This window comes from Alicyclobacillus sp. CIJ1, assembly GCF_057538885.1.
Map to the genome: position 1 here is coordinate 1 of NZ_BAAJPH010000122.1, position 52,783 is coordinate 52,783.

Here is a 52,783-nt window from a genome sequence, read left to right on the forward strand (position 1 = left end):
CGAGGTCTCCCACCGCCTGCCGGATGGTATGCCGGCTGACGCGGAACATCTTGATGAGTTCATTTTCCGAGTAGATCTTCTGCCCGGGTTTCACCTTCCCCGTGCGGATCCACTCCCGGATTTGCTCTTTGACCATGACGTATTTGGCGGGAGAAGCCATGCCCACATCACCATTTCCCATTCTATGGATTGGTCATTCGCGTTCGCTTTCGATAGATTTGTTCGTGATGTTTTGACAGCGAAACCGTATTCGTTCCTTCACACTCCCAGATACCACTCGATACAGTAGCATACTGCCATGAGGGTGACGACGTTGAAGGCTGCTATGCCACAAAATCCTCGAATCTGCGTCATCGCTGAGCCACTTTTCGTGATCCCCTACAACATGTATACCACATACGCGTCCGTCTACATGTTGCAGGCGGGGTTGACAAGTGTGGACCTCGGGTGGCTCACTACGATGAACCTCGTCGTACAAATGCTCTCGGCGCTGGTGAGCGGATACGCGACGGATCGCATGGGGCGCAAAAAGGCGCTTTGGGTGACCGATGTCGTCAGCTGGTCCTGCGCCACACTCCTCTGGGCCGTATCGCACAGCTGGTGGAGCTTCGCGCTCGCGTTCTTCCTCAACGGCTTTCAGCGGATCTCAACCACGGCGTGGTATTGCCTGTTGACGGAGGACACCCCCGCCGATATGCGCTCGCGCGTCTTCACCGCACTTCAGGTGGTCGCGACTATCGCTGGCTTCTTCTCCCCCATCGCGGGGTGGCTCGTCCATCGCACAGGCGTGGTCCTTGGCACGCGTTTGCTTTACCTCTACGCCTTCGCCAGCATGACCACGATGATCGCCATTCGCCATCGGGGACTTCGCGAGACGAGCATCGGTCTTACCCGAATGGCCGAGACGAGGCGGTTCCATCTTCGACACGAGTTGCGCCGAATTCGTACGGCTGTCAAGTCCCTGTCGCGCAACCGTACGCTGATGTGGCTGTTTGGCGTATACGTCATGTGGAACGTGCAGATCTCCGTCCGAACCACCTTCGTCACGGCGTACCAAATGGACGCTCTCCACATCCCGCCGTCCTTCATGGGCCTGCTCCCAGCCCTCTCTTCGCTCGTCATGGCCGTCTGCCTCGCGACGTTCGCGCGGCGTTTTCACGACGATCACGGCTATCACTGGATGCAGGCCGGGCTAGGACTCTTGTCCGCGGCCATGATTCTCCTGGCGTTCTCGGCACCGAGGTCCGTTGCGCCGACGATCATCGCAACAGCCCTCACCGCCGCAGGCACAGTATTCGCCAACCCCTTCGTGGAGTCCCTCGTGGCCAACGCCATGGACGACGCCGAACGTTCGACCATGCTTGCGGTTCTCAACGTGTTGATTTTGCTCTCCAGTTCGCCGTCCGGGGCCATCGCAGGCTACCTGTACGCATGGAATCCGCGCACGGCGCCTGTCGTCGCGGCGCTGGCGCTCGTCGCGAGCCTTGTGTGCGCCGAGGCCGCCCGTCGCGCTCGTCGCCGCCTGCCGACCGGGTGATGGTCACAGAACTTTGCGCCGTGATCGCGTCATCTTGGCGCATCTCTACCCAGCCATTCACCCGCATGATATCATCAACTTGTTCGTATAACATTTCTATCTTTCCTCAAAGAAAACGCATACATCTCTGCAGAAAGGGTGTTTCTCGTTGCCGCCAGAAACGTGGAACCCACGCCCCCACTTATCCGTACAACTCCACGATCCCTTCTGGTCTCGCTACCAACAACTCGTGCGCGAGACGGTGCTCCCGTACCAGTATGAGATCCTGAACGATCGCGTCCCTGGCGTGGAGCCGAGCGGGGCCATTCGCAACTTCCGCATCGCCGCAGGCCTTGAGACCGGTGAGTTCACGGGCATGGTGTTTCAGGACAGCGATGTGGCGAAGTGGCTGGAGGCCGTCGGCTACGCGCTCAAGACGAAGCGCGATCCGGAACTTGAGCGCATGGCGGACGACGTGATCGACTTGGTGGTGGCGGCGCAACAGCCGGACGGGTATCTCAACACGTACTTCACCATCAAGGAGCCGGGCAAGCGCTTCACGAATCTCATGGACTGTCACGAGCTCTACTGCGCGGGGCACATGATGGAGGCAGCCGTCAGCTACTACGAGGCGACGGGCAAGCGCAAGCTGCTTGACGCCATGTGCCGGTTCGCGGACCTCATCGCTGACACATTCGGACCCGGTGAAGGCCAGATTCACGGCTACGACGGGCACCAGGAAATCGAGCTGGCGCTCGTGAAGCTCTACGGCGTGACCGGAGAGCGGCGCTATCTCGATCTCGCCCGCTACTTCCTCGACGCCCGCGGCACGGAGCCGAATTTCTTCCTCGAAGAATGGGAGCGGAGAGGGAGAAAGTCGTTCTGGTGGCCGTGGATGAAGGAGCCGGACCTCGCCTACCATCAAGCGCACAAGCCGGTGCGCGAGCAGGATGTGGCGGTGGGCCACGCGGTTCGCGCGATGTACATGTACACGGCGATGGCGGACATCGCGCGGCTCACGGGCGACGAGACGCTGGCCAAGGCGTGCGAGCGGCTATGGGAAGATGTCACGCGGCGCCAGATGTACGTCATCGGAGCGGTGGGATCGACCCATCAGGGCGAGGCCTTCACGTTTGACTACGATCTCCCGAACGAGACGGCGTATGCGGAGACGTGCGCCTCGGTGGGCCTCATCTTCTTCGCCAAGCGCATGCTGGAACTCGCTCCCCGGTCCGAGTACGCCGATGTCATGGAGCGCGCCCTGTACAACACGGTCATTGGCAGCATGGCGCAGGACGGCAAGCACTACTGCTATGTGAATCCGCTCGAGGTATGGCCGCGCGCGAACGAGGAGAATCCGGACCGCCGACATGTCCGCCCAACGCGCCAGGCCTGGTTTGGCTGCGCGTGCTGCCCGCCCAATGTGGCGCGCCTTCTGATGAGCCTCGGGGACTACGTGTATTCGTGGCACGAAGCGGATCGAACCCTGTACGTCCACCTTCACATCGGCAGTTCCGTCGAGTGGGATCTGGATGGTTCGCGCGTGCAGGTGGCGCTCGTGTCCGGCCTGCCTTGGCGAGGCGAGACGTCTCTTCGCGTGTCCATGAGCGACGGGCCCCGCCGCTTCGCCGTCGCCGTCCGCATCCCAGGTTGGTGCGCGGGAGAGCCGAGCCTTCGCGTGAATGGCAAACCCATCGCAGAAAGCGAGGTGTGCTTGAAGAATGGCTACGCCGTGATCGAGCGCGCATTCACAGACGGCGACGAGGTGGCGCTCGAATTCCCCATGGAGGCGCGATGGGTCGTCGGCCATCCGGAACTGCGCGCCGTAAGCGGCATGGCGGCCATCGAACGCGGTCCGCTTGTGTACTGCGTGGAGGAGGCGGAGAACGGCCCCAACCTCGCCGCGCTGTCGGTCGATCTCGGCGCACCCCTCGCGGAGGTGCCATGCCGAATTGCAGGCGTGGAGGCCGTGGCGCTGGAATGCGACGGATATCGGCGCGACGGCGCCGCCTTTCAGGACGGCGCCCTGTACCGACCGGTGACGGAGGAGTCCCGCCGGGAGCACAAGGTGAAGCTTCGCGCCATCCCGTATTTTCTCTGGGGAAACCGGGGACAGGGCGAAATGCGCGTCTGGCTCCGATGGCGCTGAAACGAAAGGCCCCCGCAAGCACTGAGGCCTGCGGGGGCGATGCCTCACTTGAAGACCTTGAACCGCTCCTCCACCGGCTGCACCTGCTTGTCGCGCGGCGCATTCTCCGGCGATCCGAACGGCATCTGCGCCACGAGCCGCCACGTCTCAGGCAGCTTCCACTCCGCCTTCACGCGATCTTCGACGACGTTGTAGTGCTGCAGGCTTGCGCCGTAGCCGTACGCCTCAAGCACCACCCAGACCGCGTATTGGTGCATGGCGTTGGTATGCTCGGCCCATACCGGGAACTTGTCCTGGTTGGCCGGGAACTTTTGCTGGAACGACTCGATCACGGCTTGATCTTCGAAGAAGAGTACTGTGCCGTAACCGCCCCGAAACCCCGCGAGCCTTGCCGAGACCGCCTCCCACTGATCCGGAGCTACGACGGCGCGCATCACGTCTTGGACGATGTCCCAGAACTTCTCGTGCGCCGCGCCCAGCAAAAGCACGAGCCGCGTCGACTGCGAATTGTACGCGGACGGCATATGTTTCACAATGTCCGCGAGGATTTGCTCCAGTTCCTGATCGGCGAGCGGCGACTTCTTTCCAACCGTGTGAATCGACCGGCGATCCCGAATGGCCGCAAGGAGTCCCTTCTCCGTCGTGACAGGCATGTGCATTCCCTCCACTCATCTCTCTTTGCTTTTGTAAGCAGGATACCACTCGTAAGCATATCCATTGTACCCCAGGCGCGCGTGAAAATCACCCGCGCGACGTCCCAGCGATGGCGCCGGGATGTTCATGGTATTCCCCGAACTGCGCGCTCGATGTGGCGTCATCAAAGCAAGAGCCACAAGAGCGTTTGCCCCTGTGGCTCAATGTGTCCCTTGTGACTCCGAATCTCACTTCACGGGCTGCGGCTCGTCCTCGGTGTCTGTCGGCGAGTCCGTGTCGGATTCCTCGTCGCCTGGCGACTCGGATGCCTCCGCGTCATCCTGCTGCGCAGACGCCTCGGGCTCCGCATCCACCACTTCCTCGGCTTCTGCCACGCTGTCCGCAATCTGGATGTCGTGTTCCAGGGCCTGCTCCACCGGACCCTCCGCCTGCGGTGCTCCGGTCAGCGCAGCGGGCTGAGACGCGGTCGATGCCGCTTCGGCCTGCGCGCGCCCCATGGTGACGGCGCCAGCCCCAGCCGCGGCCGCCTGCGCAAGCTTCGGCCGGCGGATGAAGAACGCCAGGACAAACGCGATGAAGCTTCCCCACGTCGCCCACCAGAACGCATCGTTGATGCCCATGATGGTGCTCTGCTGCTCAGCGAGGCCGTAGAGCACGTAGCGGGCCAGTTCCTCCGCCGCCTGCAGCGAGTTGTGCAGGTGGATCATGAAGTACTCGACGATGGTCTGATACGTCGTGTAGATGTAGTGGTTATTGACGGTCACCGTGTTTTGGAAGTTCGCATAATGCACCTTCGAGCGATCCGTCATAATGGTCACGAGCACCGCGGTGCCGACCGACGAGGCCACCGTGCGCGCCGTGTTGGCGGCCGACGTGCCGTGCCGGTACAAATGCCGCGGCAACTGGTTCAGGCCAGCCGTCTGCACCGTCATCGCGAGCAGCGACATGCCGAACATCCGCAGCGTGTAAAGCAGCATGATGTGGCCGTAGCCCGTCTGCGCATTCAGTTTTGTGAACTCCCACGTCGTCACGGTCGTGATGGCGAGCCCCACCACCGCGAGAGGACGGGCGCCGACGCGATCGAAGATTGCACCCGAGACGGGCGACATGATGCCCATCAGGATGGCCCCAGGCAGCATCATCAGGCCGGACTGCAGGGCCGTGTAGCCGCGGATGTCCTGGAGATAGATGGGCATGAGAATCATCGCGCCGAACATCGCCATGTTCACGATGCAACCCACAATGGTGGTCATGGTGAACACGTCGTACTTGAACACGCGCAGATCCAGCATCGGCTCCTTCGCCGTCAGCTCGCGCAGGATGAAGAACACGAGGAACACGCCGCCCACAATGAGCGAGACCTCGACGATGGTGTTCCCCCACCCCTTGCTCCCGGCTTCACTCAGGCCGTAGAGCAGGCTGACAAACCCGATGATGGAGAGCACGAAGCCCGGAACGTCGAGCTTCGGGCGCACCGGCTTCGCGACGTTGCGCAGCACGGCCACCGCCATGATGATGTCGATGAACGCGAGCGGAATGATGATCCAGAACAGCCAGCGCCACGACCAGTTGGTCACAATCCAGCCCGAGAGCGTCGGGCCCACGGCCGGCGCGAAGAACATCGCGATGGCCATCGTGCCCATGGCGCGCCCGCGCTGCTGCGGCGGGAACAGCTCGAGAATCACCGTCATGAGCAGCGGCATCATCACCGCGGAGCCGGAAGCCTGCACGATGCGCCCAAACACCATCACACCAAAGCTCGGCGCGATGGCACAGAGGAACGAACCGGCGAGAAAGAGCGACATGGCCGAAATGAACAACTGCCGCGTGGTGAAGGTCCCCATCAGGAAGGCCGTGATGGGGATGAGCACGCCGTTCGTCAGCATGTACGCGGTCGAAAGCCACTGCACCGTGTTGGCGTCCACGTTGAACGCCGACATCAGGTGCGGCAAGGCCACATTGAGCAGCGTCTGGTTCAGGATTGCGACGAACGCCCCAAAGATCATGACAATCATGATAGGCGTTCGATGCGGGTGTCCGTGCGCCGCCTCACCGCTTGGCGCGTGACTCGGCGCATTGGGCGAGGCCGGCACGACCGCCTGGGATGCGGTCGGTTGCAGCGAATCGTTCGACATACGCCTCACCTCTTACTTGTGGATGCGAACCGTCGCGCTCATGCCAGGAACCAAGCCACTGCCCGCCGTTGTGCCAATCGAAATCTCCACCGGAACGACTTGCGTGACCGGCGTGTAGTCCGCCGTGGTGCTCTGATTCGGAAGCAGCGAGAACGTGCTCGCCGTGGCGTCGCCAATCTGCGTCACCGTGCCGCTGATGGAGCCCGCCTTGCCGGCGACCCAGACGTCCACCTGGTCACCCACCTTGACGTTTTGCAGCTGGGTCTCCTTGATGTTCGCCACGATGTACAGGTGGTTCAAGTCATACGCGTACGCGAGCGGCGTGCCAGCGGCCACGAATTCGTTGTTCATGACCTCGTTCTGCGCAATCGTGCCGTTGGCCGGCATGTCAATCGGCACGTCCACCGTCTTGTTGCCAACTTGCGTCTGAATCTCGCCAATCTCGTCGCCCGCGCTAAACGTCGATCCGTTGGTGCCCTGCCAGTTGATGAGCTTGCCGCTCGCCGGTGCGGACACGACAATCTGGTTGCCCGCGACCTGCGCGTCATCCGTCTTGAGATACAACGTCGACTGGTTGTAGAAGTAATAGCCCGTGATCGCCGCAGCGATCAGCACGATGAGGATGATCAGGTTCACGAGGATCATCCTGCGGAACGTGGTGCCGGAATTGTTCGGCGTGGGGTTCGCGTTTGCGCTCATGCTGTACATCTCCTCCTCTTCTCTCTTCTCGATCTCGGCGCCGTCTCCGTGCACCGCGATCATTTTAGAGATTAGACCTTTTAACCACTATGTATATTTAACCTATTTAGGTGTATGAGTCAAGCGCCTAGAGTGGAAATTGTTTCAGTTCTGTGTACGAAGCGTGGTACAATGGGCGTAGAATGCCATTCTTCTGGCGAAAGGCGTGGCTCCGCGTGAGCGAATGGATCGTCATGAAGCAATGCGCGTCCTGCCGGGCGGTCAACCGCATTCGACTGGATCACGGCTTTTTCTGCCGCTGCGGCAAGTGCAAAGCCCCGTTAGCCCTCACGCATTACGAGATCCTCGGCGTGCCGAGAAACGCGACGTTGCCTCAGATCAAGGCCGCCTACCGGCGAGCTGCGAAAAAGTGGCATCCGGACGTCCACGAAGGCCGGGATCGCGCCACCGCCGAGCGGCACTTCCGGCGCATCCAGGACGCGTATCGCACGCTGTCCGAGCCGGAAGCGCGCCAGCGCTACGATCTCCTCCTTCACTTCGAAGGAGCTTATGAAGAGACAGCCACCACGCAGACCGAAGAAGCGCCGCATGCGTCGGAACGCCCGAGCGGGGCCTCCAAGGCTCAAGACCGTTCTCTCCTGCGCACGTCCTGGAGGGCCGGGAGCTTCCAGTGGCCGTCCGCAGGCGCGCAGCGGGATCGGCCGGTGACGCTGTACACCGTGCTTGGAGTGGGCCTCTTCACCATCTGCACGATGGGCGGCGCCATTCTGACGGGTCTTTTCGGCTCTAAGCTCGCGCTCATGATCCTGTTGGGTCTGGGTATGATCGGAGGCATGCAGCTTTTGTATCTGCTGACCAAGTTGACCCTCGACGCGGAATCTTGACGCGGCATGAAACCTCGTTGGGAGTGAACGCACGTGGAATGGAACGGAAACACAATCCTGGTGACTGGCGGATCGAACGGGATTGGCCTCGCGCTCGCCGCCCGCTTTCTCGCGCGCGGCAACCGGGTGGTGATCTGCGGGCGCCGGCAGGAGAAGCTCGACGAAGCGAAGGCCGTTTACCCGGATCTCATCACGGTGCGCTGCGACGTCATGCGGCCGGAAGAGCGATTGCGCCTTGTGGCGTACATGAACGAGACGTATCCTGACTGGAACGTGCTCGTCAATAACGCGGGCATTCAGCAACACGTCAATGTGCGGCGCGCGTCGGAGCCTTGGGAGCATTATGAGCGCGAGATCGCCATCAACTTCGATGCGCCCGTCCACCTGACCTTGGCCGCGTTGCCGCACTTGCTCGAGCGTCCGCGCGCAGCTGTTGTCAACGTGACATCAGGCCTTGCGTTAGCACCTGCGGCGTGGGCGCCGGTGTACAGCGCCACGAAAGCAGCTCTGCGCTCGTTTACCCAGTCGCTTCGCCTGCAACTTCAGGGCACGCCGGTGGAGGTGGTCGAAATTGTCCCGCCGGCTGTGAATACCGATCTCGGCGGACCGGGCCTTCACACCTTCGGCGTGCCGGTGGACGAGTTCGCAGACGGCGTGTTCGAGAAACTAGAGGCAGGCGCCGAGGAGATTGGCTACGGAGACGCGGAGCGCAGGCTCTCCCTCGTGCCTCAGGAACTGCGAAACGCAGCGGAGCAGATGTGGGCCGGCTTTCGGTCCAGAAATCCGAACTTCTGAAGCGCATCCCCTGAGGCGCGCTCAGACGGTATCGCCTTCCTCAGCGGTGACGTTCCTGCTCCAATCGGCGAGATCCTCGGCGGACGCTGGGCGCGCCTTCCAAAACCCCTGCATCTCATCGCATCCGGTGCGCGCGAGCAACATCTCCTGCTCCCGCCGCTCCACCCCTTCCGCGATGGCGCGCATGCCGAGATCGTGCGCGAGGCGGACGACCCCGGCCATCAGGCGTTCCTGGCGCTCGCCCTCGGGCGCCATGGACAAAAGCGACGGATGCAGTTTGATGGCGTCGTACGATCCGGCCGACAGCGCCGCGAGCACCGCTTCACCGTGCCCAAAATCGTCGATAGCGACGGAGACGCCCATCCGGTCGAGGTCGTGGGCGAGATCGCCGATGAGGTCCGCGTATTGCGCCAACAGACTCGCGTGCACCTCGAGCTGCAGGTGATCCGGAGGCAACTGAGCGCGCCGAAGGGCATCCGCCACGCCATCCAAAAACCGCGGATCGGCCATCTGAGACAGCGATACATTCACCGACACGCGCAGGCGAAGGTTGTGCTTCTGCCAACGAGCGGCGGTCTCACAGGCCGTCTCGAGCACCCAAGCGCCAATTTGCTGCATCATGCCCCACTGTTCAGCGAACGGGACAAATACCGCCGGCGGAACAAACCCCAACTCCGGAGAGTTCCAGCGCAGGAGCGCCTCGGCGCCCACCCACACGCCACGTCGAACGTCGAAGATGGGCTGATAGTCGAGCGAAAACTCGCCGCGATCGAACGCCTTGGCGAGCGCGTTGTGCAGGAGGAGCCGGTTGTGGATGGCGCTGTCTCCGCTCTCGCTGTAGAGGCACAGCCGATGCCCGCCCTGCTCCTTGGCGGCGTACATCGAGATATCCGCATACCGGAGCAGCGTATCGACGTCGCGGCTGTGGTCCGGGTAGATAGCCGCCCCGATGCTGATGCCCATGGGGACGCATTCGCCCATGACCTGGAGCGGTTCGCGAAACGCGTCCAGACAGCGCGCTGCGGTTTCCCGCACATCCTCCTCGCCCGCGATCCCGGCCTGAATCACCGTGAATTCATCCCCGCCCATGCGATACACCTTCGCCCGGCCGCGAAGGGTCTGTTGCAGGCGCTCGGCGATGGCTTTGAGCGTCGCGTCGCCGAACTGATGGCCGAAGGTGTCGTTCACGTATTTGAAGCCGTCGAAGTCGAGGAGAAAGACGGCGAGTTTTTCGTTCCGCCGCTCGGCCTGTTCCACCGCCGCGCGCAGATCGTGCTCGAACTGCTGGCGGTTCGGCAGACGAGTCAGGGCGTCGGTGAAAGCGAGGCGCTGTAGTTCTACCTGATGGACCTTGCGGTCCGTGATGTCCATCGCGAGCCCCTCGAGGTAGGTGACGCGGCCGTCGGGGCCAAAGCGCGGATACAAGTGGACCGCCACCCACCGCTCGGTGCCGTTCCGGTGGCGGATGCGGTATTCGCTCCGTGCGCCGGATCCCGTGCGAACGGGCTCCGTGGCGAGGGCGAGATCGTCCGGGTGGACCAGGGAGAGCCACAGGTGCGGGTTCTTCACAAGTTCGTCGCTCGAATAACCGCACATCGCCTCGCACGCGTTGGAAGCGTAAATCAGCCGATTCGAGGCGACGTCGTAGGCAAAGAGGCAAATGTCCGCCGCGTCCGCGATGCGCTCGATGAAGTTTCTGGACTGCGCCACTTCGGCGTACATCTCCGTATCCCGGACGTGATCCGTCACCACGAAGATCATCTCGCCTGAGCTCGAGCACCACGCCCACGTCTCCGACTCCAAGGCGGTTCCTGCTTTCGTCCGCCACTTCACCAGGCGGCCGTTCACGCGGCCGCGTTGCTCGATCTCGCCCAGATAGCGTTCAAAATCGCCATCCGCCCACCAGAACGGAGCATGTGCGCCTAAAATCTCCTCCGGTTCCCACCCCAGCATGCGCGCGGCCGGGCTGGACCAGAGCATCACGCGATTTTCCCGATCCACGCCGAATACTGCGAGAGGCGCTTCTTGGACGAGCCAATCGTCGAGCCGACGCGTTTGCAGACCGTTTTCGTCACCGGATTGCGGAGAACGTGAATGCACCAGGACTCCCCATCCCATTCGGAAACATAAAAAGTCCCCACCGGACCATCTCATCGGGCCTTTCGGGGCGGACGCGCAGGTAAACACGCAAAATCCCGCCGATCCGGCGGCACGCGGCGTGCCGTCGGTCAACGCGGATTCCTAAGAGTTCTCTAACGATTATACTGCTTATCCTACCAGCTTGACTAGTGTCTGTTGGATCCGGAAGAGGTGCCGAGAAGGCAAGCCTGTGCGCTGTCACACGCGGCGCGCCTTGAGTTCGTGACGATGGGCGTGATCCTGCCTCCACTGAATCAGGTGCCCCGCGACTACGCCGTGAACCGTGCGCACGATGACGATGACGAAACACAGCCACAAAATCCCGAGCTGCACCAGGCCAGCCACGGCGAAGAACGGATGACCGAGCAGGCGATGCAGCGCATAGGTACCGTTGGTGAAGCTGCCAATGGGGAAGACGTAGCTCCACCAGCCGAGGTGAAACGGCAGCCCGTCGCCCTTCGGCGTCAGGTGCAAGAATGTGTAGAGCGCCGAGAGGAGGATCCACCAGACGCCCACGCCCCACATCGCGATGGCGAAGACAGCGCCGAGATCGCGCAGACCGCCTGTATAAGGGCCAAAGACGTGCGGCGCATTCAGCGGGATGCCGCAGAAGGTGCCCATGGCCATCCCAATGGGGCCAATCTCAATCCACAAGGTCGGCGCCTCCTGGCCGCTCAGCCGCCTGTGAAAGACGAGGCGCGAGTAGACCAACGCGCTCGTCATGATGAACAGGAAGAACGTCATGCCGAACAGGGCGAGGATTCCCGCAGCCATGGAGAACTGCGCGCCAGGTCCCCCCGCGTACGGAATGAGGTTGGTGCCGGTGGCCGCCGCCACGATGGGCGGAACGAGCGGAATCAGCCAGGACGCCACGGTTTCGTCTCGCTCCACCTTGTGCTCGGTGAAGAGCAGATACGGCACGACGATGACGGAGAACACGGATGCGGCGACCCCGGCGAGCCAAACGGCGAAGCTGATGACAATCGCCGTGTGCTTCGGCATCATGTGCGTGCCGATGAGAAAGTAATCGTTGCCGACGACGTTGATGCCCATCGCGAACGCGCCGTAAAACAGCGCCCGTCCCGGATGCCGGAAATCGTCGATGGCGGCGTCGGGCGTGAGCAGCCAGCGCAGCATCCACATCACAAAGGCGAAGACGAAGACCACATTGACGCAGATGAACAAGATCTCCCCCACCGCGTGCTGGAACGGCAGGTGGATGGGCGACGTGTACGTGAGCGCCGCGACAATGCCGATGCCCATGACGGTCGTGAACCAGTTGACGCCGAACTGTCGGATGATGTGCATTCCGTCACCTCCCACTCATGTCAACTTCCATGGTATGAGGTGACTTGCATTAGGGGAAATACATCTTTTTGATATAGACTATAAGCAGAACTTATCTTCATGGGGTGTGAAGCGCGTGGATCTGCAGTTGCGAGTGTTTGTCACGGTCGTGGAGGAGAACAGCTTCACTCGAGCGGCCGAGAAGTTGCACATCAGTCAGCCAGCCATCAGTCAGCACGTCCAGACGCTCGAACAGCGCCTCGGCGTGCGCCTGATCGATCGCGGCCGCAGGCGGCTGCAGGTGAATCCCGCCGGCCGAATCGTGTACGAGCACGCCAAGGAAATTCTCGCGTTGTACCGCCGCATGGAGCGGCTCATCGCAGACATGCAGGAGATGCCGGCCGGGCCCGTGCACGTGGGGGCCAGCCTGACCTACGGGGAATACGTGCTGCCGCACGTCATCGCCAGATTCCGACAGGCATACCCCGCCGTTCAGCCGTCCGTGTCCATTGCCAACACGCAGACCATTGCCCACGCCGTGGCCGTACGCCAGCTCGACATCGGCATCGTCGAAGGCCGGGACGTAGTGGAGGACGAAGTCGTGCTTACGCCATTCGCGGAGGACGAGATGCTGGTGGTGGCAAGCCCCACATCGCCCTGGTACGCCGAAAGGCCGGATCGATCTCTGTTGGAGCGCGCCACCTGGTTCATTCGCGAGCCCGGATCCGGCACGCGGGAGATGACGGATCGCCTGTTTGCCCAGTTGGGCATTCAGCCGCGCGATCTCGTCGAATACACGAGCAGTCAGGTCATCAAGGAGTCGGTGGCTGCGGGGCTTGGCCTCGCGTGCCTCTCCCGCTGGGTGGTGGCGCGGGAACTCACCTGGGGAATGCTGCGCGCGCTTCTCATCCCGTGCGCGCCCGTGAAGCGGACATTTTCCATCGTCACGCCGAAATCGGCGTTCGAGACGAAGGCGTCGAAGCTGCTCTACCACTTTCTCCTGGAGCACGGATCGCCGGAGAACCCGAGCCTCGCTGGACGGTGAAGAGGCTCTGGTGCGTCTTGGCGCGGCGACCCGCGCGGACGCGAAGCCGGTTCTTGGGTTCGCGCACGCCTCGGGGTCTTCCCCTCATTTGTGATAGGGCTCGCCGCGCAGGATCCGAATGCCGCGATACAGTTGCTCCAGGAGAACCACACGCGCCAGCGCGTGCGGCAGGGTGATGGGACCAAAACTCCAGCGCAACGCCGCGCGCCGCTTGATCCTCGGGTGCAAGCCGCGCGATCCGCCTACGACGAACACCAGCCGCCCGTAACCGGCGGCGCACAGCCTGTCGTACCGCTCGCTCCAAGCCTCCGAGGACAGCACCTCGCCGTCGATGTCGAGCGCGATGACGCCGTCTCTTGGGCGGAGCCATCGCTCGATGCGATCCGCCTCGCGCGACAGGAGCGCCTCCACCTCTCCGGGCGACATCTCGTCGCGATCCGGCTCATCGGGCACTTCCATCATCTCCAGATCCACGTACGCCGAAAGGCGCTTCTCGTATTCGCGAAGCGCCTCCAACCAGAACTTTTCTCGAATTTTGCCCACCGCTACGACAGCCACGCGCAAATCCATCCCCTCCTTGCGGAGACGCGAAGCCGTCCGCCGGTGCCCACCATCCCTCACCGGACGAAGTCGAGGGCCGGTGCGGTGGTAAGCTTCGTCCCCATCTGGCCAATTCTCACGTTGAGCGCGAGCAACTTGTCGCCTCGATATACGCGCACCGCCGCCACGTCGCCTGGGCGCGTCTGAAACAACGCTGTCCTGAGTTCCGCCATCGTGCGGACCGTCTGCCCGTTGAACGAGACTATGACGTCCCCCGGCCTAAGCCCAGCCGCGCGCGCCTCCGGCGAGGACACGCGCTTCACCCACACCCCATAGTCCACCGGCACGTCGGGCCACATCTGCTGAGGGAGCGATGCGAGCGAGTAGCCTTCCACGCCGAGCGCCGGATGCACAGCGTGCCCCTTCTCCATCAACTGCTTCGCGACGACCTTCACCTCGTTCGACGGGATGGCGAATCCCATGCCCTCGAAATTCTGCGCCACAATTTTGCAGCTGTTGATACCGATGACCTCGCCTCGGATGTTGAGCAACGGACCCCCGCTGTTGCCCGGGTTGATGGCCGCGTCCGTTTGAATCACCGTCTGATAATCGAGCGTCTGTCCTGTGGCCTCATCCTGGACAGGCATCAGGCGGGACTTCGCGCTCACAATCCCGCTCGTGACCGTGTCGGCGAAGTCCAGGCCGAGCGGCGTGCCGATGGCGATGGCCGGTTCTCCCGCTTCAATACGGCTCGAATCCGCAAAGGTGACGGGTTCAACGCCGCGAAACACCGACGCCGGCACGCGGAGCACAGCCAGATCCGTGTACGGATCCGTCCCCACCACGTCTGCATCGTGGTGTTTGCCCGGATCCACCACGATATCCACCTTCGCGGCGCCTTCGACCACATGGTTGTTCGTCACGACGTACGCATACCGATGATCCTTGTAGAACATCACACCTGTGCCGATACCCGTGGCCTGCAACTTCGAAGTCTGAGAGAAGAAGTTCGAAACCAGTTGATAGTTCTCCACGCCGACGACGTCGGGCTCGACCCGTTTGACCGCCTGCGTAACGCCGGTGGATAGGTGGACGACGCCCCCCGGATCCGCCGCCAAGTCCGACGCCCGCACCGCATGCGGCCAAGGCAGCGGTGCCGAGACGGCCGCCGGCTCGAGCCGCGATGCCGCCAGCCCTGCGGTCACTCCCAAGCCGCTCGACGCAATCGCCACGGCCGCCATGAACCACGCGCGCTTCCGACGATATTCGCGCATTCCCCTCACACCTCATCCCCCTCGCGCGTACGAATCGACGCGATGTGCTGAGGGTAGTGTGAGCGGGACAGTTTGGCATCATACGGTTGCCCGGGAAATTTTCATCGCTGCACAAGGTGCCTGGCGGCTCGTGCGGTGAAGATGAAGTCGATCTGCCAGCTCGGGCCTCGCGTCGAGTACAATCTGTTCGACCGTCAATTCCGCGAGTTCCGGCAGATTGTTCTCCCCACTCAGGTGCGCGAGATACACATGTGCCGGTTCGTCGCTCAGAATGTCGATCAGCGCATACGCCGCGTCGACATTCGACAGATGCCCCTTGTCGCCGAGAATGCGCCGCTTGAGGTGCCACGGATAGGGGCCCGCGCGGAGCATCTCTGTATCGTGATTCGTCTCGAATACGTACACGTCGCAGCCCCGGAGCAGCTCTCGCTGTCGATCGCTGACGTACCCGAGGTCCGTGACCACGGCGAGGCTGCCTTCCGCCGTGTCGAAGCGAAACGCCACCGGCTCCTCTGCGTCGTGCGACACTGCAAACGGCGTGATACGCACCTCGCCCACCTGAAACGCTTCTCCCGCGCGAATATGTATGACGCGATCCGGCTCGTCCAGCCGAGCCTTGGCCGGCAGGCCGGCGTATGTACCCTCGGTCATGTACAGCGGAGCTTGGCATTTTTTCGCGAGTTGTACCAGGCCCTTGACGTGATCGTCGTGCTCGTGCGTAACGAGGACCGCCGTGAGGTCGCTCAACGCTCGCTCGCACTGGGCGCGCAGGCGCGTCTCGAGTTGCCTGCCGCTGAGCCCAGCGTCGAGCAGGATGCGCGTATCTCCCGACTCCAAATACAGGCTGTTTCCGTTGCTGCCGCTCGCCAGGACGCAGAAGTACACGCGCCCACCTCCTCTTGCCCACGCCCCGCCGGCGCGCCGCCGTGCGGACTCAGTATGCGTTCTGCATCTCCACCTCGCCCGTGAACGCGTTGACGAAATAGACGCCTGCCGTCGTCACAATTCGCCAGACCGGGAACCAGTAACTGTGCAGGATGGCCTGGCTGCCCGAAGCGACTTGAATTTTGCGGGCGTAGCCGAGATCGACTTTCACCACGCTGTTGACTTGGCCGGTTCCGGTCTTGTCCACGGCCTCGGCGAAGCTGTCCAAGGCGTCCAGCGCGCTGATCACCGGCTTGGGAGAGCTATTCGGCTGAACGTGGTCGATATACGTCTGAGTATAGCCGATCAACTGGCCTTTTTCCTGCACGGTGATCACGTCCGCATCAAACACGGGATACCCGTTCACGACCTCGAAGTACACGCCGTGGACCGGATCCGATGTGACGGGATCCGGCGCGTAATCCGCACCTCGGAACACGTAGGCCAGGGCCCCGCGGTTCGGCGACAACTGCTGCGGGGGTTGGTACTGGACCGCCCAGGTGCCCTGGCCGGTGACGGTGATCTGGCCTTCGCTTGTCGTGAGTGTTCCTCCTGCGATTTGAGCCTTGCCCTTTGCGCCGGGAAACGCCGCCTGCTCCAGCGACGACCAGCGCGGGTTGGCGAAATCCGCCTGGAAGGTGACAAGGCTTGGTTGCCCGGACGGGACGGACGTGGCCAGGCTGAATCCCTGGTTGGCTAAAAGTGTCTTTGTGTTCGCCAGGGCATCAGCGGGCGACTCGGCGTAGCCGCTCGCCAATTGGCGAGACTCGTACAACAGCCATCCCAGGATGACGTCGAGCAGCGCAAACAGCGCGATGAGCCACGATTTTGCGACTTCCCAGTTCACGACATTCCCCCCGCAATCAGTTGGCCCGTCGCCGCGTTCACGACCCAAACGCCGCCGCTCGCGTTCGTCACGTAGTCGACCGGCAGCAGACGGATCTGTCCGGGCTTCGTCCCTTCCATGGACGGCCAGTAGCCGGGTTCCACGTGAAACGTCGAGAGCGAGACGGTCTTTGCGCCTGTCACCTTGGCCAACGCCTTGGCTAAGGCGTCCTCGCCTAGGACGGACACCGAAGTGGCTTGCACCGGTTTCGTCAACTCCCAGAGCGGGCGATCGAACTCCATGACATGTCCGCTATCCATTTGGAAGTTGTAGTCTGCGGCATTCGAGAGAAGGGGGTATCCGTCGACATACTGCGCAAACGAGAAACTCGGACCGTTCAGGTTGACCGTCAACATCCCGACGAGGTCGAAGCCGATGAGATCCATCGGCCCTCCGCCGTGCGCATGCAGGAAGTCGATGGCGGCGATGTAGTCGTCGGTATGAGCGGGCGCGGTGCTCGCGTTCGGGTCTTCGTATTGTAGCGAGAGCGCGGCGCGATCGACCTGAACAGCGCGACTTCCGTCCGTCCAGATGGTGACGGCCTTGCTCTCCTGAATCCGGGTAAGAGCCTGCGGATTGACGAAGAACGACTGCACGAGCGGCATGATAGAGGGTTCCGTGAACGCGTACACGTAGCTCGTCATGCGCCCGTGGATGGGCACAAAGCTCTCGCCTTCAAAATCGCTCCACGCAGCATACGGCGCGGCGGCAACATCCTGCTGCGCCTGGCGCATCAAGGCGGATGCAGGAAGCAAAGCCGTCGCCTCGATGAACTCCGGCTTGCCGGCTGCATTCATCCCCTCGTACACCACTGTGCACGTCGATCCGGGCCCGGCATTCAGCGCAATGGCGCGGCAGTTGATGCCGCCGACGGACGTGGCGAGATCGCCGAGCCAACTCCTTCCGACGGCCGGATCGAGCGGAATGCCGAATTGAAAGACCACGCTTACCTGAGCTCCCGCTGGCATGGCGGCGATGGGCTGTGGGCGCTCGGCCTTGAGCCCCATCAGGAGACCGGTCCACGCTTTGTACGCGGCGCTCCCGGGCCGGGCGACGGTGTATTCCTCTCCCGCGCGCACGTCGATTTCGTAGGGCTGCACGGTGGAGGCGAGTGAGGGCGAGGTGGAATACGGGATGGTCTGGGTCTGCGTCAGCCCAATTTCGGCGCCGCCCTGGAGATTGCCCGACCAGAGCGCGTAACTCAGCACGACGCTGCCCGCGACGAGCAGCGCGAGGATCACCGTCTTCGCCGTGCGCCACCAGGCCCTCATGCGGCATCCTCCTCCGCGCGGCGCAGCGTCACGTACACGGTCGTGCCACGCTGCGGTTCGCTCTCCATTCGGATGTCGCCGCCCATGCGCTCCACCATCTCGCGCGCCAGGGCCAGTCCGAGCCCCGTGCCGCCGCCGCGGCGGCTTCGCCCCTTTTCGACCCGGTAGAACCGCTCAAACACGTGCGGTAGGTCTTCGGGCGGAATGCCAATGCCCGTGTCGGCAATGATGAAGGTCACGTGTTCCGCGGCCACATCCGCGCGCACGTCGATCCGCCCGCCCGGCGGCGTGTATTTGAGCGCGTTCGACAGGACGTTGTCGAGCACGCGGTTGACCATGTCTTCATCTCCATACACGCACACGCCGCGGCGCTGCGGCAGGTGGACGCGCAGAGACAGCTCCTGCTTCGCCGCCTGGAGCTGAAACCGCTCCACCACGCCCTCGAGCAGGCCGTGCACCGGAATGGCCCTCATCTCCACGCTCCGCGGGCCGCCCCGGTCCAGCCCCGACAACAGAAGCAGGTCCCGCGTCAGCCGCACCATCCGATCCGTCTCGCGCGCGATCACCTCGAGGAACTCGCGCTTCGTCTCTGCCTCGTCGTCGCCGAGATCGCGCATCACCTCGAGGTACGACTTCACTGTGGTGAGCGGCGTGCGCAGCTCGTGCGACACATTGCTGACGAAGTCCCGCCGCGCCTGATCCAGCTTCTCCTGCTCCGTAACATCCCGGACGACCGCGACGTAGCCATCCACTTGTCCTCGCCGCTGCACGCTCGTCAGGATGACGTGAAAGATGGTGTTGCCAATCACGCGCACCTCGCGCACCCCCGTGGCCACGTCCCCCTGCATCAACCGGTCCAATTCGAGCTGACGGATGGCCTCCTCTTCGCCGCCCGCGGCCTGGCTTAACATCTGCCTCGCCGCGCGGTTCATCATGAGCACCTGCCCGGACGAATCGAGCACGATCACGCCCTCGCCCATCGAGGTGATGACGGCGCGCAGCCGCTCCTGCTCCAACCGGTTGGCCGCGATGGCCTCCTCGAGTTCGTCCGCGAGATGGTTGATGGACGCGACGAGATCGCCAATTTCGTCGTTGCTCATGGCCTCGAGGCGCTGCGAGAAGTCTCCCCGCGCCATCACTTCCGCCTGGCGCGTCACTTCCATCACGGGGCGCGTCAGGGCGCGCGCGACGATGGCGCCGAGGATCATGACGATGGCCAGGACGGCGATGGAACCGGTGTAGAAGATGGTCGTGGCTTGGTGGATGGTCTCGTAGGTGGACTGGATAGACAGGACGTATTCGAGCACGCCGAGATACGTCCCGTGCAGCGTCACGGGGACGGCCACGGCGAGCAGGTGGCTCTTCGAGAGGGGATCGTAGCGAACGGACTGCGCAAACGTGTGGTGAAGCAGCGCCTGCGTCGCGACAGAGTCAATCCGCTTCTGCCCCACGAGCGCCCCGCCGGCGGTGGTGTACATCACGTAGCCGCTTTGGTTGAGCACGTACACGGTGCCATTCAGGAACTGGGGCACTGACTGCAACACATTCGACACGGCACTGTTCGACACGCGCGCGCCAGGCGCGAGCTCCGGCGCGATGAGCGTGGCCATCAGCTGGGCCTGCGTGCGCGCGGTCTGCGCCTGATTGCGCACGAGCGAGGACGTCAGCGCCTGGACGAAGTACGCGCCGATGAGCTCCACCGCGAACAGGATGAGCAGGGTGTAGACCATGACAAGCTTCACGCGCAGGCTTCGGAACCGCATCATTCATTCCTCACATAGTACCCGACGCCTCGGCGCGTCAGCACGTAACGCGGCTGGCTCGGATCGGGTTCCAGCTTTTCCCTCAACCGGCGGATGGTCACGTCCACCGCGCGGGTGTCGCCCACGTAATCGGTGCCCCAGACCTGGTCCACCAACTGATCGCGCGTGAAGACGCGGCCCGGATGCGCGGCGAGCACAGCGAGCACCTGAAACTCTCGGTGCGTGAGCGGAATCGGCTGTCCCGCCTTGGTGACGGTGTATTCGGCGAGATCAATCACCAGATCCTGCACCACGTACCGCTCGTTCTCCCTGTGTTCCCGCAGGACGTCCGAGGCACGCCGCAGGTTCGCCTTCACGCGCGCCACAAGCTCGCGCGTGCTGAACGGCTTCGTGACGTAGTCGTCCGCCCCAAGTTCAAGCCCGAGCACTTTGTCCACCTCGTCGTCTTTCGCCGTCAGGATGATCACAGGGACGCCCGAGGCCTGACGGATCGCCCGCAGCACATCGAAGCCATCCACCTCCGGCAACATCACGTCGAGCAGGATCAGGTCCGGCTGGAGGGCGCGCCAGCGCTCTAGGGCCTCCGCCCCGTCGTACGCGCAGGAGACGCGATATCCCTCTCGCTCCAGCGCAAAGCGGAGGATGTTTGCGATGGGCTCCTCGTCTTCGACCACCAGGATGTGCGCAGGCATGCGATTCCCTCCTTTCAGGACGATCTCGCCCAGACGATGCGCGGGTGGGAGAGGACCGTCGCGTAGAATCCCATGTTCTGCAGGAGAACGTCGTACGGATTCGACACGGTGAGAGAGTCGAGATCCGGCTCATAGGCGCCCACATCAATCACAGGCGGGCCAAACCACCAGCTCTTCACGGTGATGTACGCCGTCACGCGCGGCGGGAGGTACGCGGCCGCATAATCCGGGATGTCGTACACATAGGCGAATCGCGCCCAGAACACCAACATCAGCGCGACGGCCAATGCGGCGAGCGCCCGCGCCCAAAACCGCAGGCTGCGGATGGCCCGCCATGCCCGCACGCGCCGCATCCGCCGTCTTCGCCGCCGCTTCCGGCGCTTGCGCGCCTTTTCCATCAGAATTCGCCGTTCCCGGCGCGTCAGGCGGCGCTCACCTGTCGCCGGGTCCGTCGCCCAGTGCTGGAGATCCGTCCGCTCTTCGTTCATGGCTCCGCGTGTACACGTTCGAGATTCACGAACTTGTTGAAGTTCTTCAGGAACACGAGCTCGATTTTTCCCGTCGGCCCGTTGCGCTGCTTGGCGATGATGACCTCGACGACGTTCGGATTCTCCGTGTCAGGGTTGTAGTAGTCATCGCGGTACAGAAAGGCCACCACGTCCGCGTCCTGCTCGATGGATCCCGATTCGCGGATGTCCGACAGCATCGGGCGCTTGTCCTGGCGCTGCTCCACAGATCGGCTGAGCTGGGCCAGGGCAAGAATCGGCACCTCGAGCTCGCGCGCCAACTGCTTGAGCGAACGCGAGATGTCGGAGATCTCCTGCTGGCGGTTCTCTCCGGCCATCCGCCGCCCGTGGATGAGCTGCAGGTAGTCGATCACGACAAACCCGAGCCCATGCTCCAGCTTAAGGCGCCTGAGCTTGCTTCGCATCTCGGGCACGGTGATGCCCGGCGTATCGTCGATGTAGATGGGCGAATTGCTGAGCGTGGTCACGCCCATGGACAGCTTCGGCCAATCTTCGTCGTCGAGGGTGCCATTGCGCAGCTTGTGGCCATCGATGAACGCCTCCGCACAGAGCATGCGCTGCACAAGCTGATCCTTCGACATCTCGAGCGAGAAGATGGCGACCGGCAGTCCAGCCCGGACGGCGACGTTTTGCGCGATGTTGAGGGCAAACGCCGTCTTCCCCACCGAAGGGCGCGCCGCAACGATGATGAGATCCGACTTCTGAAAGCCGCTCGTCATCCGGTCGAGATCGCTGTAGCCGGTGGGCACGCCGGTGATGTTGCCGTCGCTCTCGTACAGCTGCTCGATCCGCTCGAACGTCGTCTGCAGCACGTCGGAGATGTGGGTGAAGTCCCGCGTCCGCTGGTGCTGGCTGAGCTCGAGCACCAGCCGCTCCGCATCCGCCAGCACCTCCATCGCAGACGCGTCCGGCTCGTACGCTGCCTCCGCGATGCGCGTGCCCGCGGCGATGATGCGCCTGAGCAACGCCTTCTCGCGCACGATCTCGGCGTAGTGCACGACGTGAAGCGCAGTGGGCATCATCGCGGCGAGATCGGCCAGGTACTCGGGCCCGCCGACCGAGTCGAGCACGTCGCCGTACGTGCGCAGGCGCGACGCGACAGTGATAATGTCGACCGGATCTCCCGCCTCGTACACCTCGCGGATCGCGCGGTAGATGGCCTGGTGGGCAGATCGATAGAAGTCGTCCGCCTCGAGAATCTCCAGCGCCTCGACGACCGCATCAGGCGAAATGAGCATGGCGCCGAGCACGGCCTGCTCCGCCTCGAGGTTGTGGGGCGGCATGCGAAGGGCTGCCTCGGCCTCCCTGTCGCGCCACAGCGTCTCCTCTGCCGCCATGGCGTCGATCACTCCGCTTCCACGTAGACCAGGATCTGCACGTGCACCTCGGGGTGGAGCTTGATGGTCACTTTGTGCCCCCCGAGCGACTTGATGGGATCCGGAAGCGCGATTTTCCGCTTGTCGACCTCAAACCCTTGCTCCTTGAGGGCATCGGCGATGTGTTTCGTCGTGATGGCGCCAAATAGGCGGCCGTCCTTTCCCACCTGCGAGCGAATGGTAACCTTCAGATTGTCGAGGCGCTCCGCGAGCGCCTTGGCGTCCGCCAGTTCCTGCGCCTTCAACCGCTCTTCCTTACGCCGCTTTTCTTCTAGGGCCTTCAGCGCCTGCGGCGTGGCCTCCTCGGCCAGCTTGCGAGGAAACAAGAAGTTTCTCGCGTATCCTTCGCTCACTTCCTTGATTTCGCCCTGTTTGCCCTGTCCTTTCACGTCTTGAAGCAGGATGACCTTCACATCGGCCACCTCCCTGTATCCTAGATCCTAACGGCTCCCCAAGTCGCGCGCAAAGCCATCCCCTGCGCGCCGATGCGCGCGAAGCGGCGCCCCTACCACCGAGCCTTCAGATACTGGACAACGTCCTGCGCAGCCTGGTGGCGATGGCTCTCCGGATCGAACGGCATCCCCTCGAGCGCGACAACGACCTCCCGATCGAGCCGATCGGGCGGAATGCCAAGCTCCTGGGCCATCACATAGGCGGTCCCGACGACCTGCGCCAGGGATTCGACGAACATCGCGTGATTTCCCGTATGGGCGTGGCGCATCACGTCCACGACCTGTTGCAGAAGATCGATCTGTTCGTGCTCGACGGCGCGAAGGCGCTTCATCAGCACGTCTTCGATGCTCTCAGCCACGGCGATTCCCCCAGACGCCCGCGATTCGGCTTCATTCCACTTCCACAGGTCAGACAGGAAGTCCTGCATGAAGAAGCTTCATGGGTTTCAGGCGCCTCCCTCCGGCAGACGGAAGGCGATGGGCGTGCGCAAAACGACAAAGGGCCGCTCGCCGGCGGCCTATGCCACCCCGAACGGCCCTTGGCGCATCTTCACTCCGTGGTGTACGGCAGGAGCGCAACCTGACGCGCCCGTTTGATGGCAACCGTCACCTGGCGCTGATGGCGCGCGCAGTTGCCCGTGATACGGCGTGGCAAGATTTTGCCCCGCTCTGTAAGAAACTTGCTGAGGCGGGCCACGTCCTTGTAGTCCGCGTAATCGATCTTGTCAACGCAGTACTGGCACACCTTACGGCGCTTGCCGCCGCGTCCCTTGCGTGGCATCGTGTTCCCTCCTTCGCGCGCTGTCGCCGCCGGCCATCTACTTCGCGTGCAGATCCAGCGCGATGGTCAAAACGGAAGATCGTCTTCAGAGATATCGATCAACTGACTGTCATCCGCGAACGGATCGTCTTCAAACGGAGGCGCCGACGAAGGCGTCGGCCGTTGCTGCCGAGTTTGTGCGCCGGCCGCACTGTAACCCGATCCCTGAGCCTGATCCGGACCCCGGTCCAGAAACCTTACCGTTTCGGCAACCACTTCGGCTACGCGGACGCGCTGCCCGTCGCGATTATCGTAGCTCCGGATCTGCAGCCTGCCGTCGACCGCCGCGAGTCTCCCCTTCTGGAGATATTGCGCCACGATCTCGGCCTGCTTCTGCCACACCACGACGTTGATGAAATCGGTCTGGCGCTCACCGTTCGGGCCGGAGCGCATGCGGTCCACGGCAAGCGTGAACGACGCGACGGCCGTCCCGTTGTTGGTGTATCGTAACTCCGGATCCGCCGTCAGGCGGCCGATCAGAATGACTCGGTTCAGCATGCTCGTCCCCTCCGCGTTCACTCACCGACGCGGACCGTCAAATAACGAATCACGTTGTCGTCGATGCGCATGAGGCGCTCGAGCTCTTTCGGCGTTTCCGTGTCGCACGTGAACTTCATGAGCACATAGTAGCCCTCACGGTGGCCGTCGATCTCGTACGCCAAACGGCGCTTCCCAATCTCCTGAAGTTCGTCGATTTGACCGCCCTTGTCAGTGACAATGGACTGGTATCGCTGAATCACCTCTGCGGTCTGCTCAGCTTCCAGCGAGGGATTCACGATGTACATCGTCTCGTACTGGCGCATCCCGTGACACCTCCTTCTGGTCTAATGGCCCCCAGTGGGAGCAAGGATGGCGCGCCACATAAAACGTGTGCACCGTCGATCCATGCTAGCACGATCCGCCCGCTCACACAAGATCCAGATCTGTGGGTCGCGCAGCGGTGGACGTTGCGACTCAGACATTGAACCGGAAGTAGCACACGTCGCCGTCTTGAACGACGTAATCCTTCCCTTCCAACCGGATTTTCCCTTGTTCTCGGGCTGCTTGAAAGCTTCCGGCCGCAACGAGATCGTCATAGGCGACCACTTCGGCCCGGATGAAGCCGCGCTCGAAATCGGAGTGAATGACGCCGGCGGCTTGCGGAGCTTTCGTTCCTTGGCGTATGGTCCAGGCCCGGACCTCAGGTTCACCTGCCGTGAAGAACGTGATGAGCCCGAGGAGTTGGTACGCCTTGCGAATCAAACGATGAAGCCCTGGTTCTTCGAGGCCGAGATCGCGCAGGAAGGCGTCGCGGTCCTCCCCCTCGAGCTCCGCAACCTCTGACTCGAGCTGTGCGCACACCACGACCACTTCCGATCCCTCGGACTTGGCCCTCTCCTCGACCTGATGAACGTAGGGATTCGCAGACGGATCCAGGAGGTCATCTTCCCCAACGTTCGCGACGTACAGCACCGGCTTTGCAGTCAACAGGTGAAGGTCTCGCAGGATGATTGCCTCTTCCTCGTTCAACTCGACGGATCTCGCCGGCCGCTCCGATTCGAGCGCAGCTTGAATCCGCTCAAGCGCCTCCACCTCGACTTTGAAGCGCTTCTCGCCGCTTTTCATGTTCTTCCGAGCGCGGTCCAGTCGCTTCGCCACCGTCTCCAAGTCCGCCAGGATCAGTTCCACGTTGATGATGTCGATGTCTCGAAGCGGATCCACCGTGCCGGCGACGTGCGTGATATCGCTGTTTTCAAAGCATCGCACGACGTGCACGATGGCGTCTACCTCGCGGATGTGCGCGAGAAATCGATTGCCCAGACCCTCGCCCTGACTTGCGCCCTTCACGAGTCCCGCGATATCGACGAACTCAAAGGCCGTCGGAACAATCCGTTTTGGATGGACGATGTCTGCGAGCACCTGGAGCCGAGGATCTGGCACCTCGACCACGCCCACATTGGGGTCAATCGTGCAAAAGGGATAATTCGCCGCCTCCGCACCCGCCTTCGTGATGGCGTTGAAGAGTGTTGACTTGCCGACGTTCGGGAGGCCGACGATCCCAGCCTGAAGTGACATGTTGACACCTCGCCGCCTTGTTTGCAGGATTAAGTATAGAGATTCAGCCGAAGCTCGACAAAGCTGTCGGGGAGAATTCTTGTCCATGTTGTACGCATGGGCGCATAGAATGTAGATGCAGAACGTTCCGGGACATCTGTCCGGATAAACTTTCTCCCCGTTGGAATACTCATCATCAGAGGAGGTGATAGCGATGCTGCGTCGGCTCTTGCGCCGCCTTCGCGTTCGCAAATTGTCGCCCAAGGCGCTGGCCTGCGAGCCAAAGCGCGCCTCCATCCCGACTGCCCGCGCGTATCCCATGGCTTCATGATCGGGCGTGCCATGTGCCTCGTCATCCGAAACCATGACACACCCGCGCATTCATATCAGACCTGATGTGCGAGAGCTTCCTTCCCGGACGCTCTCGCGTTTTCATCGGGAGCGAAAGCGACCTTCTCCACGTCGCACAGGCAGTCATACAATGCCGCTTGAATGCCGAAGTCGGCCAAGCCATCCGACGTGAAGTCGTTCAAGGTCACGCCCTGGCCGTGCCAGCCAATCTCCATCCGCACCACGCGCGGGTGACCCTCGGTCTGAACGCGGGCTCGCGCAATTACGCTCGCCTTCTTGTTTCGCACCCTTACCCAGTCTCCATCCTGGATTCCTCGCTCAGCGGCGACTTCCCAACCTAGTTCCGCGATGGGATACGGTCCCTTCGCCTCCGGAAGTGTGTCGCGCTGCGACATCTGCCACTTCCGCGGGTGCACAGTCAGCAGCGTGTACGGCAAGTCGGCGTCCTGCGGAAACCGCCCAACATCGATGCGCGCGACGGCCGAATGGCCATCTTTCACCGCCAGGGACGAGGCAAACTCAAACTTGCCGCTCGGCGTGAGGAATCGCCCGTCCTGCCAAGGTACACTCGGAACTCCGAGCCGGACAAAACCGCGCTCACGGAGTTCCTGCAGCTTGCCCTCCGGCCAACGCCTGAGCGCTTGGCGAATCCACGTCTCCACGTCACCCTCCATGATCTCTGGTCGCCCGAGAGCGACGGCGAGATCGCGAAAGATTTGCCATTCGGGCCTGGCCTCTCCGCGCGGCGGTACCACCGGCCGAGCGTAGCTGACACAGTCGTGCCACATGGTGGTGTACACGACGTCCTCTTCCTCGAGCACGTTGGTGCACGGCAGTACGTAATCCGCGCATTCCGCCGTGGCCGTCATGAACGTGTCGATCACGACCTTGCAGCGAACCCGGCCCAAGGCCTCACGCAGACGGCCACTGTCCGGGACCTGCGCAACTGGGTTGCTGCGCGTGACAAACATGACCTGGATGGGCGGATCGGCCGCAAGCAAATCCGCGGCCAGCGTGGGACGGAGGAGCTCGCGGACATTCGCCCCGCGGCGATTCGTGATGGCCTCCTCGTCATAAAACCGGCCCAGTTGCCGCTGCGCGTAGTTCACACCGCCCCCCGGAACGCCGACCTGGCCCGTGGCTGCGGCGAGCGCGTCAATGGCGCGTATGGTCTGTCCCCCCTGTGCGTATCGCTGCATGCCAATGCCGAGCAGCGTGCAGACAGGCCTCGTCTTCCCGTACAGCTCCGCCAGAAAACGAATGTCCTCGATAGGCACGTCCGTCCATCGCGCCACTTCGTCGAGATCGTACCGGTCTAGATCCGAAGCCAGGTCATCCCATCCAACGGCGCGATCGCGCAAGAACGCGTGATCAAGAAAGCCCTCGTCGCGGCAGATGCGAAGCGCCGCTAAGGCCAACAGGCCATCCGTGCCCGGGCGAGGATAGATGGCCTTGTCAGCGCGCCGCGCCAAATCCTGCGGCAGCGCGCTGATGACCACGAGCTTGGCGCCCCGCGCCTGCGCCTCGCGAATGAACGGGATCATGTGTACGTTCGTGTTGGCCACGTTGCGGCCCCACACCACGATGGCCTGCGCATGTTGGGCCATGTCTTCGGGCGCATGGCTATTGGCCTGCCCGAAATCGTACGTCTGAGCCCGGATGCCGGCATCCCAGCACAGGCTGCCAATGGCTTCCGAACAACCTCCGAGCCCGTAGAAGAAGCGCTGGTTCAAGGACTTGAGCAGCCCGCCAGATCCCCAATCGTAGTAATGCAAAATCCCGTGATGCCCCACCTCTTCGAGCGTCCGCCGAACCTCTTGGGCAATCTCGCGCATCGCCTGCTCCCACGAGATAGGGGTCCATTCATCCCCTTCTCGCTTCAGCGGTTGAAGCACGCGATCGCGGCTGTTCCGCCGAACCGCGAGCTGCCGCCCGCGGTTGCAGATGGTGCCGCGCGTAATGGGATGCTCGGGGTTCCCGCTCAAGCGAATCTCCCCGTCTTCCCCGACCTCGGCCACGAACGCACAGGCATCGTAACAGTCAATCGGACACGCCGTCTTGACCTTCATCGACCGTTCCTCCCCTCTCCAAAACCGCACGAATCAGCCGTTCAAAGCGCGATCGCGGAATCAGGACACTGTGGCCGCAGCGCTGGCACTTGATGCGGATATCCATCCCCATGCGGATGATTTCCCAGCGGTTTTCGCCACACGCGTGTGGTTTTTTCATCCGGACGATGTCGCCAAGCCCAAATGAGACCGGCACGCTATAGCCTCCCCATCATCACTCAACGGCGAGCTCGCCGCCTGTTGTTCCTTGTGCGTCCTCATTCTCGTGGAGCGCACGGTCCAATTCCTCCTTGATGCGCTCGTGCGCCTCGCGCTCAATCTCGCCGTTTTTGGTGGGAGCGCACACCGCGGTGGCCCGGATGACGAGATTCGTATTGGAGACATCCTGCACGCCGAGGACTTCAACCGGCCCCGTCACGACGTCGGGGCGTTCCTCTTGGAGCCCGAGGAGCACGCGTTGCATGACGGATTTCACGAGATCGACGTCCACATCGTACGGAACGGTGACGTCGATCACGGCCGTCGAATGCGTGCGCGAGTAGTTGGTCACGCTGGTGATCTGACCGTTGGGAATGACCTGAACCTCGCCGGTCCACGCCTGGATCCTGGTGAGACGGATGCCGATGGAAATCACCGTACCCTTGAACCCGTTGATCTGCACGATGTCTCCGACGCCATACTGGTCTTCGAACAGGATAAAAAGACCCGAAATCAGGTCTTTCACCAAGCTCTGCGCTCCAAATCCGACGGCTACGCCGACAATGCCCGCGCTCGCAAGGATGGCGGACACGTTGACGTGGAAGAGCGACAGAATTTCGACCACCAACACAAAGTATACCGTGTACCGGATGACGTTCGTGAACAGCGATTCTAGCGTCTTTCGTCGGCGCTCGTCCATCCTGGCGTGAAGAGATAACATGCGCCGCGTGATGCGAACACCGACGCGTATCAGGAATTGCGCCAGGGCGAAGAAGATGGCGATCCGGATGGCGTCCCAAATCACCACCTCGAGACTCGGGATGTCGGAAAGCGCCTTTTGTCGAAGGTCAGCCCAAAGTGTCACCGCTCACCCTCCCGGCCCGTCTCATGATGTCCCATCATATCATAGTTCGAAACACGGGTAGGACCTGAACACCGCGAAGCATGAGGTCAAGAAGAGGATCCGATTCGAGCGGCTGAGGACGGCCAAAGAGGTTGAGAAAGATGGCGAGCGCGGGCGCAGCTTGGAGCATGGCCCACATCCCTGCCGACACGCCGAACGCGATACTCATCAGCCGAGAGAACCAACTCATCTCGGGCGGTTGCTCTTCGTCGAGCATCACTTGCAGGAATCGATGGACACCCACAAACGCGCACCACACCGCTGTCCCGAGGAAGAGAGCCATGATCCAGTCCAGCGCGTGGAGGGCCATCCATTCAGGCTGCGCAGCCGGGAGCGCGCGGTGAAGCGAGCCCGGCCCAAACACAGGGACCTCTGCCCTCACGTGTTGCGTCATCCACGCCAGAACCGGTTCGGTGATGGAGAGATGGAGTACGACCCAAGGCGCCACCTGCGCGGCGACATACGTGCCGGCGTAGAAACCTGCCGTGTACAGCAGGGCGACTTCCGCCGGTTGCACCCCGATCCAAAAGGCGATCCACGAAGCCCCCGCCAATAGGACGAGATCGACCATACGCTCCCCCCGCGCTTCTACTTCGCGACCTGTCAGGACAGGTATAGTCGATGATACGCAAACGTATACTGGGAATATTCCGTGTGAGGGGGAAATCGGGTGAATCGCTTGTCCACAGACGGTTCTTTGCAGAGCGCTCAGCACTTCGGCGGGCGCGTTTCGATGGAAAGCCCGGATGCGGTGTCCACCCTTGAGCACCAGCTCGATGCGGCGTTCGCACAATACGGTAGACTGCCCATGGTCATCGTTTGTGTGGGGACGGATCGTTCAACGGGAGACGCATTCGGCCCCATCGTCGGATCCCGGTTGACGCGCAGCGTCAAGCTGGCGGGTGTGCATGTCCTGGGCACGCTAGATGAGCCCGTTCACGCCGTCAACCTGCAGGCGACGCTGCAGAGAATCGACGACTGGTATCCGGTCAAGCCGTTCGTGATCGCCGTTGACGCATGTCTGGGAAAGTTTGATCACGTCGGTCAGATTGCCGTCGACGTTGGGCCGTTGCGCCCTGGTGCTGGCGTCAAGAAGGTTCTGCCGGAGTTTGGCGATTTGTGCATCACGGGCGTCGTGAACGTCTCGGGCTTTATGGAGTACTTTGTCCTGCAGAATACGCGACTCGCCATCGTGATGCGAATGGCCGATATCGTAGCGGAAGCCCTGACTGCGAGCCTGATACGTTGGTATGAGCGACATCCCACCATGAAATTGGGGATGTGATGGAATCGTCCGTCCTCACATCCCCTAGGGCCTTTCAGGAAATCTGAGCTGTGGTTCGCTGTCGAGGCGCCCCGTGAAGGGCTTCCTCGATCACCGCGCGCTCCTCCTCCGTCAGCATATACGGGGAATCCCCGCCCTGCACCGGCTTCCCATACGTGACGGAATCCTCTCTTCCATAAATCGAGGTAATCACAACGCCGTCGCCCTTTCCGTCGATGAGCGCGACCGAGTAGCTCAGGTCGCTACCCACCTCAGCGAAGGCGTTGTAGCGCAGGATGGCGGGCGTCGAGACTTTGGACTGAAGCGCTTCTTCCATCTCACGGAGATGCTCTTCAGCTTCGCGCAGTTTCATTTCGAGTTTGCGAACTGCGTCTTTGGTTTCTTCGAACACCCGCTCGAGATCCGCTGCGCTCGTGACCTCTTTCAACCGGTTGAATTTCCGCTTCAAGCGCGCGGAGCGCGACAAAGCGACAGACGCGATGACGAGACAGATGATCGCCAGAATGCCGCTGAACAGCGCGATGTCCAGCGCGTAAGGCTGAAGAATAGAAAGCCCCATGGCCATTCGCCCCTTCTGAAACGACTGTCTGACACGATCCGCACGCAGTGATGGTCGGTAGTATGGCGAGTTCGCGAATCCGCATCACATGCCAATGGCTGGACGACGTTCACATGTGCGAAATGGCGTGAATCACCACCTTGACCATGGGCGCAATGACGATAGCGGGTAATAGATTGGGAACTGAGATCCTGCGCAGTCCCGCGAGTTGGATCCCAATGGCGACAATCAGAAGACCCCCTGCCGCCGTAATCGGTTCAATGACCAACGGCGTGTCCAAGAAACTTCCGAACCAGTGGGAGATGAGTGCAATCAGACCTTGGTACACCAGAACCGGTATTGCAGCAAGTCCGACGCCCGGTCCCAACGTTGAGGTCAGGACCACTGCGGAGAATCCATCAAGCACGGACTTTGCGAAGAGCGTCTTATGATCGCCCTGCAACCCGTCTTGCACTGCGCCCACGATGGACATGGATCCGACACAGAACAGGAGTGTTGCGGAAATAAAACCCTGCGCGATGGGACCTCGATACAGCCGGCGGAAACGGTCTTCCAACTGATGAGCCACGCGATCCAACCGCATCTCGATTTGAAGAAGTTCGCCTGTCACCGCGCCCATCACCACGGAAAAGATGATGAGAACGATGTCATTCATATCGCTGAGCGCCATGCTGAGCCCAATGGCGATGACGCACAGCGCCACGCCGATCGTTACGGTTTCGCGCATCCGATCGGGAATACGGGGCAGCACGTATCCAATCGCTGTCCCCACTACAATCGCGATGACGTCGACAATCGTACCAATAAGAAACATGGAGTCACCTCGCGGCACAACATGGTGAGCCATTCCTCATGGAGCGTGCGCCAACATGAGGTTCATGATGCGCCGCAGATCATCCTCCGAATAATAGTCGATCTCGATCTTCCCCCGCTTTTTGCCCGGCTGAATGCGCACCGAGGTGCCCAAATAGGCTTGAACCTGTTCTTGATAGCGCCGGTATTCGGTCGGAAGCGAGGGTTTGTCGGTTTCACGTGAAACCTTTTTCGGCTGGTAGATGACCATCTCCAACTTTCGCACGCTCCATGCTTCCTTCACCGTCTGCTCCGCCAGCCGAAGCTGATCCTCTTCATTTTCCACTGAGAGCAGTGCACGCGCGTGGCCCATCGTCAATGTTCCACGTGAAACCATGTCCTGAATTTGAGCCGGAAGCTGGAGCAATCTCAACATGTTCGTGATGTGACTTCGACTCTGTCCCACCCGCTTGGCGAGCTCATCCTGCGTCAAGTGGCATTTCTCGATGAGCTTGGCGTACGCATCCGCGATCTCGATGGGATTGAGATCTTCGCGTTGCAAATTCTCAATCAGGGCGATTTCCATCAGCAGGACATCGCTTAGATCCCGAACCACCGCCGGCACGACCTGTAGCCCCGCCATTTTGGCAGCCCGGTATCGCCGCTCGCCAGCGACGATATCGAATCCTTTCACCTGGCTCCGCCGGACAATCAGGGGTTGAAGAATCCCATGTTCTCGAATCGAGTCGCACAACTCCTGCAATTTCTCTTCATTAAACGTTCGCCGCGGCTGGTACGGATTCGGCCGAAGATCCCGAATATCAATCTGCACAATCTGATCCTCGTCCGAGACGTTGAGCTGCGGGATCAAGGCGTCCAAACCGCGGCCCAGACCACGTTTAGCCACGCGCGATCACTTCCTTCGCGAGCTCCATATACGACTCGGCGCCGCGCGATTTCGGATCATAGTGAATGATGGGCCTACCGTGACTCGGGGCCTCACTCAAGCGAACATTGCGCGGAATAATGGTCTTGTACACCTTGTCGCGAAAGAATTTTTTCACGTCCTCGATGACCTGCAAACCCAGGTTGGTGCGCGCGTCCAACATGGTCAGCACCACTCCCTCCACCTCGAGCGACGTGTTTAGGTGCTTTTGTACGAGCCGCACGGTGTTCAGCAACTGACTGAGGCCTTCCAACGCGTAATACTCGCACTGGATGGGAATCATGACCGAGTCAGCCGCCGTCAACGCGTTCACGGTCAACAGGCCCAGCGAAGGCGGGCAATCGATGACGATGTAGTCATATCGACTCCGCATGCCCTGAATGGCTCTCCGCAGCCTTACTTCTCGCGAGATGGTCGGAACCAACTCGATCTCGGCACCCGCCAATTGAATCGTGGCTGGAAGCACGTCCAAATTGTCGAGGCCTGACGGCATAATGGCATCCGCGATATTCACGTCGTTGATAATCACGTCGTAGACACAGTACTTCACGTCGGCCTTGTTGATCCCGACCCCTGACGTGGTATTTCCCTGCGGATCGATATCGATCAGCAGGACGCGTTTGCCCAACGTCGCCAGACAAGCCCCGAGATTCACCGCGGTTGTCGTCTTCCCCACGCCACCTTTTTGATTGGCGATGGCGATCACGCGGGCGCTGGACACGACAAGTCCTCCTTCAAACTCGAACGAAATTCCCTAGATACTGTAGATCATGTCTCAACTCCTCTCATTCTACTGCAAAACCTCGGGGATTTCCGCTTCAACGTTGTGCGGATCCCTTCATCGCGGGAAAAAAACGCGGAAGCGGCCCCTTGGCCGCTTCCTCTCTCTGCGGAGCGCCTTCCACCTTACGCAGCTCTCTTTCATCTGCGCGTTCACGAAGATCTTGCTTCTCGGTGCTCTTCCATGGCCCCCTTGTCTCCCGAGGACTTTTTGGGCACGCGAATCGTGAACTGATAGTACTCTTCGTCGTCCACCTCTTCACAAACCACCTGCAGACCCGTCTGCTCAATCATCTGCAAGGACTGACGGATGGTGTTCACGGCCAGGCGCACATCCTTGGACAAGCCCCGCTTCCTTGGCTTTCTCCGGCGTTCGACCGCCGAGCCTAGGGACTCGAGCTTCGCCTTGACCCTCTCTTCCATCTGCTTGACATTCCAGCCCTTTTCGATGCACTCGTTCAAGAGTTCAATCTGGAGTTCCTCCGAGGGCAGGGCCAAAAGCGCACGAGCGTGGCGCTCTGTGATCTGTCGCGTGAGCAACGCGTCTTGCACAGCCTGCGGCAGATGGAGCAACCTCAACTTGTTCGCGATGGTCGATTGACCCTTGCCTAGCCGTTGCGCCAAACTTTCCTGCGTCAGCCCGTGTAACTCCATGAGCTGCTGATACGCAACGGCCTCCTCAATCGGCGTCAGTCCCTCTCGCTGGAGATTTTCAATCAGCGCTGCCGACGCTGTCTGCGCATCATTCAGATCCCGCACGATGGCTGGGATGGTCGTCCATCCCAGATGGCGCACTGCACGCAGCCGCCGTTCACCAGCGATGAGTTCGTACACATCGCCTTTCTTGCGCACCACCACGGGCTGAATGACGCCGTGGGTGTGAATCGTCTTCGCCAGTTCTTCAATCGATTCCTGATGAAAAATCGCTCGGGGCTGATATGGATTCGGGACAATGCGTTCCACCGGAATATCCACGACCTGCGTCTGCGCGTGTCCAGCGTCGCGGAAGCTGATGAATCGTCCCCACGTTTCCCTCATCTTAGACCCCTCTATTCATGAACACACGAGGATCGACACTCAATGTCGAATTCACCAAGGCGTGCCCGTATTCCTGCTCTTCGACAAAACTTCTCATGAATTTACAAAGATCGTATCTTCCGAACTGGATTCGACACGTTCAGGGCCCTACAACGGTTGCCGGGAAGGTGTTCCGGGCTTTCTTGGGTACCGCTTCGGGCACGGCTCCGCTTGCCGAAAGACGGCAATGACGCGATCGCCCTGGTCGTCCAGCAGCCGATACGCAATCACGCCGTCTGGGCTTGCGCCGAGCACACGCGCTGCGCGCGCAGCGTCTTCCTCCTCGTCCCCATGGTACGACGGACCCTTGTACAAAAACGCTCGGCCACCGAGCTTGAGCATCGGCGCCGCGTACTCCAGCAACACGTTCGATCTCGCCACGGCCCTCGCCACCGCGGCGTCAAAGGAGCCGCGCATGCCGGGCTGCCTCCCCAGCTCCTCCATGCGCGCGTGCAAGGCCTTCACATTCGAGAGGCCGAGATCGCCGATGACACGCTCCACAAATTGCACGCGCTTTCGAGAGGCGTCGCACAGCACAAACGACACATTCCGCCACGTTATTGCCAGGGGAATACCCGGAATCCCCGCGCCGCTGCCGATGTCGATGACGCGGCCGCCTCGCCCGGTGATCTCGCGCCACGCGGGCACCTGCGCAATGGCCGCGCTGTCGAGAAAGTGCTTGATCCACATCTCGCGCGCTTCGACAATGGCCGTGAGATTCAGCCGCTCGTTCCACTCCGCCAACAACTCGCCGTACCGCCGCAACTGACCCTCCATCTCGTCGGTCACGGGAGCCCCCCAGGCGCCCATTTGCTCGATCACGTCACGCATGGGCCGCGCGCCTCTCCTGCGCATCGAGGTACACGAGCAAAATGGAGATGTCCGCGGGGGTCACGCCCGGGATCCGCGCCGCCTGCCCCACGGTGCGCGGACGGATGCGCGACAGTTTCTCTCTCGCTTCCATCGCAAGCCCAGTCATTTGCATATAGTCGAGATCCTCCGGCAGTTTGCGCCCTTCGAGTCGCTTCTGGCGCTCGATGAGTTCGTTCTGCTTCCGAATGTAGCCGGCGTACTTGATCTCGATCTCGACCTGTTCCCGCACCTCGGGGTCGATTTCGACGCCGCCCGTCGGGTCGATGGCGCGAATCTGATCGTAAGACAACTCGGGCCGCTTCAGCAGTTGCGCGAGGCTCATGCCGGAATCGATGGGCTGCGATCCCCACTCGACGAGCCGCTCGTTCACCTCCTGCGGCTTCACCTTCACCCGCGACAGGCGCGCCAGTTCCGCCTGAATGCCCTCCTTTTTCCGCATCACCCGGCTGTACGCCCGCTCCGACACCAGGCCGATGCGATAGCCGAGCTCGGTCAACCGCAGATCGGCGTTATCGTGGCGAAGCAGTAGCCTGTGCTCCGCACGAGAGGTGAGCAGCCGATACGGCTCGTTGGTTCCCTTCGTGACGAGATCGTCGATCATCACGCCGATGTACGCGTCCGATCGCGACAAAACCACGAATTCTTCGCCCTTGACCTTTCTCGCGGCGTTGATGCCGGCCATGATGCCCTGGCCCGCCGCCTCCTCGTATCCGGACGTTCCGTTCAACTGACCGGCGGTAAACAGCCCCTCCACGAGCTTCGTCTCGAGCGTAGGCCACAACTGCGTGGGAACGACCGCGTCGTACTCGATGGCGTACCCGGGGCGCAGCATCTCCGCGCGCTCAAGGCCGGGGATGGAATGGAGAATCTTCAGCTGGACGTCCTCCGGGAGACTCGTCGACAGCCCCTGCACATACCATTCGCACGTGTGCGGGCCCTCCGGCTCGAGGAAGATCTGATGGGTGTCGCGATCGCGAAAGCGCACGACCTTGTCCTCGATAGACGGGCAGTAGCGCGGTCCCGTCCCCTTGATTTCGCCGCTGTAGAGCGGCGACCGGTGCAGATTCTCGAGGATGATGCGATGGGTCTCCTCCGTGGTGCCTGTCAGCCAGCACGGCACCTGATCGCGCACCGGTGTGTCGGGATCGAAAGAAAAGTGGCGCGGAACGGGATCGCCGGGCTGTGCGATGAGTTTGCTGAAATCAATCGAGTTTTTGTTGATGCGAGGCGGCGTGCCGGTCTTGAACCGCACCAACCGGAAGCCGAGATCGACGAGACAATCCGACAGGCGGATGGCCGGCATCTGACCGTTCGGCCCGCTTTCGTACGACACCTCGCCGATGTAAATGCGACCGCGCAGATACGTACCGGTGGTGAGCACCACAGCCTGCGCGTGAAACTCCTGGCCGCTCTTCGTGACCACGCCGTAAATGCGACCGTTCCGCACGAGCAACTCCTCCACCAGGCCCTGCTTCAGGTGAAGGTTTTCGGTCCGTTCAAGCGTCCACTTCATATTCAGCGCGTAGTACGCCTTGTCCGCCTGGGCCCGCAGCGCCTGCACCGCCGGCCCCTTTCCGGTGTTCAGCATCCGCATCTGAATGTACGTGGCGTCCGTGTTCTTCCCCATCTGCCCGCCGAGCGCATCCACTTCGCGCACGACGATGCCCTTCGCAGGTCCGCCAATCGACGGATTGCAGGGCATGTACGCAATCGTATCCAGGTTGATGGTCAAAAGCAGCGTCTTGCATCCCATGCGCGCTGCCGCGAGCGCCGCCTCACATCCGGCGTGGCCGCCCCCGATGACGATCACGTCATACGATCCGGCGAAAAACCGCATCTCCATGCACCTCCCGTCATTTGCCCAGGCAGAAGCGGGAAAAGATTTCGTTCAACAGATCCTCCCCGGCCTCTTCCCCGATGGTTTCTCCAAGTTTCTCATACGCCGACTGAAGCGCCACGGCCACGAGATCCAACGTCGCCCCCGCCTTCGCCGCGTCCCGCGCCGTCCGCAGGTCCTCCTTGGCCTCTTCCAAGAGCCGCTTTTGGCGGTGGTTCGCCATGTAGCTCGCGTCGAGATCGAGGGCCAAATCCCGCCGAATCCGGTTGACGATGGCGTCCCGCAGTTCATCCAGGCCGATGCCCTCGCGAGCCGACACGTGCACGGCCCCTTCCGGCGCCAGTTCGTCCGCAAACCGCACCGCGTCCGGATGCAGGCCGCGGTCCACCTTGTTCAGGATCACCATTCTGCGCGATCCGTCCGACTCGCGCGCAATGGCCTCATCCTCTGGCGAAGGCGGCTCACTTCCGTCCAACACCAGAAGCACCATCTCCGCCTCCTGCATCGACTGGCGCGATCTCGCCACGCCGATTCGCTCCACCACGTCCTCCGTCTCGCGAATGCCGGCCGTGTCGATGAGCCTAAGCGGAATGCCTCGCAGGTTGATGTACTCCTCCAGCACGTCACGCGTCGTCCCCGGCAGATCCGTCACAATAGCGCGGTCCCGCTCCACCAGCGCGTTCAACAGCGACGACTTGCCCACGTTCGGGCGGCCGACGATGGCCGTCGCCACCCCGTCCCGCAGCACCCGCCCAAGCTCCGCCGACCGGATGAGCCCGTCAATTTCGCCCATCAGACCTTCGCACACGCGCACGACGTGATCGCAGGCCACGTCCTCCACGTCGTGCTCCGGGTAGTCGATGGTCACCTCGACGTGCGCCTCAAGCTCCAACAGCCTCCGCCTGAGCGCACGAATCGCCTCGCCAAACCGCCCGCGCACCTGCCGCTCCGCCAGCTTGCCGGCAAACGCCGTCTTGGCGCGGATCAGATCGATCACGGCCTCCGCCTGCGACAGATCCATCCGCCCGTTCAGAAATGCGCGCTTCGTGAACTCTCCCGGTTCGGCCATCCGCGCACCGGCATCTAGGCAAGCGGCGAGCACGGCCTCAACCGCATACGCACCCCCGTGCACCTGCAATTCCAACACATCTTCTCCCGTGTAGCTGTGCGGGCCCGGCATCCACAGCACGATGGCCTCGTCAATCACCTCGCCGGACCTAGGATCAATCACCTGCCCGTACTTCATCCCGCGCTCACGCAGCTTGACCGGAAGGCCGCGCTTCGTCCGCACGAGCCGCTCGCCGACCTCGCGCGCGCCGCGCCCGCTCACGCGGACAATGGCGACGCTCGCCTCCCCAACCGCTGTCGCGATGGCCGCGATGGTCTCTTCCTGATGCACGGCCTGAACTGCCATCTTCCCCCCTCCTTCCTACACAAAAACCCCACTGCTTCGAGCGGGGTCAACGTTTCTCGTGTTCTCCTCCACGCCTCATCAGGCCCAATCGTGCCGCTTCGGAATGATCTTCACCCGGCGATACGGCTCCTGGCCTTCGCTCAGGGTCAGGACGTCGCCTCTCGACTGCAAATGGGCGTGCACCCACTTGCGATCTTTGCGAGGCATCGGATCGAGCGTCACCGGCCTGCCCAGGCGCACGGCTTTGTCCGCTGCCTCCTCCGCCAGCCGCCTCAGCGACTCCAACCGACGATCCCGATAACCCGCCGCGTCCAGCGTGAACCTCATCTTCTCCGAAGCATCCCGATTCGCCACGATGTTCACCAGATACTGCAGCGCATCGAGCGTCGCGCCGCGCCGGCCGATGAGGATGGGAAGCACCTCATCGTCCGCCGAGATGGAGAGTTTCACATGGCCTTCTTCGTCGACATCGTCCGCGACAATGACAGCCTGCCCCAGACCCATCTTCGAGATGGTGGTCCGCAGAAATTCCTTCGCAGCATCGAGAGGCGTCTCGATGACACTCACCTCGACTTCTGCCTCCCGGCCGCCCAGCCATCCGAGAAACCCACGAGCGGGTTCCCGAATGACGCGCACCTGCGCCTGCGATCTCGGCACACCGAGCCTCACCAGTGCCGACATCACCGCTTCTTCAATGGTCTTGCCCGTCGCCACCACTTTTCGCATCTCGCCTAAGCCTCCGACCCTTCGCACTGTGGGCCTTATGAAACCGCGGCTCGCGCCTCTCGTGTCCCGCTATGGCTCCTGTGGACCATCGACTTCGGGCGACGGACCTTCACGACTGGCCTCCGCGCCATCGCTGGACCCATCCGCCCGCGATCCGTCTGTGGTCTTTTTCGCCCCGCTAGACTTTTTGCTGGACTTCTGGCCGGGCGCACGCGATTCCTGCTTCCTGGACGACACCTTGTTGGCGGCCGCCTTGGACGAGTTGCTCGCCTTCGTTCCGCTCGCCGATACCTGCTTCGCAGGAACGTCAGCCGTTGTACGCCTAGCCGACTTTCCACCGCCCGCAAGCGCCATCTCACGCTGTTCGCGCATGTTGGGCAGGGTGATGAACAGATACACCTGAAGAGCGACGAGGAGGTTGGTGTAGATCCAGTACAGGACCAGTCCTCCAGGCAATCGGAAGGCGAAGAAGAAAATCATCACAGGATACACGAACAGCATCGACTTCTGCTGAACAGGCTGACTTCGCATGGACAGCCACGAAGATAAGAGCGTCGAAAGCGCCGCGAGCACAGGCAGGACATAATGCGTGTCCCAATGCCCCAGCGGGAAGATCCCAAGGAAGGTGCTGTGGCGCATGCCGACGTTGCCGACGATGGCGCCGTAAAACGCCCACAAAAACGGGAGCTGAATCAGCATGGGGAAGCAGCCGGCGAGCGGGTTCATGCCCGCCTCCTGATAAAGCTTCATCAGCTCTTCCTGCATCTTCTGGTTGTCGAACTTGTACTTGGTCCGGATCTTCTGGATCTCCGGCTGCAGCTTGACCATCGCGCGTTGAAAGTGAATTTGGCGAAGGAAGAGCGGCAGCACGACCAAGCGGACCAGAATCGCCATGAACAGAATCGAGATCCCGTAATCGTTGCCGAAAAGATGGGCGAAATAATCCATCAAATCGGAGATGCCGTGAAGGATCGAGCCCCATACGTTGTTCGGCCATTCGCCCGGCTTCGTGGGATACAAACCGCATCCTGTCAGCGCCATGGCGGCCGCGAGACTGAGGGCGATGGTCCATCTCCTGCTGGCTTTCTGCTTTCCGTTCAAGCGCGCATCCCCCTACCTGACCTCCGGCACCTCATCCACACCGCCCGGATGCCATGGTCCACACTTGACCAACCGCCGGACGGCGAGCCAACCTCCATAGACCACGCCAAACCGCGCGATGGCCTGGACGGCGTACTCAGAACACGTCGGCGTGAACCGGCACGTGGGCAGCTTGGCTGGCGAGATGTATCGCTGGTAAAATCGAATCAAACCAATCACAAGCCGCTTCACGGACGCTCATCTCCCGCTTCCTGCGGCAACAATTTCGCCTTCTTGAGAAGTCGCTCGACTTCTCGCTCGAGATCGTGAAAATCGGCGTCTGCTGCGTTTGCTCGGCAGACCACCACGATGTCGAGAGGCTGGTCGCCAAGCTCGTCCAACCAACGCTGAAAAATCGCCCGAAGGAGGCGCTTTAAGCGGTTGCGGACGACTGCCTTTCCGACCTTCCTGCTTATGGAAAACCCGACACGAACCCGAGCTACCCGATTGTCGCAATAATACAACACGAGCCTTCCGCTCGCAAACGACTTGCCTTTCCGAAACACGCGCCGGAAATCCCGGCTGTCTTTGAGCCGATGCTGACTCTGCAACGTCCGCCCTCCAGTTCCTCGATGACCCCTGTATCAACCCACCCCTTCACAAAAAAAGGCCACTTCCGTGGCCCTTCTCACGCGGACAGCACCTTACGGCCCTTCGCGCGACGGCGCGCCAGCACGCGGCGACCGCCCTTCGTCGCCATGCGCTTCCGGAAACCGTGGTTCTTCTTCCGCTTGCGAACGTTCGGTTGATAGGTCGGTTTCATCGAGACACCTCCCCCGTGCGGACACACGTAGCTACGATACAGAAAGATCCTGACCATGTCAATGTCCGAATTCTCCACTGTCCACATGTGGACAATTTGGCCGCGCACGCCCTTTCTCTCGACGTCTTCCTCCCGCTCATCCACATCCTATCCACACGTCAACAGCCTGTGGATGGTTCAGCATGTACATCGGTGGATCCTGTGGAAAGACGTTTTTCGACATTGCTCGACGCGCAGGATCCTGCTATGATCTGCGCTATCCGTTATCCACAATCGAGCCTGTGGAACCCTTTCATCCACAACCTTATCCACAACCTGTGGACAACGTTTCCCACAGCTTCTGCACATGTGGATTTTCACTTTACACAAGTCCACAGGTGACACCGATGAAAACCCGGACTTCCTATTGTTCGTCATACTCCCGCGTGCTGTGGACAAGTCCTTTCAACACTAGGGGGAACCTTTCGTGATGAGTACCAAAGTCGATCCGACCTACGATTCGCTGTGGAACCAGGTCCTCAAGATGGTTCAGGACAAGGTCTCCGGGCCTACGTACAGCACTTGGTTTGAGGACACCCACATCGTACAAATCGATGAGTCGGAGCAAACCGTCTACATCTCCGCACCCTCCACATTCGTACGCAACTGGCTGTCCGAACATTACACCTCCCTCGTTGAGACGCTGATGATGACCCTGATGGACCGCGAGTATCGGGTGCGATTTGTCACAGAAGATGAAGTGAAGGCCCCCGCCGTGATCGTCCGGCGCGCGCCCGATCCCGTCGCAACCGATGAAGACACGGAGACGAACCTCAACCCCCGGTATACCTTTGACTCGTTTGTCATCGGCGCGGGTAACCGCTTTGCGCACGCTGCCTGCCTCGCCGTCGCGGAGCGCCCTGCGAACGCCTACAATCCGCTCTTTATCTATGGCGGCGTGGGACTTGGAAAGACGCACCTCATGCACGCCATCGGACACTACGTGCGCCAGCATTATCCGAATTTCAAAGTGAGCTACATATCCTCGGAGCGATTCACGAACGAATTCATCGCCGCCATTCGAGACAAGAATCCCGACTCGTTCCGAGCTCGGTACCGCACCGTCGACGTGCTTTTGATTGACGACATCCAGTTCATCGCCAACAAGGAACAGACGCAGGAGGAGTTCTTCCACACCTTCAACAGTCTTCACGAGGTTGGAAAGCAAATCGTCATCTCGAGCGATCGCCCACCTCGCGAGATTCCAACGCTGGAAGACCGGCTTCGCTCGCGTTTCGAATGGGGGCTCATCACCGACATTCAACCACCTGATCTCGAGACCCGCATCGCCATCCTGCAGCGCAAGGCGAAAGCGGACGGCTTAGACGTTCCTGTCGACGTGCTCGCCTTCATCGCCAACCAAATTGACTCGAACATCCGGGAACTCGAGGGCGCGCTCACGCGGGTGATTGCCTACTCTTCGCTCGTCAAGGAAGATCTGAGCGTCCCCCTGGCCGAGGAGGCCCTGAAGGATTTGATTCACCCGAACCGCCCCCGCGCGGTCACGGTGAATCACGTCCAGAAGGTCGTAGCCGATCACTACGGCCTCAAAGTCGACGACTTAAAGGGCAAGAAGCGAACGCGAAATATCGCGTTCCCTCGCCAGATCGCGATGTATCTGACGCGCGAGCTGACCGACCTTTCGCTGCCCCGCATCGGAGAGGCCTTCGGTGGACGAGATCACACGACGGTCATGCACGCTTGCGAACGGGTGCACGAGGAAATGATGAGGGACGACGAGCTGCGCGCCACCATCGAGCGGCTCAGCCAGGCGATACGAACGCTCACCTAACACAGGTTGTCCACAGGTCAACAGCGCGAAACAGCGAACTTATCCACAAAGTTGTCAACAGGCTGTGCATGAAGGCTGCGGCGAGATCGACGGGTTGTCCACATATCCACCGCGCTGATCATGATCACGACGATGATCAGGATCCTTCCTTACTTCTCCTGCTGATCCTGATGCAACGCCCGCGATGAAATCCGACGCTGCTCTGCACAGGGAAGGGAGTCGACGCATGGAATTCTCACTGCAAAAGCAGGCGCTCTTGAACGCCCTGCAGATTGTCTCCAAGGCCGTGGCTGTGCGAACCCCCAAACAGGTGCTGATGGGGATCCTGATCGAGGTTCACGAGGACGAGATCGTCGCAACCGCCTATGATCTCGAACTCGCGATTCAGACGCGTGTACCGGTCGGTGACGAAACCGGACTCCGCGTCCATCAGACGGGCGCCATCGTCCTGCCCGCCCGATATTTCGGCGACATTGTGCGCAAGCTCCCCGACACGGAAATTCATATGCGCGTCGACGCCAACTATATGACGGAAATCTCCGCGCAAAGCGTGGAATTTCACCTTCATGGCATCGATGCCGAGGAGTTCCCCGAGTTGCCAAGCTTCATGGGCTATGAGAGTATGCAGATCCCTGCCAAAACGTTGGGGCGGCTCATCGAGTCCACCGTTTTCGCCGCGGCCACGTCGGAGGTCCGGCCGGTATTGACCGGCGTGTCGATCACGTCGGATCCCACGCACCTCACGTTCATCGCCACCGACGGCCTGCGGCTCGCCCAGCACCGCGTGCCCCAGGCGGATCTGCCCGAACGCCAGGTGGTGATCCCGGCGAAGTCGCTCTCCGAGTTGGCGAAGATCTTGCCGGAGGACGAGACGCCCGTGGAGATGATCCTCACGCCGAGCCACGGCCTTTTTGTGGTCGGCTCGACGCGGTTTTACACTCGCCTCCTGGAGGGCACGTATCCCGACACTTCGCGGCTGATTCCTCGCTCGGCGCGCACACAGGTGGTGCTGGACGGAGACGCATTTCTTCACGCCATCGATCGCGCCGCACTCATCGCCCGTGACAAAGACAATCACATGGTGCGCCTCGAGGTGACGGGCGATACGCTCACGGTGACCTCGCATTCCCCGGAGGTCGGAAACGTCTCCGAGACGCTGAGCGCCCTGCGCAAGGAAGGCGAAGATCTGCAGATTGCGTTCAACGGGCGGTACGTGATCGAAGCCGTGCGTGCACTCGACGCCGCTGAGATCGCCATTCGATTCAACGGGGCGAATCAGGCCTTCGTCATCGAGCGAAGCGGCGATCCGTCCATGCTGCAGCTCATCTCGCCGATACTCTGGAGGTCGTGATGGACGTTCACATTCGAGGAGAGCACATCACATTGGGTCAACTGCTAAAAAAGGTGAGAATCGTGGCCTCGGGCGGCGAGGTCAAGTCGTTTCTCGCCGAAGGGCGCGTGCGCGTCAACGGGGCCACGGAGACGCGGCGCGGCAGGAAACTGCGCGACGGCGACGAGATCGAAGTAGAAGGCGCGGTGTATCGCGTGGTGAGCGAATCGGATGGACATCCGGCGCGTTGAACTCCACGACTTTCGCAACTATGCGAAGGCCGAGATCGAATTGTCGCCAGGGGTGAACGTGCTCGTCGGCGAGAACGGCCAGGGAAAGACGAACGCGTTGGAAGCCATGCTGCTCATCGCTGTGGGCAAGTCGCACAGAGCGCATCGGGATCGCGACCTCATCCGCTGGGAACAGGACCGCGCCCGCATCCTGTTAGAGGCCTCGACGCGGTACGGAGACCGGCGCCTGATGCTGGAACTGGGGCCGGAGGGGCGCAGGGCGTTCGCCAATGGCGTTCAGGTGGGGCGGATGACCGAGTTTGTCGGCCAAGTGCAGGTGGTGCTCTTCGCGCCGGAGGATCTCGATCTCGTCAAGGGCAGTCCCCGCGTTCGGCGCAGGTTTCTCGACACGGAACTCGGGCAGCTGGAGCCCTTGTACCTTCACCACCTGAGCCTCTACAATCGCGCGCTTTTGCAGCGAAACCGTTGGCTGAAGACCGCTTCGCTGTCCCCGGACGACGACGTGCTCGCCACGTTCGACCATCAGATTGCGTTTCATGGTGCGCACGTGATTCACCGGCGCCTACGGTTTCTCGCGCGGTTGCGCGCATACGCCGCCCGCATCTACAGCGACATCGCGAGCGGCCGGGAAGAGTTTGCGCTCTCGTACCGAAGTTCCGTTTCCGGCGTCGAGGAAGACATGAGGGTGGAAGAAATGACAGAAACCTTACAGCGCGCGCTCCAGAAAAACCGGGCGCAGGATCTGCGCTTGGGCACCACGAGCGTCGGTCCTCACCGGGATGACGTGCTGCTCTTTCTCGACGGCCGAGAAGTCCACACGGCGGCCAGTCAGGGACAGCAGCGGACCATTGCGCTGTCGCTTCGGCTCGCCGAGATCGATTTCATGCGCGAGGAGCTCGGCGAGTATCCCGTGTTGTTGCTGGATGATGTCCTGTCCGAACTCGACGATCTCCGCCAGCGCAACCTCGTACTGGGCATGAGCCGCAAGGTGCAGACGGTCATCACCACGACCAGCCTCAATCGACTCGGCCAGGAGCTGGACGATTTCCGGCTGTTCCGAGTTTGTTCTGGTATAATAGCCGAAGAACGCGTCTGAAGTGCGGAAAACTCGGCGATCCTGAGAGGATGGGCGCCGAGCCGCTTTTTGTTGTGTTCTGAGGCGGAGGGAACTTCTTTGGCGGATCGAATACCGGAACAGGTTTACGACGAGTCGCAAATTGAAGTCCTGGAAGGGCTCCAGGCTGTGCGCAAGCGGCCTGGCATGTATATCGGCTCGACGAGCGCGAAGGGGCTGCACCACCTGGTGTGGGAGATTGTTGACAACGCCGTCGACGAAGCGCTCGCCGGGCGATGCACGCGCATCGTGGTGCAGGTCCACCCGGACAACAGCGTGACCGTCATAGACAACGGGGCCGGGTTTCCCGTGGGCATTCACCCGAAGACCGGAAGGCCCGCGGTCGAGACGGTCCTGACCACGCTGCACGCGGGCGGCAAGTTCGGTGGAAAAGGATACAAGGTTTCGGGCGGTCTGCACGGTGTGGGTGCCTCCGTGGTGAACGCGCTGTCGGAGTGGATGCGCGTCGAAGTGCATCGCGATGGCCGCATTTATGTGCAGGAGTACGAGCGCGGCACGCCGCTCTACGACCTGAAGGTCATAGGCACGACGGACAAGACGGGGACGAAGGTCTCGTTCAAGCCGGATCCCGAGATCTTCACGGAGACCACGGTGTTCTCGGCCGAGACACTCATGAACCGTCTACGCGAACTCGCCTTCCTCAACGCAGGCCTGGAAATTGTGTTTGAGGACGAGCGGGAGGGCGGCAAGCGCGCGGTCTTCAAGTACGACGGGGGTGTCGCAGAGTTCGTCCGCTGGCTGAATCAGTCGAAGGACGTGCTGTTTGACGATCCCATCTACGTCTCGGCGGTGAAGGACGACGTGGCGGTCGAGATCGCCCTCCAGTACAACGACGGGTACACGGCGACGGTCTACTCGTTCGCGAACAACATCAACACGGCGGAGGGCGGCACGCACGAGGCCGGCTTCAAGAGCGCACTCACGCGCGTGATCAACGACTACGCTCGGCGATACGGCTTCTTGAAGTCAAACGACAACAGCATGACGGGCGACGACGTCCGCGAGGGGCTGACCGCCGTGGTGAGCGTCAAGGTTCCGGAGCCCCAGTTCGAGGGCCAGACCAAGACGAAGCTCGGCAACAGCGAGGTCCGCGGCATCGTCGAGACGCTCTTCGCCGAGCGGATGCAGATGTTCCTTGAGGAAAACCCGTCCATCGCGCGGAAGATTGTGGACAAGTGCATTCTCGCGGCGAGGGCGCGCGAGGCGGCAAGGCGCGCGCGCGAGTTGACGCGCAGCAAGAAGATGGACGTGACGAGCCTCCCTGGCAAGCTCACCGACTGCAGCTCGAAGGATCCGGAGCGGTCCGAGCTGTTTCTCGTCGAGGGAGATTCCGCGGGCGGATCGGCCAAGATGGGGCGAGATCCGCAGACGCAGGCCATTCTGCCGCTGCGCGGGAAGATCATCAACGTGGAAAAGGCGCGCCTGGACAAGGTGCTGGCGAACGAGGAGATCCGCGCCATCATCACCGCGTGCGGCACGGGCATCGGCGACGACTTCGACATCTCGAAGGCCCGCTATCACAAGATTGTCATCATGACGGATGCCGATCACGACGGGAGCCACATTCGCATTCTGTTGCTCACGCTCTTCTACCGGTTCATGCGGCCGCTCATCGACGCGGGCTACATCTACATCGCCCAGCCCCCGCTTTACAAGATCGAGAAGGGCAAAGTGGTGCGGTACGCCTATTCCGACGCCCAGCTCGAGCAGATCCTGCAGGAGATGGGTCGCGAGGGCGTGCGGCTGCAGCGGTACAAGGGGCTCGGCGAGATGAACGCCGACCAGCTCTGGGAGACGACCATGGATCCGGAGTCGCGCACGCTGCTTCGCGTCACGATGGAGGATGCGATGGACGCGGACATGATCTTCAGCATCCTCATGGGGGACAAGGTCGAGCCGCGGCGGGATTTCATCGCGGAACACGCGCGATTTGTCCGCAATTTGGACGTCTGACACGGACACACGGGCGACGCTTGGCCCGGGTGGAACCAGATGAGAGGTGGCATGCATGGCAGACGAGAGCAGCTCTCGCGGCATTTTGCCGGTGGACATCAGCCAAGAGCTGCGCAATTCGTTTCTTGATTACGCGATGAGCGTCATCGTCGCCCGGGCCATTCCGGACGTGCGCGATGGCCTGAAGCCTGTGCATCGGCGCATCCTGTACGCGATGTACGAGGCAGGCATGACGCCGGACAAGCCGTACAAGAAGTCGTCGCGCATCGTGGGCGACGTGCTGGGTAAGTTCCACCCGCACGGCGACGCGGCGGTGTATGAGGCCTTGGTGCGGCTGGCGCAGGATTTTTCGACGCGATATCCGCTCATCGACGGGCACGGGAACTTCGGATCCATCGACGGCGATGCGGCTGCGGCCATGAGGTACACCGAGTCGCGCATGTCCGCCATCGCGCTTGAACTCCTGCGGGACATCAACAAGGAGACGGTCGACTTCATTCCCAACTACGACGAGCAGGAAGAAGAGCCCGTCGTCCTGCCGTCCCGCTTCCCGAACCTTCTCGTCAACGGATCGAGCGGTATCGCCGTCGGCATGGCGACGAACATCCCGCCGCACAACCTGCGCGAGGTGATCGACGGCGTCGTCATGCTGATCGACCGTCCGGACGCGACGCTCGACGACCTGATGACGGTCATCAAGGGCCCGGACTTCCCGACGGGCGGCGTCATTTTGGGCCGCGAGGGGATTCGAAAGGCCTATGAGACGGGCCGAGGCTCCATCACCGTGCGCGCGGTCACCCATTTCGAGGAGCTCTCCGGCGGCAAGACGCGCATCGTGGTGACAGAGATCCCGTACCAGCAGAACAAGGCGCGCATCGTGGAAAAAATTGCGGAGCTCGCGCGCGAGAAGAAGATCGACGGTATCACGGATCTCCGCGACGAGAGCGATCGGCGCGGCATGCGCGTCGTGATCGAGCTGCGCCGCGACGTGCGCCCGCAGGTGGTGCTGAACAACCTGTTCAAGCACACGGCCCTGCAGACGAGCTTCGGCGTCATCAATCTGGCGCTCGTGAACGGCGAGCCGAAGGTGCTCACGCTTCGCGAGACGCTCGAGCACTATCTGAATCATCAGCGGGACGTCGTCCGCCGCAGGACGCAGTACGATCTCGCCAAAGCCGAGGCGCGGGCCCACATCCTGGAAGGTCTGCGCATCGCGCTCGATCACCTGGACGAGGTCATTTCCCTCATCCGCAGCTCGCGCACTGTCGACGAGGCGCGCCAGGGACTCATCTCGACGTTCGGGCTGTCGGAGGAGCAGGCCCAGGCCATCCTGGACATGCGCCTGCAGCGGCTGACGGGCCTCGAGCGGGAGAAGATTGAGGCGGAGTATCAAGAGTTGCAGCAGCGCATCGCCGAGCTCAAGGCCATCCTCGCCGATCCGAAGCTCCTAGACGGCGTGATCCGGCAGGAGATCCTCGAGATCAAGGAGCGGTTCGGCGACGAGCGGCGCACGCGCATCGTCAACGCCGAGGGCGAGATCAGCGAAGAGGATCTCATCCCGGTGCACGATGTCGTGATTGCCCTGACGCACCGCGGCTACATCAAGCGGCTGCCGCTCTCCACGTACCACAGCCAGCGCCGCGGCGGGCGGGGGATGACGCTCATCAACGCGCATGAGGAGGATTTCGTCACCGGGCTGCACGTGACGTCGACGCACGATTACCTGCTCTTCTTCACGAATCGCGGCCGCATGTATGCCATCAAGGCCTACGACGTGCCGGAATTTAGCCGGCAGGCGCGCGGAACGCCAATCGTGAACCTGCTCAACATCGAGCAGGGCGAGAAGGTCACCGCGATGATCCCGGTCAAGTCGCTCGATCCGGCCGAGATCGGCGACACGTACCTGTTCTTTGCCACGCGCCAGGGCATCGTGAAGAAGACGCCGCTCGCCGAGTACTCGAACGTGCGCAAGAACGGGCTCATCGCCATCAACCTCCGCGACGACGACGATCTCGTCGGCGTGAAGCTGACGGACGGCACGAAGGAGATCATGATGGTCACGCGCAACGGGCTCGCCATCCGCTTCCCGGAGACCGATGTGCGCCCCATGGGCCGCGCCGCGACCGGGGTCAAGGGCATCTCGCTCAGCGAAGGCGACGAGGTCATTGCCATGGATGTGGCGGAGGACGATCACGACGTGCTCGTGGTCACGTCTCGCGGCTACGGCAAGCGCACGCCGGTGAGCGAGTATCGCGCGCAGTCGCGCGGCGGCAAGGGCATCAAGACGCTCAACTGCACGCCGAAGAACGGGCATGCCATCGAGATGTGCATGGTGACGGAAGACGACGACGTGATGATCGTCACACAAGCTGGCGTGGCGATTCGCATCCATGTGCGAGATGTCTCCACGCTGAGCCGGAACACGCAGGGCGTGCGCCTCATCAACGTCGATGAAGGCGTCGAGGTGGCCTCCGTCAGCCGCGTGGTCAAGGACGACGAGGATTCGGAGCCGTGATGGCATGGGGCGCGCTTGGATAGAGGCGCGCCCTTCTGTTACGATGCGAGTGAGGAGGCGGTGTCGGTGCAGAACGCGTTTTGGGATTTTCTCGTGCACACGAGCGCGATGTTTCTCGCCTTTGCGACGTTTGTCGGGCTTTGCTTTATTGTGGTAAACGCCATCGTCAAGGAGAAGTGAGGCCGTGAGGCGCTGGTCGAGACGAGGAGAGTGACCGCATGTTTCGAAGGCTGACAGCGTCCGATCACGACCGCGTCGTTGCCTACTTGTCGAAACGGCCGGCGCTTCACACGTTTCTCACGGGCGACATCGAGCGGTACGGTTACGACGCGCCCTTTCAAGAGGTGTACGGGTATCTGACCGACGGACGCGTGACCGCGGTTCTACTGCGTTTCTATGGAAGCTACATCTTTTCGACGGAGGGTCCCGACGCCGTAGAAGACGTTGTCCGCATGCTGCAATCGAACACGGCTTGGACGATGGTGCAGGGAGATTCCGTGTCGCTGAGCCTCCTCCAGGACGTGGGCGGATTTCAACCGCGGCAGGTGCGGGAGTTTGCCTTTGCCGAACGCCCGCCGGGTGCGCCGAGACCCTTTGTTGACACCTCGGGAGTGTACCAGGCGACGGTCGATCACGTCGGTCAACTGTGGCAACTGCGAAAGAGCATCGCGGAGTTTGCAAACAGCAACACGACCGAGTTGTCGCTTCGCCAATCGTTCGAGTCCGGCGACACGCTGTGTTTCTACGTTCCCGGAGAGCGCGGCGAGATGGCGGCGTCCGCGAGCGCGGTGGCCGAGAACACGTGGACGGCGATGGTCGTAGGCGTGTGCACGCGCCCCCTGTATCGAGGACTGGGCTATGCCACGCGGTGCGTGGCGAAGCTGTGCGACGTCTTCGATGAGCGCGGCAAGACCCTCTGCCTGTACTACGACAATCCCAACGCTGGTGGCATCTATCGTCGCCTGGGATTCGCCGTGACGAGCGGGTGGACGCAGTTTTTCAGGTAAATCTCCAGCGTGGTGCGGTGAATGGCTGGTCGCGGGGGAACGAGGGTGTAGGCCGCGATGAGCCGGAAAACGGATTCACCTTTGCGCGGAGTCCTCTACAGCGAAGTGATGGAGGCGCGCCGATGACGTTTGATGAGCTCATCGCCGGAACCTAATCCGTGCACGGGTTTCGGCAACTTTCTCCAGAGGCGACGGCCGGATCCGTGGCGGCGGCGCTCGAGACGGATCAGAGACACGTGTATGTGGGTGTGTGCATTGACACGGCGTGCTCCCTCGGGTTCTGCGCCGAACATGCGGCCGCGGCGGCCATGATCACGGCGGGGGAAAACCGCGTCGCCCGGATGGTGGCGGTGGGCCGGGACGGCCGGATCTTACCGCCATGCGGGCGCTGCAGAGAGTTCATTCGCCAACTTCATCCCGACAACCGGGAGGCCGAGGTCATGGTGGCGCCGGGCGTCATTGTGAGGCTGGGAGAGCTTCTTCCCCATGATTGGCTCGCGTGATGGCGAAAGAGATGGCGCATGGTGTGGAAGGGGGAGCGCAGTGAAGGCTAAGACTTTGGAGGATGTACTTCGGGATCCGGAATTCCGACAACAATATCCGCCGGAATTTCTGAAGGTTCTCGAAGACCCGAAGTTCCGCCAGGAGTTTCAACAATTCTGTGCGTGGGCGGAATCGCTCATCGATACGAAGAACATCGGCAAAATGAGCCTGGACGAGCTGGCAGAGTCGGTGGCGGAGCGACTTTGGGGTGTCATGCTCACGATGTTCGAGCGGCAGGTCATCGAAATGGAGCGCGCTGGACGTGACGCGTCGCATCTTAGAGCGTGGCTTGCAAAGCACGGACGATTCCCTGAACAGGAGGACGAAGAAGGAGACGCTTGAGCGCAGGCCACGAGGGCATCAAGCGCCCGTTGCCTGATCCATCAGTGCGTTTGCGCTTGAGTATTCCTGTTTTTTCCTCGTATTTTTCTCCGCGATCCCGCTTGACACAGAGGGGGAGGCGGTGATAGTATCATTCTCGCCGCCCGCGAGGCGGCAGGAAATCCGCGCGGTGGCGCGGGAATCGCTCCTTGAAAACTAAACACACGAGACCACCAAGCCCGTAAGTCCTTGTGACCGAACGGTCAGGATAAAGCACTTGGATTGAGAGTTTGATCCTGGCTCAGGACGAACGCTGGCGGC

General features: G+C 61.7%; 53 protein-coding genes. 15 read left to right on the forward strand and 38 right to left on the reverse strand.

From position 1 onward, the window contains the following. A partial coding sequence (locus tag AC27E8_RS10795) for a GntR family transcriptional regulator (protein ID WP_487111481.1) occupies window positions 1–160 on the reverse strand: 160 nt, incomplete at its 3' end. Window positions 161–313: 153 nt separating this feature from the next. Here AC27E8_RS10795 and AC27E8_RS10800 point away from each other — a divergent pair. Then, on the forward strand, window positions 314–1,537 hold the full coding sequence (locus AC27E8_RS10800; protein WP_487097612.1) for an MFS transporter: 1,224 nt from the start codon (window positions 314–316) through the stop codon (window positions 1,535–1,537). Between the two features lie 148 nt (window positions 1,538–1,685). After that, a complete protein-coding gene (locus AC27E8_RS10805) occupies window positions 1,686–3,665 on the forward strand; it encodes a glycoside hydrolase family 127 protein (protein WP_487097614.1) in 1,980 nt (659 codons plus the stop codon). 44 nt (window positions 3,666–3,709) lie between these two features. Here the strand turns inward: AC27E8_RS10805 and AC27E8_RS10810 are convergent, their stop codons facing one another. The 3 genes from AC27E8_RS10810 to AC27E8_RS10820 all read right to left on the reverse strand — a co-directional run bounded on the left by AC27E8_RS10810 (window position 3,710) and on the right by AC27E8_RS10820 (window position 7,162). Continuing rightward, on the reverse strand, window positions 3,710–4,318 hold the full coding sequence (locus AC27E8_RS10810) for a nitroreductase family protein (RefSeq protein ID WP_487097616.1): 609 nt from the start codon (window positions 4,316–4,318) through the stop codon (window positions 3,710–3,712). Window positions 4,319–4,546: 228 nt separating this feature from the next. Further along, on the reverse strand, window positions 4,547–6,454 hold the full coding sequence (locus tag AC27E8_RS10815; protein WP_487097618.1) for a DHA2 family efflux MFS transporter permease subunit: 1,908 nt from the start codon (window positions 6,452–6,454) through the stop codon (window positions 4,547–4,549). Window positions 6,455–6,466: 12 nt separating this feature from the next. Then, on the reverse strand, window positions 6,467–7,162 hold the full coding sequence (locus AC27E8_RS10820) for an HlyD family secretion protein (RefSeq protein ID WP_049784444.1): 696 nt from the start codon (window positions 7,160–7,162) through the stop codon (window positions 6,467–6,469). A 206-nt stretch (window positions 7,163–7,368) separates the two neighbouring features. On the opposite strand from AC27E8_RS10820, the gene AC27E8_RS10825 reads away from it, so the two are divergent. Both AC27E8_RS10825 and AC27E8_RS10830 read left to right on the forward strand, forming a co-directional pair. Next, on the forward strand, window positions 7,369–8,037 hold the full coding sequence (locus tag AC27E8_RS10825; protein WP_487097620.1) for a J domain-containing protein: 669 nt from the start codon (window positions 7,369–7,371) through the stop codon (window positions 8,035–8,037). Between the two features lie 33 nt (window positions 8,038–8,070). Beyond that, entirely contained in the window at window positions 8,071–8,832 is a 762-nt protein-coding gene (locus AC27E8_RS10830; protein ID WP_487097622.1) for an SDR family oxidoreductase, read from the forward strand. A 21-nt stretch (window positions 8,833–8,853) separates the two neighbouring features. On the opposite strand, the gene AC27E8_RS10835 is transcribed toward AC27E8_RS10830, so the two are convergent. Both AC27E8_RS10835 and AC27E8_RS10840 read right to left on the reverse strand, forming a co-directional pair. Then, window positions 8,854–10,932 carry a putative bifunctional diguanylate cyclase/phosphodiesterase gene (locus tag AC27E8_RS10835; RefSeq protein WP_487097624.1) on the reverse strand — a complete coding sequence of 693 codons (2,079 nt, stop codon included), beginning with the start codon at window positions 10,930–10,932 and terminating at the stop codon, window positions 8,854–8,856. Window positions 10,933–11,169: 237 nt separating this feature from the next. Next, window positions 11,170–12,279: a TDT family transporter gene (locus tag AC27E8_RS10840; protein WP_487097626.1), complete on the reverse strand. Its 1,110-nt coding sequence runs from the start codon at window positions 12,277–12,279 to the stop codon at window positions 11,170–11,172. A gap of 115 nt (window positions 12,280–12,394) precedes the next feature. On the opposite strand from AC27E8_RS10840, the gene AC27E8_RS10845 reads away from it, so the two are divergent. Then, window positions 12,395–13,303, forward strand: a complete 909-nt coding sequence (locus AC27E8_RS10845; protein WP_487097628.1) for a LysR family transcriptional regulator — start codon at window positions 12,395–12,397, stop codon at window positions 13,301–13,303. An 84-nt stretch (window positions 13,304–13,387) separates the two neighbouring features. Here AC27E8_RS10845 and rlmH read toward each other — a convergent pair whose 3' ends face one another. The 19 genes from rlmH to AC27E8_RS10940 all read right to left on the reverse strand — a co-directional run bounded on the left by rlmH (window position 13,388) and on the right by AC27E8_RS10940 (window position 29,955). After that, window positions 13,388–13,873 (reverse strand): 23S rRNA (pseudouridine(1915)-N(3))-methyltransferase RlmH, encoded by a 486-nt coding sequence (rlmH, locus tag AC27E8_RS10850; RefSeq protein ID WP_014465953.1) that lies wholly within the window; start codon window positions 13,871–13,873, stop codon window positions 13,388–13,390. A 47-nt stretch (window positions 13,874–13,920) separates the two neighbouring features. Then, a complete protein-coding gene (locus tag AC27E8_RS10855; RefSeq protein ID WP_487097679.1) occupies window positions 13,921–15,117 on the reverse strand; it encodes a S1C family serine protease in 1,197 nt (398 codons plus the stop codon). Between the two features lie 78 nt (window positions 15,118–15,195). Continuing rightward, a complete protein-coding gene (locus AC27E8_RS10860; protein ID WP_014465955.1) occupies window positions 15,196–16,002 on the reverse strand; it encodes an MBL fold metallo-hydrolase in 807 nt (268 codons plus the stop codon). Between the two features lie 49 nt (window positions 16,003–16,051). Then, window positions 16,052–16,888 carry a two-component system regulatory protein YycI gene (locus tag AC27E8_RS10865; protein WP_014465956.1) on the reverse strand — a complete coding sequence of 279 codons (837 nt, stop codon included), beginning with the start codon at window positions 16,886–16,888 and terminating at the stop codon, window positions 16,052–16,054. Continuing rightward, complete coding sequence (locus AC27E8_RS10870) at window positions 16,885–18,198, reverse strand: YycH family regulatory protein (RefSeq protein WP_487097631.1); 1,314 nt, start codon at window positions 18,196–18,198, stop codon at window positions 16,885–16,887. Before AC27E8_RS10870 ends, AC27E8_RS10865 begins: the two co-directional genes overlap by 4 nt. Continuing rightward, the gene (locus AC27E8_RS10875) at window positions 18,195–19,961 is read right to left on the reverse strand and encodes an ATP-binding protein (protein WP_014465958.1); all 1,767 of its coding nucleotides are present in this window, start codon (window positions 19,959–19,961) and stop codon (window positions 18,195–18,197) included. Before AC27E8_RS10875 ends, AC27E8_RS10870 begins: the two co-directional genes overlap by 4 nt. Then, window positions 19,961–20,653, reverse strand: coding sequence for a response regulator (locus AC27E8_RS10880; RefSeq protein ID WP_487097633.1), 693 nt, complete (start codon window positions 20,651–20,653; stop codon window positions 19,961–19,963). Before AC27E8_RS10880 ends, AC27E8_RS10875 begins: the two co-directional genes overlap by 1 nt. A 14-nt stretch (window positions 20,654–20,667) precedes the next feature. After that, window positions 20,668–21,141: a hypothetical protein gene (locus tag AC27E8_RS10885; protein WP_487097635.1), complete on the reverse strand. Its 474-nt coding sequence runs from the start codon at window positions 21,139–21,141 to the stop codon at window positions 20,668–20,670. Beyond that, the gene (gene dnaB, locus AC27E8_RS10890; RefSeq protein WP_487097681.1) at window positions 21,138–22,517 is read right to left on the reverse strand and encodes a replicative DNA helicase; all 1,380 of its coding nucleotides are present in this window, start codon (window positions 22,515–22,517) and stop codon (window positions 21,138–21,140) included. Before dnaB ends, AC27E8_RS10885 begins: the two co-directional genes overlap by 4 nt. Window positions 22,518–22,525: 8 nt before the next feature. After that, the gene (gene rplI / locus AC27E8_RS10895; protein WP_041695565.1) at window positions 22,526–22,969 is read right to left on the reverse strand and encodes a 50S ribosomal protein L9; all 444 of its coding nucleotides are present in this window, start codon (window positions 22,967–22,969) and stop codon (window positions 22,526–22,528) included. Between the two features lie 92 nt (window positions 22,970–23,061). After that, window positions 23,062–23,367 (reverse strand): MazG-like family protein, encoded by a 306-nt coding sequence (locus tag AC27E8_RS10900; protein WP_487097637.1) that lies wholly within the window; start codon window positions 23,365–23,367, stop codon window positions 23,062–23,064. Between the two features lie 191 nt (window positions 23,368–23,558). Continuing rightward, complete coding sequence (rpsR, locus tag AC27E8_RS10905) at window positions 23,559–23,789, reverse strand: 30S ribosomal protein S18 (protein ID WP_012812131.1); 231 nt, start codon at window positions 23,787–23,789, stop codon at window positions 23,559–23,561. A 66-nt stretch (window positions 23,790–23,855) separates the two neighbouring features. After that, window positions 23,856–24,326 (reverse strand): single-stranded DNA-binding protein, encoded by a 471-nt coding sequence (locus tag AC27E8_RS10910; protein ID WP_012812132.1) that lies wholly within the window; start codon window positions 24,324–24,326, stop codon window positions 23,856–23,858. Between the two features lie 17 nt (window positions 24,327–24,343). Further along, window positions 24,344–24,631, reverse strand: a complete 288-nt coding sequence (gene rpsF, locus AC27E8_RS10915) for a 30S ribosomal protein S6 (RefSeq protein WP_012812133.1) — start codon at window positions 24,629–24,631, stop codon at window positions 24,344–24,346. A 151-nt stretch (window positions 24,632–24,782) separates the two neighbouring features. Beyond that, a complete protein-coding gene (gene ychF, locus AC27E8_RS10920; protein WP_487097639.1) occupies window positions 24,783–25,883 on the reverse strand; it encodes a redox-regulated ATPase YchF in 1,101 nt (366 codons plus the stop codon). 365 nt (window positions 25,884–26,248) lie between these two features. Continuing rightward, window positions 26,249–28,282, reverse strand: a complete 2,034-nt coding sequence (locus AC27E8_RS10925) for a molybdopterin-containing oxidoreductase family protein (protein ID WP_487097641.1) — start codon at window positions 28,280–28,282, stop codon at window positions 26,249–26,251. Next, the gene (locus tag AC27E8_RS10930; protein WP_012812136.1) at window positions 28,254–28,478 is read right to left on the reverse strand and encodes a DUF951 domain-containing protein; all 225 of its coding nucleotides are present in this window, start codon (window positions 28,476–28,478) and stop codon (window positions 28,254–28,256) included. The genes AC27E8_RS10925 and AC27E8_RS10930 overlap by 29 nt, the downstream gene beginning before the upstream one ends. An 18-nt stretch (window positions 28,479–28,496) precedes the next feature. Then, window positions 28,497–29,345, reverse strand: a complete 849-nt coding sequence (locus tag AC27E8_RS10935) for a mechanosensitive ion channel family protein (RefSeq protein ID WP_487097642.1) — start codon at window positions 29,343–29,345, stop codon at window positions 28,497–28,499. 34 nt (window positions 29,346–29,379) lie between these two features. Further along, window positions 29,380–29,955 carry a hypothetical protein gene (locus AC27E8_RS10940; protein ID WP_487097644.1) on the reverse strand — a complete coding sequence of 192 codons (576 nt, stop codon included), beginning with the start codon at window positions 29,953–29,955 and terminating at the stop codon, window positions 29,380–29,382. A gap of 99 nt (window positions 29,956–30,054) precedes the next feature. On the opposite strand from AC27E8_RS10940, the gene yyaC reads away from it, so the two are divergent. Beyond that, window positions 30,055–30,669 (forward strand): spore protease YyaC, encoded by a 615-nt coding sequence (yyaC, locus tag AC27E8_RS10945; RefSeq protein WP_487097646.1) that lies wholly within the window; start codon window positions 30,055–30,057, stop codon window positions 30,667–30,669. Between the two features lie 34 nt (window positions 30,670–30,703). On the opposite strand, the gene AC27E8_RS10950 is transcribed toward yyaC, so the two are convergent. The 13 genes from AC27E8_RS10950 to rpmH all read right to left on the reverse strand — a co-directional run bounded on the left by AC27E8_RS10950 (window position 30,704) and on the right by rpmH (window position 41,576). Further along, the gene (locus tag AC27E8_RS10950; protein ID WP_487097648.1) at window positions 30,704–31,228 is read right to left on the reverse strand and encodes a DUF4446 family protein; all 525 of its coding nucleotides are present in this window, start codon (window positions 31,226–31,228) and stop codon (window positions 30,704–30,706) included. Between the two features lie 109 nt (window positions 31,229–31,337). Beyond that, window positions 31,338–32,042 carry a DUF554 domain-containing protein gene (locus AC27E8_RS10955; RefSeq protein WP_487097650.1) on the reverse strand — a complete coding sequence of 235 codons (705 nt, stop codon included), beginning with the start codon at window positions 32,040–32,042 and terminating at the stop codon, window positions 31,338–31,340. Window positions 32,043–32,078: 36 nt separating this feature from the next. Then, window positions 32,079–32,927 (reverse strand): ParB/RepB/Spo0J family partition protein, encoded by an 849-nt coding sequence (locus AC27E8_RS10960; protein ID WP_487097652.1) that lies wholly within the window; start codon window positions 32,925–32,927, stop codon window positions 32,079–32,081. Further along, window positions 32,920–33,687, reverse strand: a complete 768-nt coding sequence (locus AC27E8_RS10965; RefSeq protein WP_012812143.1) for a ParA family protein — start codon at window positions 33,685–33,687, stop codon at window positions 32,920–32,922. The genes AC27E8_RS10960 and AC27E8_RS10965 overlap by 8 nt, the downstream gene beginning before the upstream one ends. Window positions 33,688–33,899: 212 nt before the next feature. Continuing rightward, on the reverse strand, window positions 33,900–34,784 hold the full coding sequence (gene noc, locus AC27E8_RS10970) for a nucleoid occlusion protein (RefSeq protein WP_014465975.1): 885 nt from the start codon (window positions 34,782–34,784) through the stop codon (window positions 33,900–33,902). A gap of 147 nt (window positions 34,785–34,931) precedes the next feature. Beyond that, window positions 34,932–35,654 (reverse strand): 16S rRNA (guanine(527)-N(7))-methyltransferase RsmG, encoded by a 723-nt coding sequence (rsmG, locus tag AC27E8_RS10975; protein WP_487097655.1) that lies wholly within the window; start codon window positions 35,652–35,654, stop codon window positions 34,932–34,934. Continuing rightward, the gene (gene mnmG / locus AC27E8_RS10980) at window positions 35,647–37,533 is read right to left on the reverse strand and encodes a tRNA uridine-5-carboxymethylaminomethyl(34) synthesis enzyme MnmG (protein WP_487097657.1); all 1,887 of its coding nucleotides are present in this window, start codon (window positions 37,531–37,533) and stop codon (window positions 35,647–35,649) included. Before mnmG ends, rsmG begins: the two co-directional genes overlap by 8 nt. A 16-nt stretch (window positions 37,534–37,549) precedes the next feature. Next, window positions 37,550–38,947: a tRNA uridine-5-carboxymethylaminomethyl(34) synthesis GTPase MnmE gene (mnmE, locus tag AC27E8_RS10985; RefSeq protein WP_487097659.1), complete on the reverse strand. Its 1,398-nt coding sequence runs from the start codon at window positions 38,945–38,947 to the stop codon at window positions 37,550–37,552. A 78-nt stretch (window positions 38,948–39,025) separates the two neighbouring features. Continuing rightward, window positions 39,026–39,673, reverse strand: coding sequence for an RNA-binding cell elongation regulator Jag/EloR (gene jag / locus AC27E8_RS10990; protein WP_041695570.1), 648 nt, complete (start codon window positions 39,671–39,673; stop codon window positions 39,026–39,028). Between the two features lie 69 nt (window positions 39,674–39,742). Continuing rightward, window positions 39,743–40,774: a YidC/Oxa1 family membrane protein insertase gene (locus tag AC27E8_RS10995; protein ID WP_487097661.1), complete on the reverse strand. Its 1,032-nt coding sequence runs from the start codon at window positions 40,772–40,774 to the stop codon at window positions 39,743–39,745. Between the two features lie 12 nt (window positions 40,775–40,786). Next, window positions 40,787–41,005 (reverse strand): membrane protein insertion efficiency factor YidD, encoded by a 219-nt coding sequence (gene yidD, locus AC27E8_RS11000; protein WP_014465981.1) that lies wholly within the window; start codon window positions 41,003–41,005, stop codon window positions 40,787–40,789. Then, entirely contained in the window at window positions 41,002–41,364 is a 363-nt protein-coding gene (rnpA, locus tag AC27E8_RS11005) for a ribonuclease P protein component (protein ID WP_014465982.1), read from the reverse strand. Before rnpA ends, yidD begins: the two co-directional genes overlap by 4 nt. A 77-nt stretch (window positions 41,365–41,441) precedes the next feature. Further along, complete coding sequence (gene rpmH, locus AC27E8_RS11010; RefSeq protein WP_012812152.1) at window positions 41,442–41,576, reverse strand: 50S ribosomal protein L34; 135 nt, start codon at window positions 41,574–41,576, stop codon at window positions 41,442–41,444. A 466-nt stretch (window positions 41,577–42,042) separates the two neighbouring features. Between rpmH and dnaA the strand changes: the two genes are divergently transcribed. From dnaA to AC27E8_RS11055, 9 genes are all read left to right on the forward strand, one after another. Next, window positions 42,043–43,407, forward strand: coding sequence for a chromosomal replication initiator protein DnaA (gene dnaA / locus AC27E8_RS11015; protein WP_487097664.1), 1,365 nt, complete (start codon window positions 42,043–42,045; stop codon window positions 43,405–43,407). A 226-nt stretch (window positions 43,408–43,633) separates the two neighbouring features. Then, window positions 43,634–44,758, forward strand: a complete 1,125-nt coding sequence (gene dnaN / locus AC27E8_RS11020) for a DNA polymerase III subunit beta (protein ID WP_487097666.1) — start codon at window positions 43,634–43,636, stop codon at window positions 44,756–44,758. Beyond that, window positions 44,758–44,988 carry a S4 domain-containing protein YaaA gene (yaaA, locus tag AC27E8_RS11025; RefSeq protein ID WP_014462905.1) on the forward strand — a complete coding sequence of 77 codons (231 nt, stop codon included), beginning with the start codon at window positions 44,758–44,760 and terminating at the stop codon, window positions 44,986–44,988. Before dnaN ends, yaaA begins: the two co-directional genes overlap by 1 nt. Further along, on the forward strand, window positions 44,969–46,084 hold the full coding sequence (gene recF, locus AC27E8_RS11030) for a DNA replication/repair protein RecF (protein WP_487097668.1): 1,116 nt from the start codon (window positions 44,969–44,971) through the stop codon (window positions 46,082–46,084). The genes yaaA and recF overlap by 20 nt, the downstream gene beginning before the upstream one ends. 78 nt (window positions 46,085–46,162) lie before the next feature. Further along, window positions 46,163–48,076: a DNA topoisomerase (ATP-hydrolyzing) subunit B gene (gene gyrB, locus AC27E8_RS11035; RefSeq protein ID WP_014462907.1), complete on the forward strand. Its 1,914-nt coding sequence runs from the start codon at window positions 46,163–46,165 to the stop codon at window positions 48,074–48,076. A gap of 55 nt (window positions 48,077–48,131) precedes the next feature. After that, a complete protein-coding gene (gene gyrA, locus AC27E8_RS11040; RefSeq protein ID WP_487097671.1) occupies window positions 48,132–50,591 on the forward strand; it encodes a DNA gyrase subunit A in 2,460 nt (819 codons plus the stop codon). A gap of 218 nt (window positions 50,592–50,809) precedes the next feature. Beyond that, a complete protein-coding gene (locus AC27E8_RS11045) occupies window positions 50,810–51,598 on the forward strand; it encodes a GNAT family N-acetyltransferase (RefSeq protein WP_014462910.1) in 789 nt (262 codons plus the stop codon). Between the two features lie 158 nt (window positions 51,599–51,756). Next, on the forward strand, window positions 51,757–52,101 hold the full coding sequence (locus tag AC27E8_RS11050) for a cytidine deaminase family protein (protein ID WP_487097673.1): 345 nt from the start codon (window positions 51,757–51,759) through the stop codon (window positions 52,099–52,101). A 40-nt stretch (window positions 52,102–52,141) separates the two neighbouring features. Beyond that, window positions 52,142–52,483 carry a hypothetical protein gene (locus AC27E8_RS11055; RefSeq protein ID WP_487097675.1) on the forward strand — a complete coding sequence of 114 codons (342 nt, stop codon included), beginning with the start codon at window positions 52,142–52,144 and terminating at the stop codon, window positions 52,481–52,483. The last annotated feature ends 300 nt before the right edge of the window (window positions 52,484–52,783 follow it).

Bases quoted from the DNA above. Each gene is read 5' to 3' on its own strand.
- mnmG (WP_487097657.1), bottom strand. From the start codon at position 37,533: ATGCGGTTTTTCGCCGGATCGTATGACGTGATCGTCATCGGGGGCGGC.
- dnaN (WP_487097666.1), top strand. From the start codon at position 43,634: ATGGAATTCTCACTGCAAAAGCAGGCGCTCTTGAACGCCCTGCAGATT.
- AC27E8_RS10810 (WP_487097616.1), bottom strand. From the start codon at position 4,318: ATGCCTGTCACGACGGAGAAGGGACTCCTTGCGGCCATTCGGGATCGC.
- noc (WP_014465975.1), bottom strand. From the start codon at position 34,784: ATGAGGGAAACGTGGGGACGATTCATCAGCTTCCGCGACGCTGGACAC.
- AC27E8_RS10840 (WP_487097626.1), bottom strand. From the start codon at position 12,279: ATGCACATCATCCGACAGTTCGGCGTCAACTGGTTCACGACCGTCATG.
- dnaB (WP_487097681.1), bottom strand. From the start codon at position 22,517: ATGGCGGCAGAGGAGACGCTGTGGCGCGACAGGGAGGCCGAGGCAGCC.
- rpsF (WP_012812133.1), bottom strand. From the start codon at position 24,631: ATGCGCCAGTACGAGACGATGTACATCGTGAATCCCTCGCTGGAAGCT.
- yaaA (WP_014462905.1), top strand. From the start codon at position 44,758: ATGGACGTTCACATTCGAGGAGAGCACATCACATTGGGTCAACTGCTA.
- AC27E8_RS11045 (WP_014462910.1), top strand. From the start codon at position 50,810: ATGTTTCGAAGGCTGACAGCGTCCGATCACGACCGCGTCGTTGCCTAC.
- ychF (WP_487097639.1), bottom strand. From the start codon at position 25,883: ATGTCACTTCAGGCTGGGATCGTCGGCCTCCCGAACGTCGGCAAGTCA.
- rpsR (WP_012812131.1), bottom strand. From the start codon at position 23,789: ATGCCACGCAAGGGACGCGGCGGCAAGCGCCGTAAGGTGTGCCAGTAC.
- AC27E8_RS10855 (WP_487097679.1), bottom strand. From the start codon at position 15,117: ATGCGCGAATATCGTCGGAAGCGCGCGTGGTTCATGGCGGCCGTGGCG.
- AC27E8_RS10950 (WP_487097648.1), bottom strand. From the start codon at position 31,228: ATGGGGCTTTCTATTCTTCAGCCTTACGCGCTGGACATCGCGCTGTTC.
- rpmH (WP_012812152.1), bottom strand. From the start codon at position 41,576: ATGAAACCGACCTATCAACCGAACGTTCGCAAGCGGAAGAAGAACCAC.
- jag (WP_041695570.1), bottom strand. From the start codon at position 39,673: ATGCGAAAAGTGGTGGCGACGGGCAAGACCATTGAAGAAGCGGTGATG.
- AC27E8_RS10910 (WP_012812132.1), bottom strand. From the start codon at position 24,326: ATGCTGAACCGAGTCATTCTGATCGGCCGCCTGACGGCGGATCCGGAG.
- mnmE (WP_487097659.1), bottom strand. From the start codon at position 38,947: ATGGCAGTTCAGGCCGTGCATCAGGAAGAGACCATCGCGGCCATCGCG.
- AC27E8_RS10870 (WP_487097631.1), bottom strand. From the start codon at position 18,198: ATGAGGGCCTGGTGGCGCACGGCGAAGACGGTGATCCTCGCGCTGCTC.
- AC27E8_RS10955 (WP_487097650.1), bottom strand. From the start codon at position 32,042: ATGTTTCTTATTGGTACGATTGTCGACGTCATCGCGATTGTAGTGGGG.
- AC27E8_RS10815 (WP_487097618.1), bottom strand. From the start codon at position 6,454: ATGTCGAACGATTCGCTGCAACCGACCGCATCCCAGGCGGTCGTGCCG.
- AC27E8_RS10820 (WP_049784444.1), bottom strand. From the start codon at position 7,162: ATGTACAGCATGAGCGCAAACGCGAACCCCACGCCGAACAATTCCGGC.
- gyrA (WP_487097671.1), top strand. From the start codon at position 48,132: ATGGCAGACGAGAGCAGCTCTCGCGGCATTTTGCCGGTGGACATCAGC.
- rlmH (WP_014465953.1), bottom strand. From the start codon at position 13,873: ATGGATTTGCGCGTGGCTGTCGTAGCGGTGGGCAAAATTCGAGAAAAG.
- rsmG (WP_487097655.1), bottom strand. From the start codon at position 35,654: ATGCGTGACGTGATCGAGCAAATGGGCGCCTGGGGGGCTCCCGTGACC.
- recF (WP_487097668.1), top strand. From the start codon at position 44,969: ATGGACATCCGGCGCGTTGAACTCCACGACTTTCGCAACTATGCGAAG.
- AC27E8_RS10880 (WP_487097633.1), bottom strand. From the start codon at position 20,653: ATGCCTGCGCACATCCTGGTGGTCGAAGACGAGGAGCCCATCGCAAAC.
- AC27E8_RS10885 (WP_487097635.1), bottom strand. From the start codon at position 21,141: ATGAACGAAGAGCGGACGGATCTCCAGCACTGGGCGACGGACCCGGCG.
- AC27E8_RS10940 (WP_487097644.1), bottom strand. From the start codon at position 29,955: ATGGTCGATCTCGTCCTATTGGCGGGGGCTTCGTGGATCGCCTTTTGG.
- AC27E8_RS10875 (WP_014465958.1), bottom strand. From the start codon at position 19,961: ATGCGGTTCCGAAGCCTGCGCGTGAAGCTTGTCATGGTCTACACCCTG.
- AC27E8_RS10925 (WP_487097641.1), bottom strand. From the start codon at position 28,282: ATGAAGGTCAAGACGGCGTGTCCGATTGACTGTTACGATGCCTGTGCG.